Source organism: Paenibacillus ehimensis NBRC 15659 (genome assembly GCF_004000785.1).
Classification (GTDB): Bacteria; Bacillota; Bacilli; order Paenibacillales; family NBRC-103111; genus Paenibacillus_G; species Paenibacillus_G ehimensis.
Genome location: NZ_BILX01000052.1, coordinates 1 through 46,233, shown reverse-complemented (window position 1 = coordinate 46,233; position 46,233 = coordinate 1). Strand labels below are relative to the sequence as shown.

At 56.3% G+C, this 46,233-nt stretch carries 56 protein-coding genes and 2 pseudogenes; 3 read left to right on the top strand and 55 right to left on the bottom strand.

Annotated elements, in window-relative coordinates; all coding sequences use genetic code 11:
* From PEH01S_RS24005 to PEH01S_RS23755, 52 genes and pseudogenes are all read right to left on the bottom strand, one after another.
* Window positions 1-864, bottom strand: an 864-nt coding sequence (locus tag PEH01S_RS24005) for an Ig-like domain-containing protein (RefSeq protein WP_174807168.1), incomplete at its 3' end; no start/stop codon positions are given.
* A gap of 58 nt (window positions 865-922) precedes the next feature.
* The gene (locus tag PEH01S_RS24000) at window positions 923-1,948 is read right to left on the bottom strand and encodes a Gfo/Idh/MocA family protein (protein WP_127488496.1); all 1,026 of its coding nucleotides are present in this window, start codon (window positions 1,946-1,948) and stop codon (window positions 923-925) included.
* A gap of 28 nt (window positions 1,949-1,976) precedes the next feature.
* Window positions 1,977-3,518, bottom strand: a complete 1,542-nt coding sequence (locus PEH01S_RS23995) for an extracellular solute-binding protein (RefSeq protein WP_127488495.1) — start codon at window positions 3,516-3,518, stop codon at window positions 1,977-1,979.
* An 87-nt stretch (window positions 3,519-3,605) separates the two neighbouring features.
* Window positions 3,606-4,469, bottom strand: coding sequence for a carbohydrate ABC transporter permease (locus PEH01S_RS23990; protein ID WP_025852447.1), 864 nt, complete (start codon window positions 4,467-4,469; stop codon window positions 3,606-3,608).
* Between the two features lie 11 nt (window positions 4,470-4,480).
* A pseudogene (locus PEH01S_RS23985) lies at window positions 4,481-5,233 on the bottom strand (ABC transporter permease); the annotation flags it as partial.
* Between the two features lie 107 nt (window positions 5,234-5,340).
* Window positions 5,341-6,045, bottom strand: coding sequence for a DNA-methyltransferase (locus tag PEH01S_RS23980; RefSeq protein WP_127488491.1), 705 nt, complete (start codon window positions 6,043-6,045; stop codon window positions 5,341-5,343).
* 83 nt (window positions 6,046-6,128) lie between these two features.
* Window positions 6,129-6,392 carry a phage holin family protein gene (locus PEH01S_RS23975; RefSeq protein WP_127488489.1) on the bottom strand — a complete coding sequence of 88 codons (264 nt, stop codon included), beginning with the start codon at window positions 6,390-6,392 and terminating at the stop codon, window positions 6,129-6,131.
* 13 nt (window positions 6,393-6,405) lie between these two features.
* Complete coding sequence (locus PEH01S_RS23970; protein WP_164828018.1) at window positions 6,406-7,209, bottom strand: N-acetylmuramoyl-L-alanine amidase; 804 nt, start codon at window positions 7,207-7,209, stop codon at window positions 6,406-6,408.
* Window positions 7,210-7,268: 59 nt separating this feature from the next.
* Complete coding sequence (locus PEH01S_RS23965; RefSeq protein WP_127488487.1) at window positions 7,269-8,381, bottom strand: acyltransferase family protein; 1,113 nt, start codon at window positions 8,379-8,381, stop codon at window positions 7,269-7,271.
* 63 nt (window positions 8,382-8,444) lie between these two features.
* Window positions 8,445-10,112 (bottom strand): C1q-like domain-containing protein, encoded by a 1,668-nt coding sequence (locus tag PEH01S_RS23960; RefSeq protein WP_127488485.1) that lies wholly within the window; start codon window positions 10,110-10,112, stop codon window positions 8,445-8,447.
* A 29-nt stretch (window positions 10,113-10,141) separates the two neighbouring features.
* Window positions 10,142-10,504 (bottom strand): phage tail-collar fiber domain-containing protein, encoded by a 363-nt coding sequence (locus tag PEH01S_RS23955; protein ID WP_127488483.1) that lies wholly within the window; start codon window positions 10,502-10,504, stop codon window positions 10,142-10,144.
* Window positions 10,501-11,376, bottom strand: a complete 876-nt coding sequence (locus PEH01S_RS23950) for a phage tail protein (protein WP_127488481.1) — start codon at window positions 11,374-11,376, stop codon at window positions 10,501-10,503. The genes PEH01S_RS23955 and PEH01S_RS23950 overlap by 4 nt, the downstream gene beginning before the upstream one ends.
* Before the next feature lie 2 nt (window positions 11,377-11,378).
* Entirely contained in the window at window positions 11,379-12,515 is a 1,137-nt protein-coding gene (locus PEH01S_RS23945; protein WP_164828016.1) for a baseplate J/gp47 family protein, read from the bottom strand.
* Window positions 12,516-12,517: 2 nt separating this feature from the next.
* On the bottom strand, window positions 12,518-12,937 hold the full coding sequence (locus tag PEH01S_RS23940; protein ID WP_127488477.1) for a hypothetical protein: 420 nt from the start codon (window positions 12,935-12,937) through the stop codon (window positions 12,518-12,520).
* The gene (locus tag PEH01S_RS23935) at window positions 12,930-13,229 is read right to left on the bottom strand and encodes a hypothetical protein (RefSeq protein WP_111154041.1); all 300 of its coding nucleotides are present in this window, start codon (window positions 13,227-13,229) and stop codon (window positions 12,930-12,932) included. Before PEH01S_RS23935 ends, PEH01S_RS23940 begins: the two co-directional genes overlap by 8 nt.
* Before the next feature lie 6 nt (window positions 13,230-13,235).
* Window positions 13,236-13,967: a hypothetical protein gene (locus tag PEH01S_RS23930; protein WP_127488475.1), complete on the bottom strand. Its 732-nt coding sequence runs from the start codon at window positions 13,965-13,967 to the stop codon at window positions 13,236-13,238.
* A 4-nt stretch (window positions 13,968-13,971) separates the two neighbouring features.
* Window positions 13,972-14,187 (bottom strand): annotated as a pseudogene (locus PEH01S_RS36215) (LysM peptidoglycan-binding domain-containing protein); the annotation flags it as partial.
* A 445-nt stretch (window positions 14,188-14,632) separates the two neighbouring features.
* Window positions 14,633-17,755, bottom strand: a complete 3,123-nt coding sequence (locus PEH01S_RS35175; RefSeq protein WP_218032715.1) for a phage tail tape measure protein — start codon at window positions 17,753-17,755, stop codon at window positions 14,633-14,635.
* Between the two features lie 23 nt (window positions 17,756-17,778).
* Window positions 17,779-17,991, bottom strand: a complete 213-nt coding sequence (locus tag PEH01S_RS23915; protein ID WP_127488472.1) for a hypothetical protein — start codon at window positions 17,989-17,991, stop codon at window positions 17,779-17,781.
* Between the two features lie 5 nt (window positions 17,992-17,996).
* Window positions 17,997-18,341, bottom strand: coding sequence for a DUF6848 family protein (locus PEH01S_RS23910; RefSeq protein WP_111154037.1), 345 nt, complete (start codon window positions 18,339-18,341; stop codon window positions 17,997-17,999).
* A 14-nt stretch (window positions 18,342-18,355) separates the two neighbouring features.
* Window positions 18,356-18,562: an Acb2/Tad1 domain-containing protein gene (locus PEH01S_RS23905; RefSeq protein WP_127488470.1), complete on the bottom strand. Its 207-nt coding sequence runs from the start codon at window positions 18,560-18,562 to the stop codon at window positions 18,356-18,358.
* A 12-nt stretch (window positions 18,563-18,574) separates the two neighbouring features.
* The gene (locus tag PEH01S_RS23900) at window positions 18,575-19,006 is read right to left on the bottom strand and encodes a hypothetical protein (RefSeq protein WP_127488468.1); all 432 of its coding nucleotides are present in this window, start codon (window positions 19,004-19,006) and stop codon (window positions 18,575-18,577) included.
* Window positions 19,007-19,019: 13 nt separating this feature from the next.
* Window positions 19,020-20,426, bottom strand: a complete 1,407-nt coding sequence (locus tag PEH01S_RS23895; RefSeq protein WP_127488465.1) for a DUF2586 domain-containing protein — start codon at window positions 20,424-20,426, stop codon at window positions 19,020-19,022.
* A 5-nt stretch (window positions 20,427-20,431) separates the two neighbouring features.
* Window positions 20,432-20,653 carry a hypothetical protein gene (locus PEH01S_RS23890; protein ID WP_111154033.1) on the bottom strand — a complete coding sequence of 74 codons (222 nt, stop codon included), beginning with the start codon at window positions 20,651-20,653 and terminating at the stop codon, window positions 20,432-20,434.
* Window positions 20,650-21,141 carry a hypothetical protein gene (locus PEH01S_RS23885; protein ID WP_127488463.1) on the bottom strand — a complete coding sequence of 164 codons (492 nt, stop codon included), beginning with the start codon at window positions 21,139-21,141 and terminating at the stop codon, window positions 20,650-20,652. Before PEH01S_RS23885 ends, PEH01S_RS23890 begins: the two co-directional genes overlap by 4 nt.
* Complete coding sequence (locus tag PEH01S_RS23880) at window positions 21,138-21,677, bottom strand: phage virion morphogenesis protein (RefSeq protein WP_111154031.1); 540 nt, start codon at window positions 21,675-21,677, stop codon at window positions 21,138-21,140. The genes PEH01S_RS23885 and PEH01S_RS23880 overlap by 4 nt, the downstream gene beginning before the upstream one ends.
* Window positions 21,677-22,105 carry a DUF1320 domain-containing protein gene (locus PEH01S_RS23875; protein WP_111154030.1) on the bottom strand — a complete coding sequence of 143 codons (429 nt, stop codon included), beginning with the start codon at window positions 22,103-22,105 and terminating at the stop codon, window positions 21,677-21,679. The genes PEH01S_RS23880 and PEH01S_RS23875 overlap by 1 nt, the downstream gene beginning before the upstream one ends.
* A gap of 133 nt (window positions 22,106-22,238) precedes the next feature.
* Complete coding sequence (locus PEH01S_RS23870) at window positions 22,239-22,463, bottom strand: DUF7210 family protein (RefSeq protein ID WP_127488461.1); 225 nt, start codon at window positions 22,461-22,463, stop codon at window positions 22,239-22,241.
* Between the two features lie 14 nt (window positions 22,464-22,477).
* Window positions 22,478-23,392, bottom strand: a complete 915-nt coding sequence (locus PEH01S_RS23865) for a major capsid protein (RefSeq protein WP_111154028.1) — start codon at window positions 23,390-23,392, stop codon at window positions 22,478-22,480.
* A gap of 21 nt (window positions 23,393-23,413) precedes the next feature.
* Window positions 23,414-23,767 (bottom strand): capsid cement protein, encoded by a 354-nt coding sequence (locus PEH01S_RS23860; RefSeq protein ID WP_127488459.1) that lies wholly within the window; start codon window positions 23,765-23,767, stop codon window positions 23,414-23,416.
* Between the two features lie 15 nt (window positions 23,768-23,782).
* A complete protein-coding gene (locus tag PEH01S_RS23855) occupies window positions 23,783-24,730 on the bottom strand; it encodes an ATP synthase subunit B family protein (protein ID WP_111154026.1) in 948 nt (315 codons plus the stop codon).
* Window positions 24,731-24,745: 15 nt separating this feature from the next.
* Complete coding sequence (locus tag PEH01S_RS23850; RefSeq protein ID WP_127488457.1) at window positions 24,746-26,998, bottom strand: phage portal protein family protein; 2,253 nt, start codon at window positions 26,996-26,998, stop codon at window positions 24,746-24,748.
* On the bottom strand, window positions 26,995-28,296 hold the full coding sequence (locus PEH01S_RS23845) for a terminase large subunit domain-containing protein (protein WP_127488455.1): 1,302 nt from the start codon (window positions 28,294-28,296) through the stop codon (window positions 26,995-26,997). Before PEH01S_RS23845 ends, PEH01S_RS23850 begins: the two co-directional genes overlap by 4 nt.
* Entirely contained in the window at window positions 28,293-28,835 is a 543-nt protein-coding gene (locus PEH01S_RS23840; RefSeq protein ID WP_111154023.1) for a phage protein Gp27 family protein, read from the bottom strand. Before PEH01S_RS23840 ends, PEH01S_RS23845 begins: the two co-directional genes overlap by 4 nt.
* Window positions 28,835-29,131, bottom strand: coding sequence for a winged-helix domain-containing protein (locus PEH01S_RS23835; RefSeq protein ID WP_127488453.1), 297 nt, complete (start codon window positions 29,129-29,131; stop codon window positions 28,835-28,837). Before PEH01S_RS23835 ends, PEH01S_RS23840 begins: the two co-directional genes overlap by 1 nt.
* Window positions 29,128-29,490 carry a type 2 periplasmic-binding domain-containing protein gene (locus PEH01S_RS23830; RefSeq protein ID WP_127488451.1) on the bottom strand — a complete coding sequence of 121 codons (363 nt, stop codon included), beginning with the start codon at window positions 29,488-29,490 and terminating at the stop codon, window positions 29,128-29,130. The genes PEH01S_RS23835 and PEH01S_RS23830 overlap by 4 nt, the downstream gene beginning before the upstream one ends.
* 130 nt (window positions 29,491-29,620) lie before the next feature.
* Window positions 29,621-29,926, bottom strand: coding sequence for a Mor transcription activator family protein (locus tag PEH01S_RS23825; protein ID WP_164828014.1), 306 nt, complete (start codon window positions 29,924-29,926; stop codon window positions 29,621-29,623).
* Between the two features lie 20 nt (window positions 29,927-29,946).
* Window positions 29,947-30,159, bottom strand: coding sequence for a hypothetical protein (locus tag PEH01S_RS23820; RefSeq protein WP_127488448.1), 213 nt, complete (start codon window positions 30,157-30,159; stop codon window positions 29,947-29,949).
* A gap of 11 nt (window positions 30,160-30,170) precedes the next feature.
* Entirely contained in the window at window positions 30,171-30,572 is a 402-nt protein-coding gene (locus PEH01S_RS23815; protein ID WP_127488446.1) for a regulatory protein GemA, read from the bottom strand.
* Between the two features lie 5 nt (window positions 30,573-30,577).
* Entirely contained in the window at window positions 30,578-30,736 is a 159-nt protein-coding gene (locus PEH01S_RS34740) for a hypothetical protein (protein ID WP_164828012.1), read from the bottom strand.
* Complete coding sequence (locus PEH01S_RS23810) at window positions 30,711-31,376, bottom strand: ABC transporter permease (protein ID WP_127488444.1); 666 nt, start codon at window positions 31,374-31,376, stop codon at window positions 30,711-30,713. The genes PEH01S_RS34740 and PEH01S_RS23810 overlap by 26 nt, the downstream gene beginning before the upstream one ends.
* Window positions 31,373-31,666, bottom strand: a complete 294-nt coding sequence (locus PEH01S_RS23805) for an AbrB/MazE/SpoVT family DNA-binding domain-containing protein (protein ID WP_127488442.1) — start codon at window positions 31,664-31,666, stop codon at window positions 31,373-31,375. The genes PEH01S_RS23810 and PEH01S_RS23805 overlap by 4 nt, the downstream gene beginning before the upstream one ends.
* A complete protein-coding gene (locus PEH01S_RS23800) occupies window positions 31,653-31,901 on the bottom strand; it encodes a hypothetical protein (protein WP_127488441.1) in 249 nt (82 codons plus the stop codon). The genes PEH01S_RS23805 and PEH01S_RS23800 overlap by 14 nt, the downstream gene beginning before the upstream one ends.
* Before the next feature lie 14 nt (window positions 31,902-31,915).
* Window positions 31,916-32,857 (bottom strand): AFG1/ZapE family ATPase, encoded by a 942-nt coding sequence (gene zapE, locus PEH01S_RS23795; RefSeq protein WP_127488439.1) that lies wholly within the window; start codon window positions 32,855-32,857, stop codon window positions 31,916-31,918.
* Entirely contained in the window at window positions 32,823-33,104 is a 282-nt protein-coding gene (locus PEH01S_RS23790) for a hypothetical protein (RefSeq protein ID WP_127488438.1), read from the bottom strand. Before PEH01S_RS23790 ends, zapE begins: the two co-directional genes overlap by 35 nt.
* 231 nt (window positions 33,105-33,335) lie before the next feature.
* Complete coding sequence (locus PEH01S_RS23785) at window positions 33,336-34,049, bottom strand: hypothetical protein (protein ID WP_127488436.1); 714 nt, start codon at window positions 34,047-34,049, stop codon at window positions 33,336-33,338.
* 5 nt (window positions 34,050-34,054) lie between these two features.
* On the bottom strand, window positions 34,055-34,447 hold the full coding sequence (locus tag PEH01S_RS23780) for a hypothetical protein (protein WP_127488435.1): 393 nt from the start codon (window positions 34,445-34,447) through the stop codon (window positions 34,055-34,057).
* Window positions 34,444-34,698, bottom strand: coding sequence for a hypothetical protein (locus PEH01S_RS23775; protein ID WP_127488433.1), 255 nt, complete (start codon window positions 34,696-34,698; stop codon window positions 34,444-34,446). The genes PEH01S_RS23780 and PEH01S_RS23775 overlap by 4 nt, the downstream gene beginning before the upstream one ends.
* Entirely contained in the window at window positions 34,691-35,704 is a 1,014-nt protein-coding gene (locus PEH01S_RS23770; RefSeq protein WP_127488432.1) for an AAA family ATPase, read from the bottom strand. Before PEH01S_RS23770 ends, PEH01S_RS23775 begins: the two co-directional genes overlap by 8 nt.
* 23 nt (window positions 35,705-35,727) lie before the next feature.
* Window positions 35,728-37,725: a Mu transposase C-terminal domain-containing protein gene (locus PEH01S_RS23765; protein WP_127488431.1), complete on the bottom strand. Its 1,998-nt coding sequence runs from the start codon at window positions 37,723-37,725 to the stop codon at window positions 35,728-35,730.
* 354 nt (window positions 37,726-38,079) lie between these two features.
* The gene (locus PEH01S_RS23760) at window positions 38,080-38,292 is read right to left on the bottom strand and encodes a helix-turn-helix domain-containing protein (RefSeq protein ID WP_127488429.1); all 213 of its coding nucleotides are present in this window, start codon (window positions 38,290-38,292) and stop codon (window positions 38,080-38,082) included.
* Window positions 38,289-38,603, bottom strand: a complete 315-nt coding sequence (locus tag PEH01S_RS23755; protein ID WP_127488428.1) for a hypothetical protein — start codon at window positions 38,601-38,603, stop codon at window positions 38,289-38,291. Before PEH01S_RS23755 ends, PEH01S_RS23760 begins: the two co-directional genes overlap by 4 nt.
* Window positions 38,604-38,819: 216 nt before the next feature.
* On the opposite strand from PEH01S_RS23755, the gene PEH01S_RS23750 reads away from it, so the two are divergent.
* The gene (locus PEH01S_RS23750; RefSeq protein ID WP_127488427.1) at window positions 38,820-39,275 is read left to right on the top strand and encodes a helix-turn-helix domain-containing protein; all 456 of its coding nucleotides are present in this window, start codon (window positions 38,820-38,822) and stop codon (window positions 39,273-39,275) included.
* Between the two features lie 379 nt (window positions 39,276-39,654).
* Here the strand turns inward: PEH01S_RS23750 and PEH01S_RS35060 are convergent, their stop codons facing one another.
* Window positions 39,655-39,951: a hypothetical protein gene (locus PEH01S_RS35060; RefSeq protein WP_174807167.1), complete on the bottom strand. Its 297-nt coding sequence runs from the start codon at window positions 39,949-39,951 to the stop codon at window positions 39,655-39,657.
* Between the two features lie 252 nt (window positions 39,952-40,203).
* On the opposite strand from PEH01S_RS35060, the gene PEH01S_RS23740 reads away from it, so the two are divergent.
* A complete protein-coding gene (locus tag PEH01S_RS23740; protein ID WP_127488425.1) occupies window positions 40,204-42,447 on the top strand; it encodes a helix-turn-helix transcriptional regulator in 2,244 nt (747 codons plus the stop codon).
* A gap of 218 nt (window positions 42,448-42,665) precedes the next feature.
* On the opposite strand, the gene PEH01S_RS23735 is transcribed toward PEH01S_RS23740, so the two are convergent.
* Together PEH01S_RS23735 and PEH01S_RS23730 are read right to left on the bottom strand one after the other, a co-directional pair.
* On the bottom strand, window positions 42,666-44,069 hold the full coding sequence (locus PEH01S_RS23735; RefSeq protein WP_025846542.1) for an NAD-dependent malic enzyme: 1,404 nt from the start codon (window positions 44,067-44,069) through the stop codon (window positions 42,666-42,668).
* Between the two features lie 131 nt (window positions 44,070-44,200).
* Window positions 44,201-45,247 (bottom strand): peroxiredoxin family protein, encoded by a 1,047-nt coding sequence (locus PEH01S_RS23730; RefSeq protein ID WP_127488424.1) that lies wholly within the window; start codon window positions 45,245-45,247, stop codon window positions 44,201-44,203.
* A gap of 159 nt (window positions 45,248-45,406) precedes the next feature.
* On the opposite strand from PEH01S_RS23730, the gene PEH01S_RS23725 reads away from it, so the two are divergent.
* Entirely contained in the window at window positions 45,407-46,204 is a 798-nt protein-coding gene (locus PEH01S_RS23725; RefSeq protein WP_127488422.1) for a C40 family peptidase, read from the top strand.
* The last annotated feature ends 29 nt before the right edge of the window (window positions 46,205-46,233 follow it).

Below are 46,233 nucleotides of genomic sequence, written 5' to 3'. Positions count from 1 at the left end.
CCCGCCATAAGAGCCCACGGCGAAATAAAATACGGTTATCGGCTCGGAGCCGAACGTTGACGTATCCTTCGCCATCGCGTCGAGCACGGTACGCGAGCCCGGATTCAGCAGCAGATTGTACGCAGCCGGCTCCCAAATCCACATCGCGCGATCCTGCTTTTCCACCGTGACCGGCTCGTGCGTCCCTGCGCCCACCTGCGCGTAAGTCGTCATGCTGAAGCCCGTATTGCCGCGGTCGTCCACCGCCTTGGCTTCGATGCTGCTCGTCCGGTCGCCGATGCCCTGCGTCTGCCATAAATATTGATAATGGTCCCCATACCGGTCAGCCGTCTCCCACGGTCCGCCGTTTATGCGGACATAAACGTTCTGCACCGTATTGGGAGAGTCTACCGAAAGTTTGACCGGCACCGTGCCCGTCAGCCGCTGCCCTTCCTGCGGGCTGACGATCCGGACAACCGGAGCGGCCCGGGCCGGATTGCTCGCTTGCAGTGTTAGCGTCTGACTCCAAACCCCGTAGCGCGTCGACACGTCCAGCCCTTTGGCGATGATCCGAACCGGACCGTTAAACGCCGACGTATCCAGATCGTAATACCAGCTGCCGCTGTCATTTCCGTCCGGGTCTTCCTTGCGGACCTCGGCTTGCCTTTTCCCGTCAATCAACAGAACAAGATCGTAAACGTCCTGGTACGTCCCCGAAATCCGTATCTCCCCCGAGCCGACCGGCGTGCCGCCGGCAGGCGAGTCGATGGTGATAGCCGCTGCCGCAAGCGCCCGGGGGACGGTCCCCGGCGCACCGAAGACGGACCATAGCCCCGAAAGCAGCAGGAGAACCGCAAAATGCAAGCGAATACGACGTTTCCACATCCCGATCACCAACTCCTATATGTGAAGTGGACTTCCCGAAACGAAGCGAAACAATAAGCTACAGCTTGACTTCCTGCCTTGTGCGTGCGGATTCGTAGATCGCCAGGATCAGGTCGACCGCCTTGCGGCCCTCCTCACCTGGAATGAGCGGGTCGCGGTCTTCCCGGATCGCGCCGATCATGTCGTCCACGAGAATATAGTGGCCGTCGCCGGAAATTGCCCTCGGGTCGCTGCTGCCTTCCGCTTGGCCTGCCGTCTGCGGCGCTTCCTCGTCGCTTCCGGCGAATTTCCATACTTTGAATCCGCTGTCGGCGAACACGATCGAGCCCAGCTCGCCGTGAATTTCCGCCCGCATCTCCGCGCCCGGATAAACGGACGTCGTACCCTGAATGACGCCGAACGCGCCGTTTTTATATTTGACCGCAGCCACTGCCGTATCTTCCACCTCGATATCGTGCACCAACGGAGCGGCGTAGGCGATTACGGATTCGACGTCGCCCATCAGCGAGAGCAGCAGGTCAATACCGTGCACGCCCTGGTTCATCAGAGCGCCGCCGCCGTCGACCGCCCAAGTGCCCCGCCAATCCGCGCTGCGGTAATATTCGGGGCTGCGGTAATATTTCATATATACGTCGCCGAGCACCAGCTTGCCGAGCTTGCCTTCGCGGATCGCCCGCCCGACGATCGCCGCCTGCTGCGTCGTCCGCTTCTGGAAGACGGTGCCCAGCTTGACGCCGTACTTGCGGCAGGCCGCGATCATCTCGTCCATCTTCTCCCGCCGGATTTCGAGCGGCTTCTCGCAAAGCACGTGCTTGCCCGCCTGCGCGGACGCAATCGTCACGTCGCCGTGCAGCCCGCTCGGCACGCAAACGCAGACCACGTCGATGTCGTCCTGCTTCAGCATCCGCTCGTAATCGCCGAACACTTGCCCGATGCCGTGCTCGGCGGCAAACGCCCTGCCGCGGTCGGCATCCTTCTCGGCGATGGCGACGAGCTCCGCTTCGGGATGCGCGGCAATCGCTTTCGCATGGTTCACGGCGATGATGCCTGTACCTACCAAGGCAAATCGAATGTTGCGTTTCATCGAATACTCCTCCATCGTGAATAACGTATTATTTTTTTGCCGCAGCCGCATCGAGCCGTTGGTACGCTTGCGTGTACAGATCGACCAGCTTTTGCGTCCCAAGCCCGTTCAGCTCCTGCACATACTTATCCCATTCGGCCAAATTCCGGGACCCGGTCACAAATTTGGCGAAGCTTTCCTCGCGGTATTTCTTGACGGCTTCTCCCGTCACCGACAGCGTTTCCAGCTCTTTCTCCGTGAAGGCCGGTCTCGGCTGCATCGCCGGAGGATCATACTGCCGCGCCTCCTGATACGCCTTCTGCAGATCAGGGGTAAACAGCGACAGATGCGAGTCGAAATCGATCCACGTGTACGTGCCGCTCGTGGCGAGCCCCGTCTTCTTGCGCATTTCGGTCAGATCGGTGAATTCCGGCTTGAACTTTTTCTTGCCGCCTTCCGTTACATACGTTTCGCCTTCTTTCCCCCAGCTGGCCAGCGTGCGCCCTTCTTCGCTGTAGAAGAAGTCCATGTACTTCATGACGTCCTTCACTTTCTTGGACGTGGACGATACGGTCAGACCGCCTTCCAGAAAATGCATGTACGGGTTGTACTGCTTGCCGCCCGGCATCCCCGCCGGCGGAGCCATAAACTGCAGGTTGTACTGCGGATTTTCCTTGCGCATCGCGTTGTTGAAGAAATCGATCCGGCTGATGTAGTCGATCGTAATAAACGACTTGTTCGTCGACATCATGTCCTGCCACTGCTTCGTCTGCACGGTCAGAAAATCGGGCTGAATCAGGCCTTCCTTATTGAATTTATGGAACGTTTCGAGCAGCTTCTTGTAATTGTCCTCGGTCGGCCCGTACTTCCACGCTTTCGTATCGAAATCGTAATACACGTCTTCGCCGGTCTGGAAATTGGTCGTAAAATGCGCCATCATCTCGTCGGGAATTTGCCCAAACCGGAACGACAGCGGATAGCTGTCCGGATACGCTTCCTTCAGCTTCTTGAGCACCGTATACAGCTCGTCGTACGTTTTCGGCGGCGTCAAATTGTGCTTCTTGAACACGTCCTCCCGGTACATCCAGATCATCCGGTTCGTTTCCCCGAAGCCCTGGTTCGGGAACATGTACATCTTCCCGTCCGCCGCCACGGCCGCCTTCGCTTCCTCCGGATATTTCTCCATCCATGTCTTGAGGTTCGGCATGACGTCCAGATGATCCAAAATGTTGACAAGCGCGCCCTGCTGGCCGTATTTGTTCGATTCCTTCTTCCGATTCGGCATATAGAGCAGATCGGGCATATTGCCGGAGGCGACGACCAGGCTGAGCGAATCGCTCAATTTGCCGGAGGGCAACTGCACCTCCAAGCGGGCGCCCGTCTTCTCCTCGATCATCTTCCAGATCGGCCAGTCTTTGCTGTATGGGAACGTCGCGTTATTGTCCAGCAGGGCGGTGAACGTTTTTTTCCCGGGGGGCTGTTGGCCCCCTTCAGCGTCCGCCGCCGGCGGTTTGCCCGTTTCCGAGCCGCTGCAGCCGGCGGCCGTGGCCGCAAGAATCGCAGCGAGCGTGAGAAGCGCACTTTTTTTCATGGAAAGCTTCCTCCCCTTCTATATGCCTGTAATGTCAGCCGTGCTATCCGGCCTTCCTTGGCCTTACCATTCGCCGCACGGTGCCTGTTACCCTTTTACCGCTCCGATCATGACGCCCTTGACAAAATATTTCTGGATAAACGGATAAACGAGCAAAATCGGTACGGTCGATACCATGATGGTGGCGAACTTGAGCGAATCCTCAACGATCAGGTTATCACCTCCAATGCTGGTGACTTCGCCGGAATTGACCGCCCCCGCAAGGATCAGGTTGCGCAGCAGCACCTGCAGCGGGAACAAATCGGGCTGGCGCAGGTATAGCAGCGGCAGGTAAAAGTTGTTCCACAGCGCGACCGCATAGAACAAGCCGATGGTCGCGAACACCGCCTTGGACAGCGGCAGCACGATGCGCACGAAGACGCCGATATCGGTCAGGCCGTCCATCCGGCCCGATTCCTCAAGCTCCTTCGGCATGCCGCTGAAAAACGTCCGCATGATGATCAGGTTCCACGTATTGACCGCTCCCGGCAGCACCATCGCCCAGATCGTATCGACAAGCCCGAGCTCGCGGACGACGAGAAACGTCGGAATCATCCCGCCGCTGAAAAACATCGTGAACACGATCATGAGCGTAAAGCCCCGCTGGAACACCATATCCTTGCGGGACAGCGCATATGCGCCCATGGACGTAACGACGAGCGATACGGCCGTCCCCAAGGTCACGTATAGAATCGTATTGCCGTACGCGCTCCAAATCTGCTTGTCGCGGAACACGACCTCGTACATGTTCAGGTTGAATCCTTTGGGCCAGAGGAACACTTCGTTTCTCATGACGTAAATATCCTTGCTCAGCGATACGGCCGCCATGTACACGAACGGATACAGCGTGGCCGCCGCCACCCCGAGCAGCAGTACGATATTGACCGCGTCGAACCAGCTCCACTTGCGCATGCCTCCCCCTCCTACCATAAGCTGTGCTCGCTGATTTTGCGGCTGATGTAATTCGCCGAACAAATGAAGATCAAGCTGATGACCCCCATGAACAGGTCGATGGCCGAGGCGTAGCTGAAGTTGCCTTGAACAAGCCCGACCCGGTACACGTAGGTGCCGATAATGTCCGCCGTCTCGTATACCGCGGGATTATACATCAGAAACACTTTCTCAAAACCAATCTCCAGCACTTTCCCCACGTTCAGGATGAATACGATTACAATCGCCGGCGCGATCCCGGGCAGCGTGACGTGCCACATTTTGCTCCAGCGTCCCGCTCCGTCGATGCCGGCGGCCTCATACAATCCCGGGTCCACCGAGGTCAGCGCGGCGAGATAGATGATCGTCTCCCACCCGATATGCTGCCAAATTTCCGACAGCACGTAGATCGAGCGGAACATGCCGGGCTCCATCATGAAGTTGACCGGTTCGAAGCCGAGCGCGCGAATCCAATGGTTGATCACGCCGCCTGTCGGCGACAGGAACATAATGACCATGCTGGCTACGATAACGTTCGAGATGAAGTGCGGCAAATAGCTGACGGTCTGCACGAACCGTTTGAACACGGCATTTTTCAGCTCGTGCAGCATGAGGGCGAGAACGATCGGCGCCGGAAACCCGAACACCAGCTTATACAGCCCGAGCAAAAACGTATTGCGCAGCAGCTTGAAAAAATCGGGGTTGCTCAAAAACATCTCGTAATATTTGAAGCCGACCCATTCGCTGTAGCGTCGCAGTGAATTTGCGAAAAAATCTCACGTTACTTGCGAAAAGCAGTTAATAAAGAATGGCGGTAATCGGGTTGTGCAGACTCGAACACAGTTCGATCGGCCTAATCCTTCTGCGATGTAATGGTTTGAATTGTCCTTTCAATCCTTTCACGCGAAACCTCGTACCACATCGGATCAACCTCAAAAGCGATTAATCTTCTTCCTTGTTTAATAACCGCCTCCGCGACTGGTCCCGAACCAGAGAAAAAGTCCGCGACTAACTCTCTGTCTTCGCTGCTGTTAAGAATCATTCGGTCCATTAGCTCCGACGGTTTTTCTGTCGGATGAATGGTCTTATTCCCCGGAATTTTGGGTACTCTCCAAACGTCTGTCGCGGATCGCGTCCGTATTTGCCTTGCTTTCTTTTCACCCTTAACAGCAAAAATGATGAACTCGTGTTGAAAGCGATACTGATAACCAAGCCCCATTTGCACTTTATCCCATACTATCACATTCTTGATTACGAAGCCCACGCGCCTCATCCAAAGGGCCATGAACGGATACATGCGCCAGTCAATGCAAACGTAGATATGACGCCCCGGTTTCAATACACGATACGCCTGATAGAGCCATTGAAATGTGAATCTCTGATATTCCCTTGGTGAAAGTCTGTCGTTTGCAATTATATTGAATCGCGGCTTTTTGTTACGTGTCTGTGTCGTGCCTGCGAAACCGAGATTGTACGGTGGGTCCGTAATTATCAGGTCCACCGATGCGTCCGCAATGAACTGCTTTGCCCCCTCGATACAATCCATGTTATAAATCATGTCTTCACTCCTAGAACATATGTTTGGTTTTGATGTTTAAAGGAGCCCCGCCGGACATATCAGCGGGGTCGGAGATTAATTCATTATTGAGTATTGTCGGTTTGCTTTAACGCTTGAAGGACGTTTTTCGGACCACTATGGAAACCGACCGCTGCTGCGGCCAGGAGCACGCCTGCGATCGCACCTTCAGGTGTGGCCCCGATAAAGATCAGGCCGAGCACTATACCGAGTACAAGGGCCACAATCGGCAGGAAGCGCTTCTGCATCCCAGCCTGGCCGATGATCCACAAGATAAAGATCATGGCCGGGATCAGAGTCGTGTCGTAAATTCCGATGTCGATTTTCATAGAAGATTCCCTCCTAGTTCTGTGAGATTTTTTGTTCCAGGTATGTGACCGCGCGGTCCACCATAACGGCTACATCTTCGCGAGTGATCGATCTGCCGAAACCAAATAGGTCATCGGCCATACCGTTAATGATTCCCTTTGCAGCCAAACGCTCCGTTGCGCCTTTGGCATAATGATCGTCCGGCACGTCCTTGAATTTACCACCATAGACGGGCTGCATCGGTGTTGAAGTCGGGTTCGGAGCCTTCTTTTTAAGCCCGTAAACCTCAACAATACCGGCCACGATTCCCATTGCACATTTCCGGCGATAGTCGTCATCTTTGAGGAGCCTCGCTTCGTCGCGGTTCGTCATGAAGCCGCACTCCACGAGAATTGCGGTCATGTTGGACTCGCGAAGCATATGCAGGTTGTCCGCTTTGACTCCGCGATTCTTCCTTCCTGTCTCCAGTAAAAGATTTCGCTGGACCGCCTCTGCCAGTTTGGCTGCTTCTGCTGGCCGTGTCGTATAGACATATGTCTCTATGCCTTGCGCATCATTCCAGTCGCTTCCGTAGGCGTTTGCGTGGATGGAGACAAGCACGTCGGCCTTCCAAGCATTTGCCTTGTCCGTCCGTTCTTTAAGCGGAACATCGCGGCTCCCGTCATCCGCATGGGTGAATATCGTCTCCACTCCGATATAATCACTTAATCCGTCCCTAACATAACGAGCAACCACGCTGTTGAATTGAAACTCTCGCATCGAGTCGTCAGGGCATCGTTTGCCTGGTGTATCCGGCCCATGCCCTGCGTCGATAGCGACTTTCAGTTGTGTCGACAATTCCGTTCACTCCTTGCTGTTTGGATATGCCTAGTTCCCGAAATAATCGTCTATATGGTTTAGATAGTGGAATTGTTTTTTGGTATACCAATTCTCGCCATTCTCTTCTCTCGAAGATTCATGAATGGCTTTTCCCAATAACGATGGAGTCCATATGCCAAAATAAAAACTGTTACTAAAGTTGAGAATAACACTAGGAACATTGTCGGAATTGAGTAAACCGACTCCACTTTTCTATTAACAAAAGAGAAAATTTCCAGATGAATAAGATACACAGAGTAGCTTGTTACGGCTAAAAAAGTGCATATTTTTCGCAAACTTCCTTGGATATCATTTATCCTCTTACTTTTTTCCAATGACCAGATCATAAGCATAAATGCAATTGAAATGGCATCAAAGAGGATAGTTCTGCCGATAATAGAATGATTTATTCTATCTCTGCCACCATCCAGTCCAACTACGTAGTAGAGGACTATCGATACGACCATTGCCAGAGACACCCAGAATAAATGAGCGCTGCTGACACGTTCATAAAAAGGTTTGAAGTAATACTTTATTCCGGCTAACATCACCCCAAACATTAAGCTATCCATTCGTAAAAAAATTTGTTTTCGTATCCCAGCATCCCAAGGAGGATTGTATTGGTACGTGTAAATAATTTTGGCTACAACAGAGAGAAGAATGACACTAATACAAAATACGAAGAACAACGTCTTTCTATTTGCCTTCCCGAGCTTTGTTAATATTAATAAGCAAGGTGGAGTTAGTAGATAAAACCATTCCTCAATCGAAAGACTCCAGGATACTCCGAAAAAGCCAAGTTGTTCATAATTAAAATTCTGAATAAATAAGAAATGTTGATAAAACCATTTTTGATGGTTCCAAACAGCGATTAATATCACAATACTTAAAACAAGAAAATACGCAGGAAGTGTTCTAAGCCACCGCCGTGAATAAAATTGTATTAGTGAACCATTTCCTTCTATCAAATCCCGTATAATGATTCCACCAATTAGAAAACCACTCAGTACAAAGAACAATTCCACTCCAAGCAAGCCGTTAAAAGATAGGGACTGAACATCTCCAAACTTTGTAAAGAACATGCGGCTGTGGCTTACTAAAACCATTAATATTGCCAGACTTCTCGCCATATCAAGTCCAAGATTTCTCATACGTCCTCCGCAATACTTTTTTTGTTAATCATAGCATAACTCCATTCGCTAACTCGATTACAGCTATGCTATTTTTATAGCGGAGAAGAATGTTCTACTTGAATGATTAAAACAAGTTACCGAATTAGTAGAGTAGATGGCAACTTCTAAATAGTCACCAGCAGCAAGCTTTACGATGGTAGAGCCGGTAAATGATGCATGACCGGCTGCCGTAGAGGTAACATCGGCAAGCATTTCATAAGTTTGTCCATTCTTTCGGACTGTAAGGATAACCCTATTTGACGCTGGTTGGTCGAAACCAACACCACAAGAAATCATATAAATTCCGTCTCTTTTAGCAGTAAATACAGAACTCGTGGAGTCAAATTCATTTTGATTATCATAATCCTTGGTTTGGAAAAGAATCTTGGTTTCTGTATTTGCTGCTAAGCTTTGGGCAACGCTTTGATATGCTCGGAAACTTGACTGGTTAATGACCTCCATCACGCCGTCAGAGTGAATAATAAATCGATCAATCAATTTATCTCCGTTATCCATCTTTAAAGCTAATCGTAACTGCCCGCCTCTATTATTTGGTGTTGTCCCCTGTAAGTAGTAGGCTATATTTCCGATTCGTTTTTCCACACCGGTACAATTAAGATCAACATAATGAATGGTACCTACCGGACGAATGTCGGCATCTTCAGCCCCCGATCCTAGCTCTATGACACCAAGCGAACTATCACCTTTTATGGACAAATAGCGTCTACCATCAACAGGAACAATCCGTGGTTCGACTCCTAAGCCCACATCCCCTAATAAAACAGTCCTTGATTCACTTAATAATGGAAGCAAGTTTCCTCTTTTTAAGTAGTTTGTAATGATAATTTTGTTGCCAGGACGATCGTTCCAATAATAGTTGTTACCGAATTTGCAGATACCTTGACCTGCTCCATAAGTCGGTGGTTTTATTCGTTCAACGAAGGTAAAGTTGGTCCCATCAAAACTATATTTATCGAGGCCAGGCGCATAGGCTATGCCATAATTATTGGAGCCATGCAAATTCAGATAAAGAAAGCCATCTACCCATAAAAGACTTTGATAGCCTCCCTCAGTACCCAACTCTTGAGACAGATTGTAAGTCTCCTTTAATGTAAAATTGCTGTTGAATCTTTTAACAACGGCTAGATCGTGATAACATACCCAGAAGTCATCTAGATGTTTTGTGACACACTCTGCTACTCCACTACCAATGTCGACTTCCGAGACTTGGCTTAGGTCCGGAAGGGAATACTGCACAACTTTGCTTTCAAAAGGCGGTGGGCCACCGCTATTACAGTTGTATACAGGAACATAAAGATAACCATCAATAACCGAGCAGTCACCAAATGACATAAATCTTCCAGAGGAATCTGTTCCAATATACGCATTTCGCTTTTCACTAACGAAGATTCCATCCATCGTATAAACGGAGATGATGTTCTCCAATTCAAAGTTTTCATTGCGATCTGTTACCACATAAATAAAATTTCCATCAGTTGACACGCCTTGCCAAGCTCTAAATTTATCTTTCATATCGAAATAAACTGCTGAGGGCGAAATAATATTCTCGATTTTTGATTTCAAATGTACGTCATTATCGATAAATTTCTGATGCGTAGGATTCCAGGTTTCTGGAACTGCATCATGGTCCTCAGTCAGTTCCTCGACACGATCATGAAATTTAGACGGATTTCCAATCAAGTCAGCCACTGGTCTTCCTCCTTTCTCGGGTCAAACCGTTAAAACTCCTCGTTCCAATCCAGAACGAATACGTCATCCGGGTCTTTGAATTTGCCGCCGAACACTTTTCTGGCGATCATATCCCCATCGCTGTCAAAGATCGCAGCCTCCGTTATAGTTTCTCCGTCAGCGCTGCTGTTTTCGGGAATGGTGCCAATATAGACCAAAGTCGTGTCGTTCGGTTGGGTCCCGAGTGTGACGGGTACACGAATCAATTCGTTTTCGAGTGCTGTATCGTTGGCCGTCGGGGGAGTTGTTCCCGTGCCGAAAGCCATGTGGGTGATCGGTTCTAGCGCTGTGCCGTTGCGCCTGGCGGCGAGAAGCTTCAGCCGCGCTGTTTTGGTCGTTACAGCTACGCTCATATCAAAATACTCCTTTCCGTTTGAGTACCGGAACGATAGATGGTCAATCCAAGACGATGCCGTCCTCCGTGCGCTATGGCTTGAGCCCCCAGCTTCATTAGACCATTCAGCTTGAAAGGGGCCGGTTGACGGGACAGCTTCCAGTTATATTTGATCGGGCGATCATCTTCAATAACGAACTGTCTCACTTGGATTAGAAAAACAGGGGCCGCTGAAATATCAGGAAGTGATGAGATCGCGGCGGCCATGCTTATATACATACCGTCACTTTGAACGCTATAAATGATCGACTCGGCGACATGAATCTCGTTTATGAGCCGAAACAACTTGCTTTCAATTGGCTTAGCCCGGTTGATCGTGTCCCGGAATATCGCGCGTTGCTGGGCCGTGACCTCCCGATCAGTCACATTGAGCGAGATCACGAATTGAGACCATTTGCCCAAATATTCCGGGTTGGCGTCCGGCGTTAGCGGAACCGGGACAGGATCGTTCGACCATTTGTATTTCTCGCGCCAAAGCGGATACAGTGTCGCGTTCGGATACCCCAATCCTTCAAGCACTCTCTTCAGCCCGATCTCAGTTCCGCCCAAACGATAGAGATCATAAGCTGTTAGGAGCCGAAGACGATAACTGTCATCCGATTCACCTGCCAAGCGAGGCATCTTTCGATCGATTCCATGCAGATCAAGCGCGCGGCCGGTTGAAGTCGAGATGTACTTAATCTCGCGAAGGCGAAAAATACTGGATTTGGCATCGTCGAGCAGCTTCCCGATCGTGACGGCCAGCTTGTAGATGTCCATATCCGTCTTGCGGGGGAGCTTTTTGAATATTCCGTGCGCCCAAGAAAAAATGTCATCCGCAAACTTTTTCACGGTTAAGCCACCACCTGGATGTTTACTGTCCCCAATACCGCCACTTGCCGCCGGGTGGTGACGACCGTGCTGGTCGGTTGAAGCACGTCCACTTGGATGACATTCGGAATCGTTCGCAAGTTCGCATATATAAGCGATACGTCGAACGGATACCGGGGATTGATATGCAGAATGCCGTCACCGCGATCCTCTGCGCCATAGCGAAACATTTCCTGGATGCGAAGGAGCGCCACCTGTCGGATTTCTTCGCTTTCCGCATATTCGGAATCGTAATGTAGCACGACATCAATGTTGATTTGCACCGGTTCGGCAGCAAAAGCCTGAATATCTCCGATCAACGAACCATACTGTGTTATCAAATCCTGCGCTTCTTGAACGATCGTTGAGGAAGGGACGCCTGCCACACTCGTGATGATGATGTCTGCCGTTCCTTCTCCGCGCGGGTGCTGATCCTCGATATGGACAGCTACAACCCCGTTAATCGATTCCACAAGCGACCGGTAATAGTCTCTTATGCCGCCAGTGGACAGTTGCTCCCAACGGTTGAGCGTCCGCTCCCGCAAATCCTCGTCCGATTCCTCGTCTGTACCTTCGCGCACTAGCCAATTTTCTCCGTTTGTTACGGTGACATAAGGTACGAATGTAAGCATGTTTCGGATCATTCCGGCGGCTACATTGTAGGCGGCCCCAGCTTCCTCGGCCTCGATCTCGCCTTCCACTTCCGCAACGCCGACCGGCAGAACGATGTTCTCTTTGAGATAAAACCTCCGTTCGTTACCATCGAGATCGGGGTCGGTCGAAAAGACTGAACCGGCAGGAATGATGACGCGCTGGCTCGTGTCCGTGCGTGTGAACGTGATCTTGCCGGTCGTCTTGGTGGCCTGCTTCCGGAAGACGCCATATTCCCGCGCCGCGACATCGAGCCATTTTCCGGTTGCCGAGTGCACGAACATTTGCTGGACGATGACCGGCAACAAGCCGTACAGGGCAGCGAGCGCCCGGAAGAATAGCGCCAGCAGCGTGTAGAACACGCCGCCCTTGCGCAACAAACGCGCCGGGAATTGCTGATCGCGAAGCTGCTGTTTCGCTTCCTCCATGAGCTCGTCTTCGGTTTTGGCTTGAATCAAGTCTTCATCCACGTTCATTCACTCCTTACCACGCGAACGCCGTCCACGGTGATCTGCACCGTCAGTTCCGCCGATTCGATTCCGTCCGGCGTCTGAACGCTGAACGATACGCTAAATTCGATTTCCCGCAGCGTCCACGAATTTGCCCGAACGTCCACGCTGCCCGGAACGACGAAGGAGTGCCGTTGCACGATTTCCTCCACGTCCTGGATGAGCTCTTGCCTGGACAGTTCGGTGTTTTCCCGTTGCAGGTACATGATCAAGCGGGTGCCGTATGTCTCGTCGAACGGATACGATCCGAGGATCGTCTCCAGTTCGTGCTTCACATCCTGCAAATACGCCGCCTTTCCCGTCACCAGCTGCACGTCGCCGTCAGCTGATGCCTTGAAATTCCCCTCATCGTCCAGGTAGATGTCCGCCCATTCGTCAAGCATCGTTCAATACCTCGTCGATATAGGGCAGGGCAGGGTCGGCATAGTAAAAACCGACGCGAACCTTGCCTCCGACCTGGACGGTCGTCCCGATCGGCACCGGTACGTTCGGCAGCGGCGGAAAGGACGGGTGAGGGGAGCCGTCTGCCGCCAGCACCTGAAGATCGCAAGCGGTCGGCTTGACACCAATCACGACCGCCCGCATCATGTGCCGTGCCGGGCTTAAAAGTTCGGGAAACTCTTTTTCGATAATGATTTTGACCGCTTCTTTGAACGTGTCCAATTCGTCAGGCATGGATGATCACTCGCTTTCCAACTTGTAATAGATTTCAGAGCGCAGCTTGTCGTCCTGGATGAAGTGATGCACCGTCTCCACCAGCGCGATCCCGTTGGCCCGAGGATGCGAGATCGTGATGTACTGCGAGTGATCCAAGCCCGGAACGAACACCGTTCGGAACATCCCGATCTCGCCGTCGGCCAGCATTTCAAGGATGTTCTCTCCGTATTGGAACAAAAACATCTCTTTGGGTCTTGCGAGCGGCTGCCACACAAAAACGTCTCTCGCGTCGAAGTAGGGCGCGAAGTCGATGTTCCAGTACGGGTTGATGCGCTGCCTGATCATGTCGTGCACGTTCAAGTTCGCGACGACCTGATCCTTCGGGCTGAACGCCTGCGAAGCGATCGAATACGTCTCGATTCCGGCCAGTTTCAGCCCGAATCGGATCATGTCCTGCGGCGTCGCTTGCAAAAACGATTGCGTGACCTTCGTTTGCAAGAGCTTCGTCATGCTGTCCTTGGCGATGATCCTTTCCTGATCCGGGCGGCTGACGTTGCCGGTGAACACCCTCGCGGCGTTCGATTCGTCATATCCGAGGTCGATTTCGACGATGGCCCCTTGCGGCGTGTCGATCTCCACTTCGTCCTTGAAGAGGAAGGAGGCATACCCCGCCGGGTCTTTGCGCGACCGCCACACATCAAGCTCCTTCAGGCCGCTTGAGACGACCACGTTCCCGATACGAATTTGTTGGAACATGCCGTCACCTCACTTTCGGCGCGTCGGCGTCATCCACCGCTGCGGTCGAAGTTGCATGCCTTGTCGGGCTGCTGCTGGCCGCCGGGATCGTGAGCCGCTGGCCGATATAGATCAGGTTGACGTTGGCGATGTTGTTCGCCTTCGCGATCGCATCGACCGTCGTGCCGAACTTCCGGGCAAGAGCCGACAGCGTGTCGCCTTTTTTGACGATGTACTGCTGGCCGTCTCCGGTGTTCGCGGCCACCTTCTGGACCGAGACGGTCGTCGATTCGGTCGCTTGGAACTCCAGGCTGACCGAGATAATGTCGTTCATGCTCGTATCCTGGCTGCGGAGGCGGATCAGCATGACCTGACCGATGCCTCGCGCCTTGGCGTGACTGGACACAAACTTGTACGTCTGCGGCTTTTTCTGGGACGGAGAAGCGCGGAACACCTTTTGAATCGTGGCGAGCTTTGCTTCCGCCGTCCCGTCGCCGTCGTTCAGCAGCTTCAGGTTGAGCCGGATCGTAGCCGGGTTGTAGCTGTAATTAACAACCTTTTTGCCGCCTTCGAGTTCCTCTTCGTCAGTACGAATGTCGCCCGTGATTTCCATGCCATCATAAACGCCAGGGAGGAGCGTGTCGCCGACTTTGATTTGTTCATCTTCCAATCGAATATCCATACGCTCACTCCCTGTACTGTTCGATAAATCGCTTCAGATCGTCGAAGAAACTGCGGCGTTCGCGTTCGCTGCCGCCGTGATAGTGCAGTTCGATCGTCGGCCCTCTTTGGCTGTTTTTCTCACGAATTGTCTCACGAACGGTCGTGCTTTCGCGGAACACTTCCTTCACGTCCACCCGGCTCGGACGCATCCCCGGCGACGGAGCCGCCGGGAACGGCGCATCATCTGGGTCGGGCACGCCCGGAAATGGCGGCGGCGGCGGAAAACCTTCTAGCGCTCCGCCTCCGCCTGGAAACGCAGGAACTGGAACCGGTTGGATACCGAATACAAGCGAACCAGCTGCCGCTTGCAGCCATTCAGCCCCCCGGCGGAAGCCCGAGATGATCAAGCTCGGCAGGTCGGCAAATTGAGCTTTTAGCGTTTGCGTAAAGTTCGCCGTGACATCCGGCTCCTGTATGTCGATCGGTACAGTTTCCGTCATGAAGCGGACGGGATAGATGCGTTCGAGCTCCAATCCGTCCATCATCCGATACGCTGCGGCACGCAGTTGACCCGCGCCCTTGTCCACGCCTTCCGCGATCGTGCCCGGTATTTTCGAGCCCGAATACGTCAGATCGGAGAGGGGGCCTGTTTTCGCATCGGAGAACGGCAACAGCTCGCGGACCTTGCCGAAGATGTTTTTCACCGCTTCGACCGGTGCCGTCGCCACCGACTTGATGCCGTCCACCAGCGTGTTGATAATCGCTTTGCCGCTTTCAAAGAGCCACGATCCGAAGCCACCGATGAAAGTCTTGATGCCTTCCCAGACGCCTTCGAGAATGCCCTTCACGCCTTCCCAGGCTCCTTGCCAGTCGCCGGTGAAGATCGCCAGCGCCGTTTTGATGATGCCGGAGATGACCGCCCAGGCGATCTGAATGATGCTCTTGATCGTATTCCAGATGAACTGAACCGTCGCAGCGATGAAGTTGAATCCGTTGATGATGATGGACTTCAGGATTTCGAGCGCCGCCATGACGAACGGCCCGACCCAAGCCCAGACGAACTGAATATACTGGAACACCGCCGCGATGATCTGCTGCACATACGGCCAGATGGCCATCGCCCACGTCAGCACCGCATTGAACGCCTGGACGACGCTTGTCACCACGTTCGTGATGATCGGCACGACCGCCTGATAAATCGCCAGAAAGATTTCGCCGACGAAGGCGAGCACCGGCGGCAAATATGTCGTCACCGCCCGGTAAATCGCGGCCACCGCCGCAAGCACGACCGGGAACACCGTCTGAAACAGCCGACCGAGTGTGACGGCCAGCGGCTGCACCGCCGCCCAGATGTCGCGGAACGCCTTGACGCCGGTTGCCAGCAGCTGCGTCAGGATCGGCCTTGCAACTTCCCATATCCGCGCCATCATGCCGCTTACGTCCCGGAAAATGTTCGTAACGACGGGCAGCACGTTCGTCTGGATGTAGGCGAAGGCTTCGACGATTGCGTCCCGGATGACCGGCCAGTACGTGAGAACTTGCTGCCTGATCCAGCCGAATGCCTGCATCGCCTGATCGGCGAACTGCCGTAAGGCGGCCACCGCCCGGCTGACCCAGGCTTGCGTACCGTCGGATTGCCAGAATGTTTTCAAGGCGTCGAACCAGCCGAGCAGAACCTTTTTCGTGCCCTCGATGCCGCCGTTCAGCTTGACGAATGCGCCGATCAGAAGACCGATCAAGATCAGAACCCAGCCGATCGGGTTTGTCAACATAAGCACGCGCATGGCCTGCATCACGATGTTGAACCCGAGCACCGCCGCTTTTGCCGTACCCATCACAACGGCGAAAATAGCAAAGGCGGAGACGATGCCACCGATGAATGGGGCGATCGGCTCCAAAAAATCGCCGATCGACTTGCCTGCGCTCATAATCGAAGAGAGGACGCTTGCTACCACTTTCGAGGCCATCTGAATGGCTGCGGACACCTGCGGCATCATAGCCAACGCCTGATCCAAGATGTCGGACAAAATTCCAGCCAGCGGACCTCCAGCGTTTGCGAGTTCGACCGTGATACTTCGCCACAACCGGCTAAACTTGTTGCTTACATTGTCATATAGAGCTTCGCCTGCGCGTTCAGTCGCTCCCCGGAAGTCACCCAGACCTTTCTGACCTTCCCGCATCGCGAGAATAACCCGGTCCTCCATGTCCTCCCACTGCGTGCCGAAAAGGGCGACGCCGATTTGGTTGCGCTTCAGCGCATCGTCCATATTTCCCAGTGCGAGCAGTGTTGCCTGAAATGCTTGATTCGCACTCTCGCCACCAGCAGCGATTTTAGCTGCCATTTCCTGGCCGTTCATCCCAAGGGCTTTGAAGGCGTCCAGGCTCGTCTGGGACAAGTCTTGCATGCGAATGAACGCTTCTTTAACACTGTCTCCGACTTTATCCAAGTTGAACGCGCCCTCTTTACTGCCCGCGATCAGCGTCGCAAACATCTGCTCGGCACTCATCCCGAGCCCGGCGAAGTGGACCGCATACTCGTTGACCGTATCCAGCAGATCGTCGGCGTAGTTGCCCCCTCGCTGGAAGCCGACCGTTATCAGGTCGAGCGCATCGGATGCGCTTAAATCCTTGAAGTTTGCCGTCAACGTGCGGACGACTTTGGATGTCTCGGCGATCTCCGCATTAAATGCGTCGCGGATGACGTAGCTGCCGGATAGGAAGTCGCCAGCAGCTTCTTTGCTCAAGTTGGACAAGTTCTGTCGGACAACAGCCAAGTCTTCGCTAATGCCAGCGATCGAATCCCCTCGACCGCTGGCATAGATGTCTTTGACCGTGTTCATCATTTCTTCGGCAGCTTGGCGCGTGATGCCCGTTTGAGCTTGCAGCCTGCCGGTCGCCTGTTCAACCTCATTCGCCATAGAGGCCGCAGCGCCGCCAATCGACCCGATCGCAACGGTGATCGCCGTCACCGCCGCACCAGCCCACATTCCGGCACGCTTCAGGAATGCGCCGGAAGAGCGTTCCAGCCTGCCCATGTCGTCCTGCAATTCGGTCATCGACCGACCGGCCTTCATGGCTTCCGGTGTGACGCGATCGACCATAGACATGATGACCGACAGCTTGAATAGCGAGCTTAAACTACCCATCCGTTACGCCTCCTTTCGCGCCGTCATTTCTTGCCGTTCTTGTCGCCGCCGAACGCCATCGCGATCGCAGCGGCATGAATCTTGATTTCCCGGTCCTCATACCATAACGCCTTTGCGTAGTATTCGGAGAACTCTTCCAGCTCCAGATTGTCGGGCGCTTCCGGGAAATATTTGCGGATCAGCAGGTGCCCGGCTTCGAGGAAGTTCTGATCGATTTCCTCAAAACGGACGGACACCGCTTCTATAACTTTTTTAAGCTGGTGGCCGCGCTTGCCCCGACAAGCTCCATCAGGCGGCTGGCCGTGTTAAACGGCAGCCCCGGAAACTCGTCGGCTGCTTGGCGCAGCTCTTCTTCCTGCTCGGGCACGATGCAGGAGAACGTGAGATTTTTCATCGCCATGTCCGGCTTCGAGTTGAGTTCCTTCGTAAACCGGGAAATGTCGCTCGACTTCGGGCGAGTGAAGTAGAAGACGAACTCGGCCTCGTCACCGTTTTCGTATTCCAGACCTTCGATGCGGATTTCATACACGCGCCCGTATTTCTGCTTCAGCTCTTCGGTGTTGACCGCTGCTTTGGCTTTGCTCATAGAAAAGATTCCTCCTATTCATTTCGCGCGATAGAGGCGTTTGCCCACATGACCGCTTCTTCGAGCTTCGTGAGTGCGAGCGATTGCTCCCGCGACTTGGGTGTCGTTTCGTCGATCAGTACGGCCAGTTCTTTCGCCTTCTCGCGGATGGTCGTGTACTTCTCCGGCTGTCCCGGCTTCGGGCTGTGATACTTAAAGTTGTTTTCGATCTGCGGGTTCATCGGCTAGTCCTCCTAAATAGCGCGAACACCGTCGCGGATGATTTGACCGGTCACAAGGATTTCAAGCTCGACTTCGAGCTTCGTGTCGCCCTGCGCCCCTTTGTGAGACGTTTTCGTGAACTTACAGCCCCGGATTTCGTCTGTCCGCGTGCGCTCGCCGTCGTTGGCATATGAAACGGTGATCGGGAAGAGCGGCAGCCGGTACAGCGGCTTTCTTTGACTGCGGGCGTAATCCAGCAGCTTGTTGAACTCGTCGCGCAGCAGAGTGATCTTCGCGCTGGCCGTGTAGTTGCCATTGCCGTAACCGAGCGGAGCCGCGCCTTTGCCATACGCCAGCTCGGCGGACAGCTCGTCGTCGTAATCGATGCCGGAGACGGCGATCGCCACGCCGTATGGCAGGCCGATGGTAATCGATTCCCAATCGTACACCTTGCCGTTAATCATGCAGCTTCCTCCTTTAGCTTAGATTCGGGTTTTGCAGCTTCAGCCGAACCGTGATCCACTTCATGATCGGGATCGGCACGACGGCCAGATCGACTTCCAGGCTGCGCGTCGAGAAAATGTCCTGCCCTTCCGGGATAGAAAGGGTAAAATCGCTGATCTCCGGCGCTGTCGCGGACATCATTTGACCGTTGAGCGGCGCGGCGAGATTGGCGATCAGGTTGTCCAGGCCGTCTTCGTCCGCTTCGCTCTGCACGAACCGGACGCTGGCCTGGCGGACGAGCCTTGCGGCTTTGTCCACGGTCCGGCGCACTTCGACGAACTCGAAGTCGGAACCGGCAGGTGCCATCATCCGGCCATTTGTGATATAAAAGCCGGGCAGCCCCTCGAACGTGCGGGCGGTGATGTATCCGGCCTCGTCAAGTGCCTGGATGTGGCTGTTGTCCATGCCTTCCATAAGCGCCGTGACATTCGAGAGCGGGAAGCTCATCACCTTGCCCGGCGATTCGCTGACGCGGGCGCGGGCGAGAATCCCGGCGTACACTCCGGCGAGATTCGTCCAGCGGACGCTGCCGTCCAGCGCCGCCACCCGAACGAGCGGGGCGACAACGGACACACGGTCGCTGACGAAACTCTGGCGGGCCGTGAGCAGGTCTTGCACCCATTGGTCGATCGTTTCAGCCTCCGCCGGGCGCTTCGCTTCACAGATGAAGTGAATCGGCTTGTGGCTTTCTTCCAGCGTCTCCGCGTCCGATGCGCACATCGCCCACAAAGAGCTGTCGCTTTCGCCGACAACGTGGATGAACTCATAATCCAGCAAGTTGTTCTTGACCACGTTCATCGCGGCCAGAAAATCGGCGTTGCTCATTTGCGGCGCGGTCGTCTCGAACCGGTACTCGTCGCCCTCGACAAAGTTGTCCGTGTCGGGAGGCGTCGGCGACGTAAAATTCAGCGTCAGCCCGGCCTCTTGCAAGTTGATCGTGCCGGTTGTCGGAATCGTCCGAACCGGCCCGAACGTGCTGCCGTCCAGCGAAAGCTGATATTGCGCTTCGTTGACCCCGCCCGACTTGGTGATTTTCACGATCACGTCGTATCGGTTGTTCGGCGTGCCGGTTACTTCCAGCACTCTGCCGCCGGTGCCGGTATGCGCCACATCGCCGATCGTGCCGGGGACGCTGGCCGCCGCCGGAACGACGATGATGTCGCGAGCGCCGAGCTGCATGGAATCCATCAGCGCACGGACGAGCTCGCCGGTGCCGAATGTGGATGCGATCTTGCTCGGGTCGGAAACCCGGTAAATCTGGTTCGGCGTGCCTTTCGTGCAAACGCCGATTTTGAGATGGACGCCGCCAGCCGCGTCGCTCGATGCGCCGAGGCCGCCGTCCTGGATGACGACTTTCGCGTCAGGAAGTCCTGTCGGCATCCCGTTCACCGTCCTTTCTTAGCGGGCCGCACCGGCTTCTTCAAGAAGCTCTCGACGGCCTTTTCATACTCTTTTTGCGTGCATTCATAGCCTTCCGCCCAGCCGTTGGCGGCGAGGAGTCCGACGAACAGCGTCTTGCTGGTGCCCAGGGCATCCCGCCACGCTTCGATCGGCTTTTGCTCCGCTGCCGGTTTCGGGTCGGAGGCCGGTTTCGTTTTTTCACTCATGGGCTTGTCTCCTCCACCGTAATGTTGTTGACCTGAACCTGCTCGATCTTGCCGAGCTCGCGGTCGGTGTAGATGCCCCATTCAAATTCAATGAACACCGTGGCCGCCGCGCGGTCCTTTTGGTCGGGAATCCATTCGATTTCCTTCGGCCTAAGCGGCGTATAGTTGCCCTGGCCGTCGTCGATCCCGTCCGGCAGCTCGGCAAGCAGCAGCCGAATCCAGTCATCGACTTTTTCCTCGTCGCGGTCGAAGATCGTGACCTCGATCGGCGTGATCCGCCGAAACCGCTTCGTTCGGAGATAGCGGCGACTGGCGCTCTCGAACTTGGCCGCCTTCCGGTGGTCGGGTTCCAGCTTCTCGCGGGCGGTCAGGATGATCGCCGAAGGGGAAGTCCGCACCCGGTCGAAGGCGTCCTCGTCCCGGAATGTCTGCTTGATGCCGCCGGTCCGCAAGATCGTTTCGATGAGATTTTTTGCCGTGTGAATCATTGGACACGCTCCCGAATGAACTCCTGGATGAGTTCCATAATGTCGGCTTCTTCGCTACTGGAAACACCGAGGAAGGGACGGGCCGGAATTTCGACCTTTTTCCCGCGCCCGGCCTTGCCGCCGAGCTGCTGGATCGCCGCTTGCACGAGGTTCGTGCCGATCGCCGCGCCTTCGCTGGTCGCCTTCGTGGCGATCGAGCGCATCAGCCGTCCGGTATCCTTCAGCGGCTTGCCGTTTGCGACGATCCGCTCGGCTCGCTTCGATACCTTGCCGCGTTTCGTCCGGTATCCGCTGGAACCGTCCTTTCGTCTGGTCCTGCGCCTAGCGCGGGCGATGAGCGTGGCGGGGGAGAGCGGTTCCCAGGGCTCGCCTTCCGGGGATCGCTCCGTCTCGAACCGTTCCTTTGAGCCTTCGGCGACAATCTGCGCGATTTGCGCGTTCAGCATCCGCAGCTCGCTTTTGGAAAGGTTGAGGTCGCGGAGCGTCTCAAATAGCCGGGACCAGTCGCCTTCGACGCGGACGCCTTCGGCGGCCATCAGTCGTACATCCTCCGAAAATCCTCGCCGTACACCTTGGGCCGGGCGTAGGCGCGAATGGCGCTTTCGTTCGCCGAGAGCTTGACCTCATCCGCCGCGATCTTCTCCAGCAGCTTGATCGCGTCCCGATACCGGCGCGTAAACACGTTGTCCTCATCGTTGTAGTGGCGGGTGAACAGGTTGTAGATCGCGATGTCCGCCGTCAGCTTGTTCACGATCTTCGGCACAGGGGAGAGGGGAACGGGATAGCGCATCGCGATGTACGTATTCACAACCGCCGTCGCCGCGTCGATCGCGCTGTTCGCGTTACCCTCATGAATGATTTCCTGACCGTTTTCATCGACCGCTGGGTTTTCCCGGTCGTTCGTCAGTTCGATCAGTTTGGACTTGTCGATCTGGCCGAGCAGATCGTCGATTGTGCAATACATTGCAGCGCTCACTCCCTTCAACCTTCCAGCACGTTCGGAAACCGCGTTATAACGCGTGATAACGCCCCTGTCCGGCTTGGTGAGTAGTTTTATACCCCCAAGCCGTCAGAACGGAAAATAGAGCGTCTGGAGGCTATTCTTTCGGCGGGTCGCCCGCGCCTTGTTTTTTGCCGCCGGATTTCGTCTTTTCGACCGGCTTTTCCGCCGCTTTGACGATGCCGAGGGCGATCAGCCGGTCGGCTTCCTCTTCGGTCAGCTGAACCGTCATTCCAGGTGCGAGCTTGTCGCCGTTGTGCCGCAGGCGGCGCAAGACGGTATATTCCGCCGTCGTTCGCTTTTCTTTGCTTTGTTCACTCATCGGGTCAACCCTCCTTACACCGCGCCGGTGATGAGGAAGCCCGCGTCCTTGGCGGTGAGCTCCACACCGTACACGTCGGCAACGTGGATGATGTTCGACTTGACCGTCTCGTCGCGGTATTTCGACGTTTGCGGACGGCCCTTCTTGCGCATCGTGTAGCCGTAGCTCGGCACCCACAGGTCAGCGGAGTTCTCGGGCACATACGCCAGGACGAGGTTGTTGCCCCATACGTCCTTCATCGTGCCGTCGCGATCCGCGTACACCGCTTTGCCGACGACGACCTTCTTCACGTCGAAGATTTCGGCCAGGATGTCCGCTGTCGCGATGCCTTTCTGCGAATACTTGATCTTGTCGATGATCTGCGGGTGATTCTTCAGCACTTCGTACACCGAAGCGCCGATCTCCAGCACGTTCGGGTACAGGCCGATCTTGCTGCGGACGGTGGCGCGGGCGTCACCGATCACGTCGATCGGCTTGCTGGCCGGGTCGGTAAACACGTCCGTGCCCGAAAGGGCTTCGACATGATCGGCGGAATAATTCGCCGGGTTTTGCGCGGCGTCCGCCTGGTCTTTCTCCATCTTCAGCCGGATGTTGTCGGTCAGCATCTTGGTGCGGCTCATTTCGAGCTTCAGCACTTCCGCCGCTTCCTCCAGCTCGCGGTCGTCGATCGGCGCTTCGAGCGCTTCCTCCTCCAGGGAGTAGGGGACCGTCGTCGCGTCCATCTCAATGCGGTTCGTCTTGCTGCGAATCGCGCGGCGGGTGTTGTAAATGCGGAACGCCTCCGCGCCCCATTTCGGGATTTTGCCTTGCTCCTTGTCCACCGGCACGACCGGGAACAGGTTTTCTCCGATGTATTCGGCGTTTTTGTAGCCGATGGCGACGTTCGTGAGGATCGGGTCCACGATCCTCGTTTTCTCTAATCCGGGCATGGTTTAGCCTCCTTTTGTTGGTTATGCCTTGGCCGCCGGTGCGCCGATCAGCACTTCGACCGGCTCACCCAGCGCGGCAGCTTCCAGGGCGACGCCGTTGATGACATTGCCTGTCGCTGCCGGAACCGCGCGGCCTTCTGCGTCGCTGGTGACGGGATCTCCGGCGTTGATCGCGGCTCCGGCGATAACCGGGGCCGTGCCTCCGGTGACGACCGTCAGGGATGCACCGGCAGCCGCTGCGGCGGTCAGCGAGACGCCGATCGCGGCGGCTCCGGCACCGGCTTGCGCTCCGGCTGCCGTGACGAAGCGGTATTCACCGACCGGCGCGGACGCGATGCGGGTGATCGTGTGACCGGGATTGTACTGCGTGTTCATGGCCGCTTGCCCTCCTTACGCCCGAGAAACGGCGATGACCGCTTCTTCGTAGCTCACTTTGTTTTTCTCCGCGAAGTCGCGGGCTTTCTTGTCGAGCTCCAGCCGATCTTCATCGACCAGCTCGTTCGGGCCGACCGCAAAGTCGGCGGTCTTGCTGCCGCTCTCCCGGTTCTTCGCGAACTCGGTGAACAGCGCGTCCTTGTCGGGCAGATTGCTGACAAACGACTTGAAGAACTGATACGGCGATTGTTTTACCGCTTTGCCTTCCGCCGAGAACTCGACCGTCTCCTCGTCGGGCAGCTGCTGCATGAACTCGACCAGGCCGGTCCGCAGCGCCGGGGGGAGCTTTGTCTTGTGCTCGTCGATCAGGGCGTGGATGTCGCGCTCGCGCTCCAATTGCTTCCGGGACCGTTCGCGCTCGGCGGCGAACTCGGCCTCCATTTGCTTTTTGAGCTTCTCGCGCTCGGCGGCGAACTCTTTTTCGAGCTCGGCCCGCACTTCTTTTTTGATGTCGTCCATGTTGTCCGGCATCTTCTTGGCCTCCTTGTTTGTACCTGAAAAATCCAGGTCGATTTGTATGCCTTCACGGTCCTCCTGGGAGAACTCGATGGGCTTCAATCCTTCCACGGCGGGGGCGGCTGCGCCGAGGAATCCGACGTGCCGCAGCGTCCAGCCGTTGTCCGTCTTGCGCAGGCGGACGGACACTTTCTTGTAGCGCCCGGCGTTGACCGCCTCCGAAAATTCGGGCACCACCTGACGGAACGACGCCAGCAGCTTGTCGCCCTCGCGCTTTAAGGCGGACACCCAGCCGAAGGCCGGATCGTCCTGCTTCGGATGTCCGATGACGATCGGCGCCTCGAATTTGTTCGGGTCGTAGTTGTCCACGATCTGCTGAATGTCGTCTTCGGTGAACTCGCCTTGCGGCTCATACTTTCCGGCGCGGAACACTTCGTACCATTTCATCGCGTGTTTTCCTCCTTATTCCTCACGGTCTTTGACCGATTCGGGCACTTCCCGCAGCGAGACGCTCGGGGGCTTGGACCAGCCCGGATCGGGTGAAACGTCCGGCCTGAAGTTGGCCGGGGTGATGCCCTCGCGGGCGGCGCGGTACTTGTTGATGGCGATCACGCCGCACCGGCAGCGGTGTCCGTTCGGCGGCCACCATTCATTCCAGATCGGATCGTCGCGGCTTGCCACAAAACCGTTCATCGCCCGGTGACTGGCCCGCGTGCCCGAATCCAGCACAGCGGAATAGCGGTAATAAGGGAACATATCCGCCATTTCCGGTTGTTGGAGCTTTTCATACTGGCCGGTTTCATAAGCCGTCTGAATCTGGTTGCGGAACACCGTCTCCATGTGCCACGGGTCCAGCTCGCTGATGCCGAGCGCCGCCGCCTTCTCGTCCACGGCCTTCAGGAAGTCCTCGAAGGTCGTGCCCTGTTCCAGGGAGGCGAGCAGCGCCTCGTGGATCGCCCGGACCATATCCTGGCTTTGCACGCCCGCCAGCGTGAAATACTTGGCGCGTAGCTCGTCGCTTAGTTTCCGATACTGCTCCATGTTGATCGGCATCAACTGCGAGAAGTAGCGGATCGCCTCCTCAAACTTGACCGGCTTGGCGATCGTCTTGTACGCGAGCTCGTCGTCATCGTTCGCAAAGGAAGGGGTTCCTTCGCGTTCGGCCTTCAGGAAGTCGAGATGCGCAGCGTATTCGCCCATCGCGTAGGCGACGATGCTTGTCCGGTTCATGAGATCGGCCAGGTCGGCGATCGCTTCCCGATCCGGCTGCAAGCGGGCGACATCAGCAGCGCCGAAGTCTTTCCACCGGCGCACCTGATCGACCAGGTGATTCCACATCCGCCGGACGATCAGAAGACTTTCATCCACGGACCGAGCGAATAGCAGCTGAAGCTGATCGGCCCGTTCCTGCTGATCATCCTCCTCGGCGGTGAATTGAACGACGTGCAGCTCGCGGTCATGATCGTGCGTTTTTCGCGCTTTTCGTGAGACGTTTTGTTCCGAAAAGAGCGGGGAAGGGGCGACTTCCGCCTTCTTCACCAGCACGTCGTTCTTGCCGGGGCGGGGGATGTTGTACTTCTCATAAAAGTAATCCACCGAGATCGGCACGCCCATGCTGACCAGCTTTTCGTCTCGTTCAACCCATTCCTTGTGAACTTCCTCCGGTTCAAAGTCGATATGGAAATACGGATACGAATCGACCTCGCCGAAGTTGAAGGCGACCAGGTAGGGGATCAGGTCCGTATTGATCGCACTCATGAGCATTTTTGCGTCCGCCTCGATGATCTCGTCCTTGACGCCTTCATGTGTCTTGCTGGCGGCATACGAACCGCCGCTCGGCAGCTCGGTCGTGAGCGTCTGGCCGAGGATCGCCTTCGAGATTTCCGCGTTGCAGAAGCGAAGGAACGCCTCGTGCGCGTCGCCCTTTGCGTCTCCGGCCTCCTTGAACTCCACGGAGGAATTGGCCGGGATCGCGACCGCCGCGTCCTGGACGAGGGAGACGAGCGCATCGAGCAGCCGGTCCTGATCGGCTTGCGACGCGCCTGGCTGGTACTTGCCGATGGCCGTCGGCATGCCGTACTTTTCCATGAAGATCGCCCAGAACTTGAACCCGTGCTTCTTGAACTGCCACGCCCAGAAGCACTTCGTCGCCAGCGCCACGCCGTACGGGTTGTGATCGTCACCCGATTCGTGGACGACAGCCAGGAACTTGCCCGGCGGCACCGGCTCGCCTTCGATGTCGGCAGGACTGCGCAAAAAGCGCAGGTTCCCGTCGATGTCGAAGGTGAAATATTCGATCGGGCGGTCTTTCATGTTGGCGATCGTCCAGCGGCCTTCCCGTTCCGTCCAGATCAGTTCGTGAATGTTCCGACCTGCGAACACGGCGTCGAGCATTTGCCGCATGTCCTGGTCGAAGTTGAGCCGCTCGAACGTCTCCTTGACGAAGGCGGCGATCTCCAGATCGCGCCGATCGTCGGAGGCGGGGAGCACGTCCCAATCTTTGGAGAGTACGCCGCTTTTGCGCTTGGTAAGCTCCGCCCACACGTGCGCGTCGGTTTTCATCTCCTCGAAAATTTCCGCCGACTTGCCGGTCTTCTTCAGAATGATGTCTGGGTTCGGCAGCGACTTCATGAATGCGCCGAACGTGTTCAGGACGCGGGCGATTTCGCTCGTATCCGGTTTTTTGATTGGTCTTCCGTCTGGACCGAGAATCATCCGTATCCCTCCATCATCCTCCGCACAACGCTCCGCCGGGCGACCGTCACATCCAGCGACACATACGGGTTATTGATTGCAGCGTGCAGCGAGAGGGCGAGCGCCCAGAACCGGTCCGCGTGGCCGTTCTCGCTGCGTTCGGCGGCGTACCGGATGTTCCCGGCTGCCGTCGTGATTTTCTGGACCGAGTGCAGATCGTTGCGCAGCACCCGGTCGATCGGGATGCGCACGATGCGATCCTCGAACGCCCGGCGCTGGGTGATCGCAAGTTCCTGCTTGACCGGTCCGGTAAATTCAACCGCTTCGGCCTTGCTGCCGAACGCCTCGACCGCCTCCTCGGCGAGCTGCATGCCGATGCCGGTGGCGTCGATGCAGGCCCGGCGCATGCGCGGCATGGACAGGTAGGTGAACAGCTGTTCGCGCTGGACGCTGAACTTTTGTTTCTCCAGAACGTGGATCGCTCGCGTCCAGTACAGCGTGCCGGTATATTCGAGAATCCACATGACGGTCAGGTCGCGCTTGCGTCCGATGTCCACGCCGAGCGTCAGATCGCCGACCGGGGAAAAGTCCTCCGGCAGCATGAACGTCGCTTCGTCCGTCTCGCAAGGGGTGATGAGTTCGTAAGGGAGGAGCGATCCGGCCTCGTCGATGAACTCGCAGCAAAACTCTTGCAGCCAGTCGTCTTCCGATTCGCAACCCTTGCGCAGCTCGTCGATGTCGATGTCGAGCCCTTGCTCCTTCGCCATGTAAATGTCCACGAAGTGCTTCGACCAGGTGCCGGTGTTGTCCATCCACAGGTCGTAAAACTTGCCTGACTTGCCGTTCGGCGTCGAGATGACGCGCAGTTTGTAGCCCCGCGTGATCGTCGGATAGAGTGCCGTCCAGATTTTCCGGCTGTCGGCGTGGAACGCGAACTCGTCCAGCACGACGTTGCCGGAGAAGCCCCGCGCGGTGTCCGGGTTGGCCGGAAGGCCGATGATCTTGCTGCCGTTCGGGAAGCGGACCTCCAGCTGCTTGATCGCCTGGTCGTCGATCTTGAAGGTCGTCTCCAGCTCCTCGCAGGCGACGCCGATCGCGCGGGTGTGCGTGGCGACCTTTTCCATGAGCTCCTTGCTTTGCCGTTCCCCGCGTGAGAGGAGCACCCACGTCGTCCGGTGATCGAGACAGTCGAGCACGACTTCCAGCGAAACCGCGAACGAAAAGCCGGTCTGCCGGGCTTTCAGGGAGATTTTGAACCGGCTCTTGTCCTCGACCCATTTGCGCTGGTATTCGGTGAGCTGGATCGCGGGCTGCGTCATAGGATGCCGTACACTTGCTCTTTGATGTAGGCCAGCGTCTCCGCGTCAAGCCCCTTTTGTCGCCCGGTTTCCTCGATCGCTTTGACGGCCTTTTCGGCTTTCTGGCGGAACTCCAGCTTCAGCTTCTCGCGCTGGACCGAACTGCGCTCCAATTGGGCGAGCGCCTTCATCGTCTCGATCAAACCCTTGTCGATCACGCCGCCCTCGTCCTGGGCGGCCATCAGCGTTTCCTGGATGAGCTGCACGGCCAGATTCGACGCCGCCTCGGTCATTTCCGTTGCCGGTCGGTCTTTGCTGTCTTCGATGATCGCCTTGGCCTGCTCGCGGGCGATCCGCAGCTTCTCCAGCCGCGATAGGAAGTCTTTGCCGTACCGCTGCACCGCCATGTGGCTGACCTCGACGCCGGTCTTGTCGGCCATCTGGTTGATCCAGTCGGCGATCTCACGGTACGTTGCGCCGGTCGTCAGTTTTTTGTTGACCGCCTCGACGATTTCCGGCGGCAGCTGAAGCACTTTGCTATGCTTGCGGCGGCTTGACATCAGCGGATCACCAACACGCCGGGATCGTCCGGGATGTTACCATCCAGCAGGTCGATGCCTTTGGCGGTCAGGGTGGCCATCGTGCGCTGGATGCCGAGTTCGTTGCCCTCCTCGGTGCGGACGTACCCTTTCTCTTCGAGATAGTGCAGATGCCTGCGGATTTGCGGCAGAGAGCCGTCCATCTGGCTGTCGTTCAGCGTCAATGAGATCAGCCGGTCGCTGGCCGGGCTCGGATATTGTACTTTGAGGATCGTCAGGATGAATCCCCGGATTTCTTTCGCTTCCTTGTTGTTCATTCGTTTTTGCCTCCTGCTCCCGTCAATTTGCTCACGCTCTGGAGCATTTCCCGCACGTCGCGGGTGAGCGTATCGACTTTGTGTTCGAGCCCCGCGATCGCCCGCGTCTGATCGTCTTTCAGCTCCTTCAGAGCACGGTTGAAATCGTCTTTCAGGACGTACTTCTGCGGCAGCTCGGCCTTGAAGTCCGAGAAGTCCTTCTCGATCTCCTGAAGGTTCTTGTCCAGGGCGTTCTGATTTTCTTTGACGCTGGCGCGGATGTCTTTCAGGAAATAACCGATGATGCTGGCAAGCGTCAGCAGAATGGAGCCCATGACGGAGATGATGGTGATGAGTGCGCCGGTTGGCAGCTGATCCAAGTAAATTCCCTCCTAAACGAAAAAAAGCTCACGACAGATTTGGTCTATCGTGAGCATAACAAAGGGGCTTGATCGGATTCGATCAAACCCCTCTAGTTTTTTGTAGCGTCAAACTGCTTATAGGAAACCGCTAGAAGTCTATTTGCAGCTGTTCGCCTTCCTCCTTCGGTCGGGTCAGGTTGCGAATGTACGTTTCCGACAGGTTATACTTGCGGGCAAGGTCTTTGTAGTTGGTCCCGTCGAACTCCTTGCAGATGATACGATCCCGAGCCGGGCCGATGGCCTTGTCAAACTTCGGCATATACTCATAGGTGCCGCCGAAGTGCTTGGCGAGCTCTAGCGTAGCAGCCACGCCGATCAGCTCGGCCATCTTCCTGTAAGGATGAGGCAGTTCCTCGCAGTTGACTTCGGCGATCAGCTCCTCGGTCAACTCCATTGACATCCTCCTTCCTGGCATTATATCGCATCGTCCTCGTTTTGTCTCGCGATTTCCCATTCTTTGGCTTCGACGTGCTGGGTGACGGCCTGGCAGGACGGGCACCACAGCGTTTTGATGTGGCCGGATTTCTTCAGCTTGCTTCTTCGCCGCTGAATGGTGGAGACGTGGCGGCAGACGGGGCAGATGAGGAACGTCGCCGCCAAGAAACGCGAGGCGCTTCGTCGGCTCACGACGCCGACCTTTAAGGCGCGGCCCGCTGATAGCCGCGATCCCGCATCTTCTTCAGCGCCTCGATCACCTTGATGCCTTGCTGCTTCGTCAGCCAGCCGAGCCGGTCCACGCCGGTGAGCTTTTTGACGAATCCCTGGAGGCGCTTGGGCTCGTCTGCCCAGCCGAGCTCCTTCTCCAGCTGGCGGATTTTGCCGAGCATGGCGTCCGTCGCCCGGTGTTCGCGCGGCTTCGGCGCTTCGCCGACGAGCTTGCACAGCCGGTCGATGACCTTGATCGCCTGCTCCTTCGTCAGGGCGGAGATGCTGCGGTCGCCGCTGACTTGCTCGACGACCGACCGCAGGTTTTCCTCCTCGATACCGTACTGCTTCATAAGCCCGAAGATTTTGCGGCGCTGCTCGGGAGTAATCTTCACGGGAATCACTCCTTTCCGATCAGGCGCTCGCACTCTTCGACGGTCATCTGTCGTCGGTACATGCCGCCGGTGACGGCGTTCAGATCGGCGTCGAACATCTTGTCGAAGTCCGGGCTCATCTCCACCCGCGCCAGTTCCTCAATCTTCTGCTGCGGCATTGCCATTGTCTTCATCCTCCTTCGCATATTCGAGGCCCACGCTGATGCTGTCCTCGACAAAAACGGATTTTTTCACGCCTTCGATCTGCTCGTCGGTCAGCTCGCCGAAGAACCGCTCGATCAGCTCGGCGTTCTTCGCCAGGCGGATCGCGTCGAGTTCCTCTTCCAGGTCGCCCTGCACGCCGACCGTCTCCAGCAGCTTTTTGTCCTTCAAATAGTCGCCTTTGAGCTTCTTCTTGACGGCCTTCATCGCGTCGGGCGAGAGGCCGAGCCCGCGCAGCACGTCGTCGATCACGACCGACTTGTCAAAGTCGCCTTTGAACAAGGCGATCAGCGCCGCCTTGAACCGCGCCTCCGTGTCGTATTTGATTTCCTCTTTGCGGACGATCTTCGACTTCGCGATCTCGCCGAGAACGGAGACAAGGCGGTCGTAGTTGTCGATCTCGAATTTCTCCTTGTAAACGGCGTTGAAGTGCCCGGCTCTGCCGAAGATTTGCAGGAAGGACAGGTTCCGGTTGTCCATCACCGCGAAGGCTGCCGTCGTCAGCTCGGCCTTGATGGCGTCGAGCCGTTTCTTATCTTCTTTCATGCTGCGTTCCAGGCGGATCGCTTCATCGACCAGGGCGGCCAGCTGTTCCTTGTTCATGACGGCGACACCTGCCCGACGAAGGCGTTCGCGAACTTGCGCTCGGACACATCCACGTCCATGTTTTCGACGCACTTGGCGCAGACGAACCGTCCCATATAGACGATCAGCTGCTTGTCCGAATCGCAGAACAGGCATTGCCCGTTCGTGCGCTGAAGCAGAATCGTTCCGTCTTCGCTGTCCACCACGATTTTGAAGCGTTCGCCGCCGGTCAGGCCGAACTCGCGGCGCAGGGCGGACGGCAGGGTGATGGCTCCGGTTTTATTCATCTTCTTGTTAAACGACTTCAAGGGAATGTCTCCTTTCGATGATTGAGATTTTTTGTTCTTCGAGCAGGTTGCAGTATGCCTTTTCAGCGGCGATCAGGCGGTGGATTGCAGCGTCCACGAACGCCGGTTCCGCTTGGTCGAACTGTTGCCAGGCGATCGAAAGCTCTTTCCGGGCGCGTTCAAGCTCCGGGCTGGCGGTAGGGGCGGGAGGGTTGTTTCGGTGCCGCCTGGCTTGATTCAGCAATTGCAGCAGCATGGCCTCGCCTCCTTTCAAAAGGTTTCGCGGTCTTTCTTGCGACCGTCTTCGCCGTCCATGTGCGCGTGCTTCATCATCTGGTTCAGGCGGCTGCGGATCGCTTCGACTTTCTCTTCCAGCCGGTGCTTGCGCATGGCCTTCTCGTACACCTGGTCAGGCGCGTAGTTGCTGGTCGCGAACGTCGGCAGGTTGCCGGTGAACCGAGCGTTCACGATCTCGAACATGACATCGACCGTGAACTCCGTTCCGGCCTCTTGGCCGAACTCGTCGATGACGAGCACCGGCGTCGTGCAGTACGCCTCGATCAGGGTGTCGAGCGATTCCTTCTTTGAGAGCATGCCGCGCATGTTGCGGAAGATCGCGTCGGTGCGGATGAACAGCACCGGCACGCGGCGTTCTTCCAGCCGGTTGACCATCGCGAGGACGAGATGCGTCTTTCCCGTTCCCGGCGGTCCGTATATATAAACACCCTTATCGCTTGCGCCGGGCGTGAACTCCTGGGCGAACCGGTGGATGTACGCGCACAGCTTCTTGTGACGCCGTTTCTGCGCGTCCGGGAAGTTTTCAAAGGTGAAGTCCTTGTCGCTGGCCGCCTTCCCGGAGAGGGAGAGCAGCCGCTGCCAGCGCAGCTCCCGGTGGTATTCCAGGAACAGATCGCACATACGGTGCAGACTGTTAATATGACCGCCTTGGATGTCAAGGTGAATCTGTGTGCCTTCTTGACCCGCAGGGCGGCGGCAGGATGTATAGCCTGTGCATCCCCGGCATTCCTCGACCTGCTTCGCCCGATCCATGAGCTGCACCGTCGCCCTGCGAATCTGTTCATCCGTTGCGCCGAGCTCCGCCAGTTCCGGCAGCCGCTCGCGAAAATATTCCGGCGTGTACCGATTCATCACTTCAGCAAACCGCGCTTGCCATGATTCATTGCCTTCCAGCGCTTCCTTGATGCTCTGCATGCGCCTCGCCTCCTTCCAGCGGCACGAACAGCACTTCCATGACCAGCTTGTCCGGGTCGAACCGGATCGCCTCGATCGGGCGGTCCGACGGTTGCTTTTCGACTTGCCGCAGTAAGCTGTGCAGGCTGACCGCAGCCGTTCCGGCGGTCAGGATGTGGGAGAAGAGGACGAAGCAGCGGTTCGGATCGGGAGGCGTTGCCATCATGATCCGCTCCGCCGAGGTTGGTTTACTCCTGGGCTTTGCCATGATCGACACCTCCTTGAAAGATGAAAGTCTTGTCTATCATGCTTTGCTATAATTGAATGTGTATTGATCCATTTGAGAAAGGAGGTTCGGCTCGGTGATCTCAAAGGAACAGATTTGTCATGATCTCGCTGTCCAGATCGCGACGAGAGGGCTGCACGATCAGGCGGCAGTCGCTTCGCGCGTTGCCAGACGCGTAAACGAAGCGGATTTGTTATCCCGTTATTTCGTCGCTTACAAAGGCTTGCTCGCGGCATTCGATGCAATGAAAGCGAAAGCTGAAGATTCGGAAGGGTAGCGCCTTCTGTTGTCATCGGCTTCGGTGTTGCAAACGCTCCTGGCTGCGATGTCCGTTTTCGCTTCATCCAAAACCCGCATCGCAGCCGCAACACTCATTTCACAGTCCACGAACAGCTGGACGATGTAATCGATCATGACATCCTCTTCAATAGCGGTGATCGGGCCGTCATACCTCTTTCCCTGGGCTCGCATACGGTCAATGACCGATTGAGCCGCTTTTCTCAAACTCGCGCGATCCAGGAGTTTGTCGATCGGTATTTCATCGGTCTTTTCCGTTGGCGGAGCGGTAGCCTCCTCGGATTTGAACGGCGAGCGCGGGCTGCGGATGCCCCAGGCTCGCATCTTCGCTTGCAGCGTGTTCTTTTTCATGCCTTGCTCTTGCTCGATCTGATGGATGGTCTTGCCCTTGGCGAACTCGGCGAGCACGAGCTCCTTCGTGACGTGATCGTATTTGCCGCGCGGCAATTGGATCGGCCTCCTTTCCTGAACGCCGTCGGCGTTCGTGATTTTCGGCGGGGTCGCGACCCCGTACTTGATCCGCTCCTCTTCGGTCATGGGCCGGGTGACGCACTCGCTCGACCAGGTGGCCCGCAGCTCGACCTCCCTTTTCGGAATCGGCGTTCCCGTGTGGCCTCTTGCTCTTGGCACGGTCATCACCACAATTCGTTCAATTTGATTTCGAGTTTCGGCCTGCCGTCCGGCATCGTCGCCGATCTCTCCGGCGGTTGGTTTATATAGCCGGTGTGAACCACTCTCACGATGTCTTTCGCAGCGTAGCGCTCTAGCACATAGGAGACAGCACCGGCCTCATCGATCACACATTCCACGCAAACGATGCGGATGCCGCCTTCTGGCGGTTCAAATGCGACATCGTAAAGGCGGAGAGGCTTTCCCCAATACAGGCGGCGACGTTCCCGCCCGCGTTCCTTTGCTGCCGCGATCCGCCTTCGCCAGGAGCGAACCCATTCGGCATGTTTTGCCCGGCGCGACGGCTTGATCTGCGGAGGCGGGGCGGACTTGGGGCGAATGTTTCGTTTGTCCTTCATCGGCCTGTTCGCCTCCCTCGCTTGTGCCATTTGCGCCAGTTTTTGGCCTGGCTTTTCTTCTTCCGGTAAGACAGCTGCGCGATCCGTTTCCGCCTGGCGATCTCCCGCTCGACGATCACCCGAAACGCCGGATAGTGCTTCGCCACCGCCTGCACGATGGCGCGGACGGTGGCGGTGACAACTTGGATGAATCGCTCGAAAAATTGCTTGACTTCCGGCGACAGCTGCGGCGGTGTGATGGGCTCACGCATTGGCGGTCAGGTTGATCTGGCCGATGTGGAGAACCATTTCCTCGGTGATCGGCTCGCCTTTCGTCATATCGAGCAGCACGTCGAGAATCTCGACGCAGTTGCGCAGGCCGCCCTTGCGCGGGTTCAGGGCGATCTGGATCATGACCTTTCGCGCTGCGCTCGTCAGGTTCACCCGTTCAAGCAGCTGCTCGACCTCCTCGCGGGACGGTCCTTGCAGGCGCTGGTGGAACGGGGCGCGGTCGGCTAGACGCTTCAGTTCCGGGCTCATGTCCGCGAAGTCAAGGAACATTTCCGCCAGGGCGAGGTTGCCGACCAGGGCGACGCCGATGTTCCCGGCCTCGTCGTAGATGTCGCGCAGCGCCTCGTATTTGTCCGCCGACTTCAAGAGATCGGCCTCGTCGAAGATGAGGAAGTACGGCGTGCGCTTCAGTTGCTTCACGATCCGGCGCGTCAGCTGGTTGGCCGATCCGGTGTCCGGCAGGCCGAGCGCATCGGCCAACTCCTGAAGCAGACTTTTGACCGTATGCGTGCTCTTGCAGCGGATGTAGATCGCGCTGCCGGGATTGGTCAGCAGGTACTTCTTCAGCGTCTCGGTCTTGCCGAGGCCCGGATCACCGGCCACGATGCCGAACTTGTGCTTCGTCGCCGCCTTCTTCAGCACGTAACGCATGCGCTTGACATCGTTCGTCTCGATGAAGGGGAGCTCGTCCGCGCTGGTGATGTAATCGACGGCGGGAGCTTGTCCCGCCTCGTCCTGTTCGTCCTCCCAGGTGCCGATGCTTCGCAGGTAATTTCTGACCGTTTCCCGAAGTTCTTCACTTTCGGGATATTTTCCGTTAACATAGAGGGAGATGGTGCTCCGAGATTTGCCTAGTTCCCGAGCAACATCTGTGATCTTTGCGCCCTCCTCCTGAACCAGTTTCGCGAGGAGGGTTCTTTCTTTGGACCACCCCTCCATGCTGATCGCCTCTCCTTCGTCGCGTTGAACCAAATGTGCTACTGCCATCTGGCATTACCTCCTTCGATTGATTATCCTTCCGTACCCTCGCGCAGGATGTACTCATCGAACGCGCTGACCGTCTTGGTCTGCCGTTTCGATCTTGCCGGTTTCCCTTGCTCCTCACGCTGCTTGACGACCTGCTCGGTGCCGAGCATCGCCCGGACGTTGCTTTTCGCGCTGCCGACCTCGCCGGTCTTCATGCGGGCACCGGCTCCGTCGCGTTCGGCGACAACCTGTTCCAGCGTCGCATGCGATTCGCGCAGCAGCTGCTTGACTTGCTTGCGGCGGGCGGCGCGGCGTTTGAGAAATTCCTGCACGTCGTCCTTCGTGGCGTTGAAGTCCAGCAGCTCCTTGTTGGTGGCCGTGAACAGATACTTGCCGGTCTTCGGATGGAAGACGAGCAGCTCGCCGATCCGGTTCGGGTCGTAACGGATGATGACTTTCTGTCCGGCGTATGCGGGCAGTTCCGGGTGCCAGTACCAGCGCGGACGGCCCCGCGTGCCGAACTTCTCGATCCCTTGCGTTTGCACCGCCGCGCGTTCCACATCCATGAGACAGATGTCCAGGGCGCGTTCGTCGGCGAAGCCTTCGCGGATTTTCGGCGTGGAGAAGTGCTTTTGCATCGGTGCCATGCCGAGCGACCGGTGCACCGTCGTGTGATAGTCGTACAGGAACGCCTCGATGCGCTCCGACAGCTCTTCCAAGGTGAGCAGCAAGCCCTTCTCGTGTGCTTCCTTCTCGTCGAACCCTTCGGGCCGGTCTTCGTTGTTCGGTCCGCACCAGCCGGGCTGGTAGCGAGTGAACTGATCGGTGAAGGTGCCGAACCAGCGCTCGACATGTGCCTTGGCCCACGGATGATAGGGCGTCGCGAACTGGACCTTGATGTCCAGCGTCTTGCAGATGCCGCGCGTTTCCCGCGACATTTCCCAATCCTCATGCTTTTTCCCGGCTCGCACCTGCGCCTTGTAGTCCTCGCCGTTGTCTATGTAGAGCATGCCGGGGATGCCGCCAAGCTCCAGCACGTCTTCCGTGCCGTCGTCGTGCACGATCTTCTTCGGCAGCAGCGCGTGCCTAAGCGCCAGGGCGATCGTGCGCCCGTTTGCCTGGTCGGATAGGCACCAGCCGACCACGACGCGGCTGCAAACGTCGAACCAGACGGTCAGCCACGGACGGATCGCGCGTCCGCGATAGCTGATGAACATATCCAGCTTGTGATGGTCGCCCATCCAGACCTGGTTGACGAACTCCGGTTCCTTGCGGGTTGCCTTCTCGGCGAATCGCTTCCAGTACGCTTCCTCGCCTTCGCGTGCCAGGCAGCAAAGGTCCGGCTCAAAGTCTTCCATGTCGCTGATATACCGGAACACGCTCGCACGAGACGGTGCTTTGTGACCGTTTGTCTCACAAAACCGGACGGTTTCGCGGTAAACGTGCGCTGGTTTCGGCTTGCGCCGGTCCAGATACTTCGCCCGGATGAATTTCTCCACTTCGGCGTCGATGCTCGTGCGCTGCGGCCCCTGTGTCAGTAGGCGCGATTTGCGCATCAGTCCCAAAACCCCCCATTCCTGAAATTTTTCGATGTCCCGGTACAAGGTGGCCGTGCTCTTGCCGTACCTCTTCGCCAGGCGATTGATCCAGATCGTTCGCTCGACGCCTTGCGGCGGGTTCATCGCCTGCTCGATGATCTCCATCTTGTATTCGGCCTCGGCCATCATCTCCCGGAATTTCTCCTTGCCGACGGCGTGTTCCAGCTCCGCCAGCGTGTACGGGATTCCGGTCGTTTCCGGCTTGTCCGGTTCGGCGGTGCCGACATCGGATGCGGCGGCCACTTCGCTCATCGTCCAGAACTTGCGCTGGACATCGACCGGGAGGGAGGACACTGGAATCACGTAGCTTTTACCTGATCGACCGCCTCGGGCGTTGCTGACTTCTTCTGCCTGGAGCTTTCCGTCTTGAATTTGCTTGCGGATCGCGCGTTCTGTGATCCCGAATAAACCAGCGGCTTCGGTCACGGTAAGTTTTGGCTGCATGTGTTCCCTCCTCTCTTGCGGCTTTGAAGTATTTAATGAAAGCAAATTCCCAAACTACTTTGGATAGAACGCTAGTCGGGCATGATGTACGATAGATTCGTAGATTCGTAAGAGCGGCAGCTTCCCTCCTGACGGCGCTGGAGCCGGAAAGGAGGGAACGCCTATGGCAAACACCGTTAAAATGGACGGTTCCGTCAAACTTGACGGGTCTGTCAAACTGGACGGTAAGCAGCCCGCTGACGGGAAGAAATAATTCTCGATCACAGAACATAGCGATCAATTGATTAGCCGGTAGCTCCACCTACCGGCAAACCACTTTGCTCCAGCGCCTTCAGGAAGGAAGCTGCTTCACTCTTACGCGATCTTATTCAGCTTGTCCGGGTTCATCCCCAGCGCCTGGGCGATCTTGGGGATGAAGGTTTTCCCGGACCGTTCGCCGATCAGGATCAGGTGGAGGTATTTGCCGCTGGTGCCGATCTCTCTTGCGAGCTCGACTTGCGTTTTCCCCACCTCAATCAGGCGCTTTTTCACAATTACACCGAGCGGCGACAGCTGGCGCTTCCTCATGCTGATTCACCCCTTTCCTTGCTGTCTTCTGCCATCCGCATGCCTTGCTGCTTGTAAGCCTCGCGGATAGCCATGTTGCGCAGGTTGCGCGTCGCGGCGATCTTGGCGCTCAAATGGAGCACCGTGCGATGCAACTCGGCGACCAGCTCCTGCTCCTGTCTTTCGAGCAGCTCCGCGTAGGATTCCAGCGCCTCCTGCTGTGCGAAGGATGCGGTAAATTCGCCGTCCGTCACATTCAGCTTGATGTCGCCGAGAATCTCGCGGGCGATCGCTGCCGATGCCTCGCGTTGATCCGCTAGTGCTTTGTTCATTTTGTCTCACCTTCTTCCCATTTGAGACATGAAAATCTCGGATTCTCGTATTCAGTTTTCAAGGATCGACTGTTTGTGACTTCTTAGGTGTGATAGAATCGCTGTGATGGTGTTTTCTATCTAAACCGATTATATCTCGGATTTCCGAGATTATCAAGCGTTAATATCGTTATTCCGAGATTTTTTTTTACTATTATCCGAGAATGGGGTGTTTCTATGAAAACAATTGGTTCGAGGTTGAAAGAAGCGAGGAAGCGCAAGGGTTTGACGCAGATTGACATTCAAAAAGCGACCGGCATATCGAGCGGCAATTTAAGCGACATCGAAAACGACAAGTCTATGCCGTCCGCTGCCGCACTAATCTCGTTAAGCCGAGAATTGGAGGTTTCGATCGATTGGATATTAACAGGGGAGGAAAGGTTTGCGATTGAACCGGCTTCGCCAGAACGAAAGGCGAGTGGTTACTCCGACATTGATCTTTCACCGCAGGATATTGAGTTCTTTGCGAAGGTTAAACAGCTGACGAAGGAAAACAGGATCAAAGTCGAAGGGATCGTCGAAGGTTTGCTCATTAGCCAGGACAGCAACCCGCAAGGCAGGACGGGAGCGTCGTCCAGATCGACGAATGGTTACGAACGCGAAGAGGCCGCCGCAAAAAGTAAGTTGGCTTAATTTTTTGGCCTTCTTGATAGATTTTTATATCATTTGCGGTTCCGCAATCGGCGGCACGCGGCGCTGCCGAAAAATACCCAATAATCCAGTAACGGCGCGGGTTTTCGCGGAAGTTCCGCAATCATTGCGAGTTCCGCAATCAAGTTCCGCAATCAGGAGGCCGTTTCGGGCTGAAAATTGGCCGTTGCCGCGCGGTCGTAAATGCCGATAACGCCGTAGTAACGCGGGTTCTAACGATTTTGCTAACATCCGCGCGTCGATGCGTTACTCGTCCGGCAAAAGTGCAAAAAAGAGGACGATCCGACGGAATTTCGTCTCACTCCGTCAGGTCGTCCTCGATCCATACTGGACACACTCACACACTCACATTCCCTTTATTTTATGGGTTTTTGTAACGTCTCGTAACGTCGAATAACGTCCAGGAACGGGGTTTTGTTTTTCTCAATTTCAGTGATACCCGACATTCGCTCGCCCAAATGCCTTTGAACACGTTATAATTTTGAAACGTGATGATCAGCCCGAACATCGGGGCGTAGCGGAATACCAGAAAATAAATCAAGCACGGTAAAAAAAGCAGCCACAAATATTTGGTCCGGTGCCACGTCCGGATGACGCGGCTCCCCATTTTTTTCGTCGCGTTCGTCGCCGGCTGACGGGCCGCCAGCTCCATTCCCATCGTCTCCGCCTCCTTCAATACCCATCCCCTCGGTCTTGGCAGTTTGCCGGCTTGCCCTGCCTGAGCTCCGGTGTCAGCGTTAGCATAGCAAAGCGGCCGGCGCCGCGAAATCCTCCAGATTGCCGGGGAATCGACTTTTGTTCGGAAATGTGACAGGATGCATACGAACCTGAAAAAATGAGTATTGGGATCGGGTCATCCGAGCCTTTATAATTGAGACAAAGTTTCGCAGCACGAAAAGGAGGGCCATCCATGCGCATCGCCTGGCCGGAGAAGTGGAGAACGAATTCCTTGTTTGCCCGGCTGCTTGTAAGTTTTCTTGCTATCATCCTGCTGCTGGCCGCCTTCAACTTCGGGTCGTTTCTTTACCTCAAGGGCAAAATCCACGACGAAATCGTCAAATACAACAGCCTGAATATGAGACATACGATGGAAAGCTACGAAACACATTTCAAGCTCGCGATCGATATGCTGCTCAGCCTGAACCAGAACAACGAGCTGACCGCCAATCTGAACGTGCTCCGCCAGCTGCCGCAAACGGCAGGATACGAAAAGACGGTCAACGTGCACGCCGAAATTAAGGCGCTGATGGCCAATCCGCTCATGTTTTATGAAAATATCGTGTTTTATTTCAAAAACGGAGACTTCGTGCTGGAGAAGGAAGGAACAAGCCGCGTGGAGGACATGTTCGGCAAATTTTACCGGGCGCCCGCCTACCCGCCTGATTATTGGAGGGGACAGTTCGAAGAGCCGTATTTTTACCGCATTCATCCGGCGGCCGTATTTTCGCAGAAATATATGAATCTGGAGCAGGACCTCGGGAGGCTCGTTCCGGTCTCGGTCAAAAACGCGCTGTACCGCGACGTGCTCTTTCTCGTCTTCCTGGACGGCGACAAGATGGCGCGGACGCTGCATTATTCGCTGGACAACCCGTTCTTCGTTCTGGACGAGCGGCAGAAGCTGATTTACGCCTCCGATCCGGATGCGGCTGCGGCCAAGCTGCCGGCGTTTACGGAAGACGCGAGCGAGACGAAGCTGGGGGATCATTATTTGTTCCAGCAAAAAGGCAAGCATACCGGGTTCCGCTACGTCACGATGGTGCCGATCGAAAGCATCTCGTCCGAGCTGCTCCGGCTCAATCTGATTCTGATCTCTTTACTCGCTGTCACGATCGGGATCAGCGTCGTCACCTCGATACTGTTCAGCGTGCGCCTGAATTATCCCGTTCAGCGGCTGCTTCGCACGGTTCATCAATACAACGATCCGGGGGCGTCTGCCGATTTCCGCATCCGCGAATTCGAGCTGATCGGCGAGCAGATCGGCCGGATGCACCGGGATCTGTCGGACAAAAATTCGCTGCTGCGGTATTATGCGTTTACCGACAAGCTGAAGCAGATTCATACGAAGCATCCGGATGTGAACGATCCGTCGTTTATTCAAAAGCCGTTCACGCTGATCTTGTTCCAGCTCCGTTTCTTGCCGCGGTTTATGGAAGAGACGAGTCTCGAACGCGAGCGGGCGACCTACTTCATCCGGGAATATATCGAATCATATGTAAAGCGATCTCATCCGGATGCGCTGACGTTCCAGATCGATAAGGATCAAATCTTGACGCTGGTATTCAGCGAGCACGGACAGCCGGTCGCAGACGATTGCCTGGCCGGCTTGAAGGAAGTGTTCGACTACGACAAGGATTGGTGCCACTTTACGATGGCGGTCAGCGGGCCCTCTCTGCCGGCGTCGGAGTTCGCCGCCGCTTACGAGCGGGCGCTGATGCTCGCGGGAGAACGCCAGCCGCTGGAGGAGACGCAGATCATCCGCCAATCGGCGGTCCGCCCGCCATACCGGCTGACGGCGATGCAGGAGCAGGAGCTGCAGACGAAGGTGCGCTCCGGCAGCTTCGAACCGCTGCAACAATGGACTGTGCAGCAGCTTGAAGCGCTGCGCGCCCGCGAAGCAACGGTCCCGGAGCTGCGGCGGTTTCTGCAGCATGCCGCGGGACTGGCGCTGAAGGCGGTCGAAGCGGCGGGGCTGCCGCTGCAGGCGATGCCGGCCGAGCGGGAGCTGCTCGCGGACATCGAGCAGTGCTTCACGTACGCGGAGGCCCAGACGCTGCTAGTGCGCCTGCTCGGCCAAGCGGCCGAAGCGATCGCCGCCTCCAGCGAGAACAAAGACCCGGTGATCGAGTTCGTGAAGCGGTACACGGAAGAGCATTTGAGCGAGGATGTCTCGCTTGATCTGATCGCCGACAAGCTCAGTCTGTCCCGCGGATATGTCTCGACATATTTCAAGGAGAAGACCGGAATGAATTTCAGCGATTATCTGCACCATGTGCGCATCCGTCACGCGCAAGAGCTGCTGCTCGATCTTGAGCTCAGAATCCAGGACATCGCGCTGCGGCTCGGCTATCAGAATGTGAATTCGTTCATCCGCATGTTCAAGCGCTATTCCGGCATGACGCCGGGAGAATACCGCAAGAAGCAGGGCGGAAAGTAAGCCGTGCGAAACGTAAACGGCGTAGGCTGTAGATAGCGCAAACTGTAACCGTCGCGAACGCGGCAAGCAAGGCCGGTCGAAGGAGAAGAACCGCCCTCCCGCCGCCTGCTTGCTTGATTCTATCGATTAAACAAAGAAGCGAGTCCCCCCATAGAGGAACTCGCTTCTTGCGCTATGATCGACGATCTTATTGTGCTGCCGTTCGTCCTTCCCGGCTCTTACCGGAAATCCGGCGGAATCCGGCGGGCGGTGCCGGTCAAGATTGCCGCTTCGATAATCGCGTGGCGAACTTTTTTCACGACGTGCTCGTTGAAAATACTCGGGATAATATAATGCTCGTTCAGCTCCGCATCCGTGACGACGGAGGCGATGGCGCGTGCAGCTGCAAGCTTCATCGGCTCGTTGATGGTGCGGGCCCGGCAATCGAGCGCCCCGCGGAAAATACCCGGGAATACCAGAACGTTGTTAATTTGGTTCGGATAGTCGCTTCGGCCGGTCGCAAATACGCGCACATGAGGCAGCGCTTCTTCCGGCGCGATCTCCGGCGTCGGATTCGCCATGGCGAAGACGATGCTATCCGGCGCCATAGTTTGGACGTCTTGTCCGCTCAAAAGGCCGCCGCGGGATACGCCGATGAAGACGTCCGCGCCGCGGATCACTTCTTTCAGCGTGCCCGGCTCGGCTTCCACCTGCGGCTGGTTAGCCAGCCACTGCCACATCGGATACTCGTAGGTGCCGCCACGGACAATCGCGCCCTCGCGGTCGACCGGCACCAGCTTCGTCACGCCTGCGGCCAGCAGCATTTTGCAGATGGAAACGCCTGCCGCGCCGATGCCGTTCACGACGACGCGCACGTTCTCGATCCGCTTGCCAACGACTTTAAGCGCATTGAGCAGTCCCGCAATAACGACGACGGCCGTGCCATGCTGGTCGTCGTGGAATACCGGGATATCGAGCTCTTCGTTAAGCCGGCTCTCGATCTCGAAGCAGCGCGGCGAGCTGATGTCTTCCAGGTTAATCCCGCCGAAAATCGGGCTGATCGCTTTAATCGTACGGATAATTTCTTCCGTATCCTTCGTATCAAGACAGATCGGGAAGGCGTCGACGCCTGCAAGCTGCTTGAACAGCATCGCTTTCCCTTCCATCACCGGGGCGGCCGCATGCGGTCCGATATCGCCGAGTCCGAGTACGGCTGTGCCGTCGGAAATGACCGCTACGGTATTCCGTTTGATTGTCAGCGAATACGCTTTTTTCGGATTTTCGTGAATCGCCGTACATACCCGCGCAACCCCCGGCGTATAGACCCGGGACAAGTCATCGCGGTTTTTAATCGGAAGGTTCGGCTGAACGGACACTTTGCCGCCCAAATGCACAAGGAACGTGCGGTCGGAGACGTTGATCAGCTTGATGCCTTCGTGCTGCTTCAGCGCTTCCACCACTTGCGATTCCACGGATTCCGCAACATCCACGGTGATGTCCCGGATGGAGGAATCCTTACCCGGCCGAATCACGTCGATCGACGTGATGTCTCCTCCGGATTTGCTGATTGCGGCGGCTACATCCCCGAACGTGACCTTCTCGTGGTCTAACTCCACACGCAAGATAATACTCGTCTGTGCCATGCTGATATCCTTCCTTTTATATAAAATGATGTCTCGAACCTAGTAATATGACCTGCAATAATCACATGTTATCACGACATTTATTTTTCGCGCAAATGAAAAACTCTATAATCCCCTATTAAATTCTTTTTTCACCCGCTCTTCTTCGCTTTGGCGATCGCTTGCTCGAGCATCTCCTTATTCATCGGCCCCGGATGCTTTACCCGGATCGTTCCTTGAGCGTCGATGACGAACGTGGCCGGATAAGCGTTCACGCGGTACGTCTTGCCGACTTCGCCTTGACGGTCCAGCACGATCGGGAACGTGAGCCCCCATTCCTTGACCCATGCGCGCACGACCGGCTCGCTGACCTCCGTCGACGTCGCGTTGACGCCGAGAATCGTAACGCCATGGCTCTCCTGCTCCGTATGCACCTGCTGCATGTGCGGCATTTCCGCCTGGCACGGCGGGCACCAGGTCGCCCAGAAATTAAGCACGACCGTCCGCCCCCGGTAGTCGGACAGCTTGGCCGACTGGCCGCCAAGCAAAGGCAGCTCGAAGTCCGGCGCCTGCTGTCCGATTTTGAGCCCTACGTTCGCCCCGGCTTCAGCCGTGCCCGCCGAAGACTTATCCCACACATTGGCGGCCAGCGACGCGATGAGCGCATATCCGACGACGAAGACGACCGTCCGCTGGAGGAGGGGCTGCCACTCCCTCTTCGCATTGGATACGAACCAGAAGGCCGTCAGGCCCGCCGCGAGCAGCGCCTTGAGTCCCCAGGTGAGACGGCTCTCCTCTTCCGTAAAAAAAATCAGCGCCGCGTAGACGGCATACCCCCCAATAACCGAGACAAGCACCGAATCCGTGTAAATGGCTGCATTCAATTTTGCCTTTTTGGCGCTCAACCATACATATATCCCGGACAGCAGCGTCGCCAGCCAGACGCCTTTGTCGCCGCCGCTGAAATAGAGCAGCGACATCGGGTTGGACAGCACGCTCCCCGGATCGAAGACAAGGATACTCAGCTTCCAGCTGACCACCCACATAAGAAGCGCGTTCGAGACGATCGCGCCGAACGTTCTTCCGATGGAAGAACCTTTTAACCGCAGCCTCGATAAGACGTAACCCGCCGCAACTGCCGCAATGACGACCAGCATGCTTTTTTGCAGGATGAAAGGCCCCCATGTCCACGTTTCCATTGTTTGCTCACCGTTCTCTCGTCAAAAGTCCTGCTTTCATTGTGGGGCGGCGACCGGACGTTGTCAAATGGTGTCCCAGTCTGTGGAATCGGGCGAACTCCGTCCATGGATTCCCAGGCTTGTACATAAAACAACCAGAACTGCAGGAGGGATTTCCACTTGAAAAAGCAACTTACCGCACTGTTACTCGCCACTACCGTCACATTCAGCGTCGGAGCTTTTACAGCTGAGCAAGCCCTTGCCGCCTCGGATGCCACAATTGTCAGCGGCGTGAATTTCCGCAAAGCGCCCAATACGGGTTCAGACACATACGGTCTTCTAAAAGCAGGTGAAAAGGTAGACATTCTCGAGAAAGTCAACGATTATTGGTATAAAGTTCGCGACGATCAAGGCCGAGTCGGCTACATATCCACAAGCAGCAAATACGTCCGCGCCGACGGCTCCGGCGGAAGCTCGTCCAACGGTAGCGGCTCGTCCAATAGCGGCAGCACATCCAAGCCGAGCACGGGCAGCAGCAGCGAGGTCGTCAACAAGGTCATCGCCGCAGGCAAAAAATATTTGGGCACTCCTTACGAGTTCGCCTCCGACCGTTCGAACACCCGCACGTTCGATTGCTCCGACTTTACCCGTCAAGCGTTCAAGGAAGGTGCAGGGATTACGCTGCCCAGCGACTCGCGCGGACAAGCCTCTTACGTCAAGTCCCTCGGCGGCACGACAACCAACTGGCACAATCTGAAGCCGGGCGATCTGATGTTCTTCATGGATTATAAAGGAACGAAAGCGTCGGCCTACCCGTCGAACAAGTCGAATCAGCGCATCTCGCATGTAGGCATCTACCTCGGGGATGGAAAAATTTTGCATACCTATTCGAAAACATCGGGCGGTGTACGCATCGATTCGATTGCAGGCAAGCATTGGGAATACCGCTTCGTCTTCGGCGGAAGCGCGTTGAAATAAGCCTATTTATAAAAAGCTCCGGCTTCTCT

Excerpts from the sequence above, each read along its gene's own strand:
- PEH01S_RS23835 (WP_127488453.1), bottom strand. The coding sequence starts at position 29,131 with ATGAACAACAAGGAAGCGAAAGAAATCCGGGGATTCATCCTGACGATC.
- PEH01S_RS23855 (WP_111154026.1), bottom strand. The coding sequence starts at position 24,730 with ATGAAATGGTACGAAGTGTTCCGCGCCGGAAAGTATGAGCCGCAAGGC.
- PEH01S_RS23955 (WP_127488483.1), bottom strand. The coding sequence starts at position 10,504 with ATGAGCGTAGCTGTAACGACCAAAACAGCGCGGCTGAAGCTTCTCGCC.
- PEH01S_RS23975 (WP_127488489.1), bottom strand. The coding sequence starts at position 6,392 with ATGAAAATCGACATCGGAATTTACGACACGACTCTGATCCCGGCCATG.
- PEH01S_RS23780 (WP_127488435.1), bottom strand. The coding sequence starts at position 34,447 with ATGAAGGACAAACGAAACATTCGCCCCAAGTCCGCCCCGCCTCCGCAG.
- PEH01S_RS23840 (WP_111154023.1), bottom strand. The coding sequence starts at position 28,835 with ATGTCAAGCCGCCGCAAGCATAGCAAAGTGCTTCAGCTGCCGCCGGAA.
- PEH01S_RS23905 (WP_127488470.1), bottom strand. The coding sequence starts at position 18,562 with ATGAACCCGCAGATCGAAAACAACTTTAAGTATCACAGCCCGAAGCCG.
- PEH01S_RS23755 (WP_127488428.1), bottom strand. The coding sequence starts at position 38,603 with ATGAACAAAGCACTAGCGGATCAACGCGAGGCATCGGCAGCGATCGCC.
- PEH01S_RS23730 (WP_127488424.1), bottom strand. The coding sequence starts at position 45,247 with ATGGAAACGTGGACATGGGGGCCTTTCATCCTGCAAAAAAGCATGCTG.
- PEH01S_RS23770 (WP_127488432.1), bottom strand. The coding sequence starts at position 35,704 with ATGGCAGTAGCACATTTGGTTCAACGCGACGAAGGAGAGGCGATCAGC.
- PEH01S_RS23760 (WP_127488429.1), bottom strand. The coding sequence starts at position 38,292 with ATGAGGAAGCGCCAGCTGTCGCCGCTCGGTGTAATTGTGAAAAAGCGC.
- PEH01S_RS23865 (WP_111154028.1), bottom strand. The coding sequence starts at position 23,392 with ATGCCCGGATTAGAGAAAACGAGGATCGTGGACCCGATCCTCACGAAC.
- PEH01S_RS23890 (WP_111154033.1), bottom strand. The coding sequence starts at position 20,653 with ATGAGTGAAAAAACGAAACCGGCCTCCGACCCGAAACCGGCAGCGGAG.
- PEH01S_RS23870 (WP_127488461.1), bottom strand. The coding sequence starts at position 22,463 with ATGAGTGAACAAAGCAAAGAAAAGCGAACGACGGCGGAATATACCGTC.
- PEH01S_RS23980 (WP_127488491.1), bottom strand. The coding sequence starts at position 6,045 with ATGATTTATAACATGGATTGTATCGAGGGGGCAAAGCAGTTCATTGCG.
- PEH01S_RS23775 (WP_127488433.1), bottom strand. The coding sequence starts at position 34,698 with ATGCGTGAGCCCATCACACCGCCGCAGCTGTCGCCGGAAGTCAAGCAA.
- PEH01S_RS23965 (WP_127488487.1), bottom strand. The coding sequence starts at position 8,381 with ATGAGAAATCTTGGACTTGATATGGCGAGAAGTCTGGCAATATTAATG.
- PEH01S_RS23875 (WP_111154030.1), bottom strand. The coding sequence starts at position 22,105 with ATGTATTGCACAATCGACGATCTGCTCGGCCAGATCGACAAGTCCAAA.
- PEH01S_RS23885 (WP_127488463.1), bottom strand. The coding sequence starts at position 21,141 with ATGATTCACACGGCAAAAAATCTCATCGAAACGATCTTGCGGACCGGC.
- PEH01S_RS23900 (WP_127488468.1), bottom strand. The coding sequence starts at position 19,006 with ATGATTAACGGCAAGGTGTACGATTGGGAATCGATTACCATCGGCCTG.
- PEH01S_RS34740 (WP_164828012.1), bottom strand. The coding sequence starts at position 30,736 with ATGGCAATGCCGCAGCAGAAGATTGAGGAACTGGCGCGGGTGGAGATG.
- PEH01S_RS23750 (WP_127488427.1), top strand. The coding sequence starts at position 38,820 with ATGAAAACAATTGGTTCGAGGTTGAAAGAAGCGAGGAAGCGCAAGGGT.
- PEH01S_RS23910 (WP_111154037.1), bottom strand. The coding sequence starts at position 18,341 with ATGAGCAAAGCCAAAGCAGCGGTCAACACCGAAGAGCTGAAGCAGAAA.
- PEH01S_RS23740 (WP_127488425.1), top strand. The coding sequence starts at position 40,204 with ATGCGCATCGCCTGGCCGGAGAAGTGGAGAACGAATTCCTTGTTTGCC.
- PEH01S_RS23825 (WP_164828014.1), bottom strand. The coding sequence starts at position 29,926 with ATGGAGTTGACCGAGGAGCTGATCGCCGAAGTCAACTGCGAGGAACTG.
- PEH01S_RS23845 (WP_127488455.1), bottom strand. The coding sequence starts at position 28,296 with ATGACGCAGCCCGCGATCCAGCTCACCGAATACCAGCGCAAATGGGTC.
- PEH01S_RS35175 (WP_218032715.1), bottom strand. The coding sequence starts at position 17,755 with ATGGGTAGTTTAAGCTCGCTATTCAAGCTGTCGGTCATCATGTCTATG.
- PEH01S_RS23990 (WP_025852447.1), bottom strand. The coding sequence starts at position 4,469 with ATGCGCAAGTGGAGCTGGTTCGACGCGGTCAATATCGTACTGCTGCTC.
- PEH01S_RS23790 (WP_127488438.1), bottom strand. The coding sequence starts at position 33,104 with ATGGCAAAGCCCAGGAGTAAACCAACCTCGGCGGAGCGGATCATGATG.
- PEH01S_RS23735 (WP_025846542.1), bottom strand. The coding sequence starts at position 44,069 with ATGGCACAGACGAGTATTATCTTGCGTGTGGAGTTAGACCACGAGAAG.
- PEH01S_RS23935 (WP_111154041.1), bottom strand. The coding sequence starts at position 13,229 with ATGCCTGACGAATTGGACACGTTCAAAGAAGCGGTCAAAATCATTATC.
- PEH01S_RS23895 (WP_127488465.1), bottom strand. The coding sequence starts at position 20,426 with ATGCCGACAGGACTTCCTGACGCGAAAGTCGTCATCCAGGACGGCGGC.
- PEH01S_RS23850 (WP_127488457.1), bottom strand. The coding sequence starts at position 26,998 with ATGATTCTCGGTCCAGACGGAAGACCAATCAAAAAACCGGATACGAGC.
- PEH01S_RS23800 (WP_127488441.1), bottom strand. The coding sequence starts at position 31,901 with ATGCTGCTGCAATTGCTGAATCAAGCCAGGCGGCACCGAAACAACCCT.
- PEH01S_RS23995 (WP_127488495.1), bottom strand. The coding sequence starts at position 3,518 with ATGAAAAAAAGTGCGCTTCTCACGCTCGCTGCGATTCTTGCGGCCACG.
- PEH01S_RS23860 (WP_127488459.1), bottom strand. The coding sequence starts at position 23,767 with ATGAACACGCAGTACAATCCCGGTCACACGATCACCCGCATCGCGTCC.
- PEH01S_RS23880 (WP_111154031.1), bottom strand. The coding sequence starts at position 21,677 with ATGGCCGCCGAAGGCGTCCGCGTCGAAGGCGACTGGTCCCGGCTATTT.
- PEH01S_RS23940 (WP_127488477.1), bottom strand. The coding sequence starts at position 12,937 with ATGCTTGACGAATGGGCGGACATCTACCTGGACGATGAGGGGAATTTC.
- PEH01S_RS23810 (WP_127488444.1), bottom strand. The coding sequence starts at position 31,376 with ATGAACAAGGAACAGCTGGCCGCCCTGGTCGATGAAGCGATCCGCCTG.
- PEH01S_RS24000 (WP_127488496.1), bottom strand. The coding sequence starts at position 1,948 with ATGAAACGCAACATTCGATTTGCCTTGGTAGGTACAGGCATCATCGCC.
- PEH01S_RS23765 (WP_127488431.1), bottom strand. The coding sequence starts at position 37,725 with ATGCAGCCAAAACTTACCGTGACCGAAGCCGCTGGTTTATTCGGGATC.
- zapE (WP_127488439.1), bottom strand. The coding sequence starts at position 32,857 with ATGCAGAGCATCAAGGAAGCGCTGGAAGGCAATGAATCATGGCAAGCG.
- PEH01S_RS23930 (WP_127488475.1), bottom strand. The coding sequence starts at position 13,967 with ATGTTCCAACAAATTCGTATCGGGAACGTGGTCGTCTCAAGCGGCCTG.
- PEH01S_RS35060 (WP_174807167.1), bottom strand. The coding sequence starts at position 39,951 with ATGGGAATGGAGCTGGCGGCCCGTCAGCCGGCGACGAACGCGACGAAA.